This window comes from Winogradskyella pulchriflava, from assembly GCF_042434315.1.
Taxonomy (GTDB): Bacteria; Bacteroidota; Bacteroidia; order Flavobacteriales; family Flavobacteriaceae; genus Winogradskyella; species Winogradskyella pulchriflava.
Window position 1 is genome coordinate 230,686 of record NZ_JBHLTQ010000007.1, and the last position, 57,671, is coordinate 288,356.

At 32.6% G+C, this 57,671-nt stretch carries 49 protein-coding genes, 3 tRNA genes and 1 other RNA gene (1 of these 53 running past the window's edge); 28 read left to right on the forward strand and 25 right to left on the reverse strand.

Features of this window, described 5'->3' with window-relative positions:
• A protein-coding gene (locus tag ACFFGA_RS14550) for an acyl-CoA carboxylase subunit beta (protein ID WP_386065082.1) crosses the window boundary here: on the forward strand, positions 1-263 show its 3' end. It extends 1,366 nt beyond the left edge of the window; only the last 263 of its 1,629 coding nucleotides appear in the window; the start codon falls outside the window, past its left edge; the stop codon is at positions 261-263.
• On the forward strand, positions 263-1,537 hold the full coding sequence (locus ACFFGA_RS14555; RefSeq protein WP_386065084.1) for an MFS transporter: 1,275 nt from the start codon (positions 263-265) through the stop codon (positions 1,535-1,537). Before ACFFGA_RS14550 ends, ACFFGA_RS14555 begins: the two co-directional genes overlap by 1 nt.
• Positions 1,538-1,583: 46 nt before the next feature.
• Here the strand turns inward: ACFFGA_RS14555 and ACFFGA_RS14560 are convergent, their stop codons facing one another.
• The 5 genes from ACFFGA_RS14560 to ACFFGA_RS14580 all read right to left on the reverse strand — a co-directional run bounded on the left by ACFFGA_RS14560 (position 1,584) and on the right by ACFFGA_RS14580 (position 9,183).
• Positions 1,584-1,766, reverse strand: coding sequence for a hypothetical protein (locus ACFFGA_RS14560; protein WP_386065086.1), 183 nt, complete (start codon positions 1,764-1,766; stop codon positions 1,584-1,586).
• A gap of 113 nt (positions 1,767-1,879) precedes the next feature.
• Positions 1,880-2,749 (reverse strand): N-acetylglucosamine kinase, encoded by an 870-nt coding sequence (locus tag ACFFGA_RS14565; RefSeq protein WP_386065088.1) that lies wholly within the window; start codon positions 2,747-2,749, stop codon positions 1,880-1,882.
• 77 nt (positions 2,750-2,826) lie between these two features.
• Positions 2,827-3,828 carry a type I glyceraldehyde-3-phosphate dehydrogenase gene (gap, locus tag ACFFGA_RS14570; protein WP_386065090.1) on the reverse strand — a complete coding sequence of 334 codons (1,002 nt, stop codon included), beginning with the start codon at positions 3,826-3,828 and terminating at the stop codon, positions 2,827-2,829.
• 28 nt (positions 3,829-3,856) lie between these two features.
• The gene (pfkA, locus tag ACFFGA_RS14575) at positions 3,857-4,843 is read right to left on the reverse strand and encodes a 6-phosphofructokinase (protein ID WP_386065093.1); all 987 of its coding nucleotides are present in this window, start codon (positions 4,841-4,843) and stop codon (positions 3,857-3,859) included.
• Between the two features lie 137 nt (positions 4,844-4,980).
• Complete coding sequence (locus tag ACFFGA_RS14580) at positions 4,981-9,183, reverse strand: translocation/assembly module TamB domain-containing protein (protein ID WP_386065095.1); 4,203 nt, start codon at positions 9,181-9,183, stop codon at positions 4,981-4,983.
• 370 nt (positions 9,184-9,553) lie between these two features.
• Between ACFFGA_RS14580 and tsaD the strand changes: the two genes are divergently transcribed.
• The 7 genes from tsaD (at position 9,554) to ACFFGA_RS14615 (ending at position 16,028) form a co-directional block, all read left to right on the forward strand.
• The gene (gene tsaD, locus ACFFGA_RS14585; RefSeq protein WP_386065097.1) at positions 9,554-10,576 is read left to right on the forward strand and encodes a tRNA (adenosine(37)-N6)-threonylcarbamoyltransferase complex transferase subunit TsaD; all 1,023 of its coding nucleotides are present in this window, start codon (positions 9,554-9,556) and stop codon (positions 10,574-10,576) included.
• A 558-nt stretch (positions 10,577-11,134) separates the two neighbouring features.
• The gene (locus ACFFGA_RS14590) at positions 11,135-11,764 is read left to right on the forward strand and encodes a peptidylprolyl isomerase (RefSeq protein ID WP_386065099.1); all 630 of its coding nucleotides are present in this window, start codon (positions 11,135-11,137) and stop codon (positions 11,762-11,764) included.
• Positions 11,764-12,471 (forward strand): 16S rRNA (uracil(1498)-N(3))-methyltransferase, encoded by a 708-nt coding sequence (locus ACFFGA_RS14595; protein WP_386065101.1) that lies wholly within the window; start codon positions 11,764-11,766, stop codon positions 12,469-12,471. Before ACFFGA_RS14590 ends, ACFFGA_RS14595 begins: the two co-directional genes overlap by 1 nt.
• Positions 12,472-13,113, forward strand: coding sequence for a DUF4159 domain-containing protein (locus ACFFGA_RS14600; protein WP_386065103.1), 642 nt, complete (start codon positions 12,472-12,474; stop codon positions 13,111-13,113).
• 66 nt (positions 13,114-13,179) lie between these two features.
• Entirely contained in the window at positions 13,180-13,683 is a 504-nt protein-coding gene (locus ACFFGA_RS14605) for a TrmH family RNA methyltransferase (RefSeq protein WP_386065105.1), read from the forward strand.
• Between the two features lie 67 nt (positions 13,684-13,750).
• Positions 13,751-14,839, forward strand: a complete 1,089-nt coding sequence (locus ACFFGA_RS14610; RefSeq protein ID WP_386065107.1) for an AI-2E family transporter — start codon at positions 13,751-13,753, stop codon at positions 14,837-14,839.
• Positions 14,840-14,846: 7 nt separating this feature from the next.
• Entirely contained in the window at positions 14,847-16,028 is a 1,182-nt protein-coding gene (locus ACFFGA_RS14615) for a THUMP-like domain-containing protein (protein ID WP_386065109.1), read from the forward strand.
• A gap of 3 nt (positions 16,029-16,031) precedes the next feature.
• On the opposite strand, the gene ACFFGA_RS14620 is transcribed toward ACFFGA_RS14615, so the two are convergent.
• The 5 genes from ACFFGA_RS14620 to ACFFGA_RS14640 form a co-directional block, all read right to left on the reverse strand.
• On the reverse strand, positions 16,032-16,625 hold the full coding sequence (locus ACFFGA_RS14620) for a hypothetical protein (RefSeq protein ID WP_386065111.1): 594 nt from the start codon (positions 16,623-16,625) through the stop codon (positions 16,032-16,034).
• 71 nt (positions 16,626-16,696) lie between these two features.
• Positions 16,697-16,770, reverse strand: a tRNA-Arg gene (locus ACFFGA_RS14625).
• A gap of 34 nt (positions 16,771-16,804) precedes the next feature.
• Positions 16,805-16,879: transfer RNA gene (locus ACFFGA_RS14630), tRNA-Pro, on the reverse strand.
• Between the two features lie 23 nt (positions 16,880-16,902).
• A tRNA-Ser gene (locus ACFFGA_RS14635) sits at positions 16,903-16,986 on the reverse strand.
• A gap of 107 nt (positions 16,987-17,093) precedes the next feature.
• Positions 17,094-19,145, reverse strand: coding sequence for an HD family phosphohydrolase (locus ACFFGA_RS14640; protein WP_386065113.1), 2,052 nt, complete (start codon positions 19,143-19,145; stop codon positions 17,094-17,096).
• A gap of 113 nt (positions 19,146-19,258) precedes the next feature.
• On the opposite strand from ACFFGA_RS14640, the gene ACFFGA_RS14645 reads away from it, so the two are divergent.
• Together ACFFGA_RS14645 and ACFFGA_RS14650 are read left to right on the forward strand one after the other, a co-directional pair.
• The gene (locus ACFFGA_RS14645) at positions 19,259-20,437 is read left to right on the forward strand and encodes an acetyl-CoA C-acyltransferase (protein WP_386065190.1); all 1,179 of its coding nucleotides are present in this window, start codon (positions 19,259-19,261) and stop codon (positions 20,435-20,437) included.
• A gap of 9 nt (positions 20,438-20,446) precedes the next feature.
• A complete protein-coding gene (locus ACFFGA_RS14650) occupies positions 20,447-21,196 on the forward strand; it encodes a C40 family peptidase (RefSeq protein WP_386065115.1) in 750 nt (249 codons plus the stop codon).
• Positions 21,197-21,249: 53 nt separating this feature from the next.
• Here ACFFGA_RS14650 and ACFFGA_RS14655 read toward each other — a convergent pair whose 3' ends face one another.
• Together ACFFGA_RS14655 and gyrA are read right to left on the reverse strand one after the other, a co-directional pair.
• Positions 21,250-22,536: a tetratricopeptide repeat protein gene (locus ACFFGA_RS14655; protein WP_386065117.1), complete on the reverse strand. Its 1,287-nt coding sequence runs from the start codon at positions 22,534-22,536 to the stop codon at positions 21,250-21,252.
• Positions 22,537-22,569: 33 nt separating this feature from the next.
• Positions 22,570-25,107: a DNA gyrase subunit A gene (gyrA, locus tag ACFFGA_RS14660; protein WP_386065119.1), complete on the reverse strand. Its 2,538-nt coding sequence runs from the start codon at positions 25,105-25,107 to the stop codon at positions 22,570-22,572.
• A gap of 262 nt (positions 25,108-25,369) precedes the next feature.
• Here gyrA and ACFFGA_RS14665 point away from each other — a divergent pair, with 262 nt between their 5' ends.
• Positions 25,370-27,925: an ATP-dependent Clp protease ATP-binding subunit gene (locus tag ACFFGA_RS14665; protein ID WP_386065121.1), complete on the forward strand. Its 2,556-nt coding sequence runs from the start codon at positions 25,370-25,372 to the stop codon at positions 27,923-27,925.
• Between the two features lie 83 nt (positions 27,926-28,008).
• Positions 28,009-28,383 carry a hypothetical protein gene (locus ACFFGA_RS14670; RefSeq protein ID WP_386065123.1) on the forward strand — a complete coding sequence of 125 codons (375 nt, stop codon included), beginning with the start codon at positions 28,009-28,011 and terminating at the stop codon, positions 28,381-28,383.
• 11 nt (positions 28,384-28,394) lie between these two features.
• Here ACFFGA_RS14670 and hutH read toward each other — a convergent pair whose 3' ends face one another.
• Positions 28,395-29,933, reverse strand: a complete 1,539-nt coding sequence (gene hutH / locus ACFFGA_RS14675) for a histidine ammonia-lyase (protein WP_386065125.1) — start codon at positions 29,931-29,933, stop codon at positions 28,395-28,397.
• Positions 29,934-30,060: 127 nt separating this feature from the next.
• On the opposite strand from hutH, the gene ACFFGA_RS14680 reads away from it, so the two are divergent.
• Both ACFFGA_RS14680 and ACFFGA_RS14685 read left to right on the forward strand, forming a co-directional pair.
• Positions 30,061-31,413 carry a TlpA family protein disulfide reductase gene (locus tag ACFFGA_RS14680; protein WP_386065127.1) on the forward strand — a complete coding sequence of 451 codons (1,353 nt, stop codon included), beginning with the start codon at positions 30,061-30,063 and terminating at the stop codon, positions 31,411-31,413.
• Positions 31,414-31,509: 96 nt separating this feature from the next.
• Entirely contained in the window at positions 31,510-32,547 is a 1,038-nt protein-coding gene (locus ACFFGA_RS14685) for a TlpA family protein disulfide reductase (RefSeq protein ID WP_386065129.1), read from the forward strand.
• Between the two features lie 45 nt (positions 32,548-32,592).
• On the opposite strand, the gene ACFFGA_RS14690 is transcribed toward ACFFGA_RS14685, so the two are convergent.
• Positions 32,593-34,173 carry an NAD(P)H-hydrate dehydratase gene (locus ACFFGA_RS14690; protein ID WP_386065131.1) on the reverse strand — a complete coding sequence of 527 codons (1,581 nt, stop codon included), beginning with the start codon at positions 34,171-34,173 and terminating at the stop codon, positions 32,593-32,595.
• A gap of 304 nt (positions 34,174-34,477) precedes the next feature.
• On the opposite strand from ACFFGA_RS14690, the gene thrA reads away from it, so the two are divergent.
• The 6 genes from thrA to ACFFGA_RS14720 all read left to right on the forward strand — a co-directional run bounded on the left by thrA (position 34,478) and on the right by ACFFGA_RS14720 (position 41,587).
• Positions 34,478-36,952, forward strand: a complete 2,475-nt coding sequence (gene thrA / locus ACFFGA_RS14695; protein WP_386065133.1) for a bifunctional aspartate kinase/homoserine dehydrogenase I — start codon at positions 34,478-34,480, stop codon at positions 36,950-36,952.
• An 81-nt stretch (positions 36,953-37,033) separates the two neighbouring features.
• Complete coding sequence (locus ACFFGA_RS14700; protein ID WP_386065135.1) at positions 37,034-37,954, forward strand: homoserine kinase; 921 nt, start codon at positions 37,034-37,036, stop codon at positions 37,952-37,954.
• Between the two features lie 53 nt (positions 37,955-38,007).
• The gene (locus ACFFGA_RS14705; RefSeq protein ID WP_386065137.1) at positions 38,008-38,364 is read left to right on the forward strand and encodes a four helix bundle protein; all 357 of its coding nucleotides are present in this window, start codon (positions 38,008-38,010) and stop codon (positions 38,362-38,364) included.
• Between the two features lie 57 nt (positions 38,365-38,421).
• Positions 38,422-39,711: a threonine synthase gene (thrC, locus tag ACFFGA_RS14710; RefSeq protein WP_386065139.1), complete on the forward strand. Its 1,290-nt coding sequence runs from the start codon at positions 38,422-38,424 to the stop codon at positions 39,709-39,711.
• 118 nt (positions 39,712-39,829) lie between these two features.
• A complete protein-coding gene (locus ACFFGA_RS14715) occupies positions 39,830-40,927 on the forward strand; it encodes a heparan-alpha-glucosaminide N-acetyltransferase domain-containing protein (protein ID WP_386065141.1) in 1,098 nt (365 codons plus the stop codon).
• 183 nt (positions 40,928-41,110) lie between these two features.
• Positions 41,111-41,587, forward strand: coding sequence for a nuclear transport factor 2 family protein (locus ACFFGA_RS14720; protein ID WP_386065143.1), 477 nt, complete (start codon positions 41,111-41,113; stop codon positions 41,585-41,587).
• Positions 41,588-41,803: 216 nt separating this feature from the next.
• Here the strand turns inward: ACFFGA_RS14720 and ACFFGA_RS14725 are convergent, their stop codons facing one another.
• The 6 genes from ACFFGA_RS14725 to ACFFGA_RS14750 are packed head-to-tail and all read right to left on the reverse strand — an operon-like array spanning position 41,804 to position 46,996.
• The gene (locus ACFFGA_RS14725) at positions 41,804-42,352 is read right to left on the reverse strand and encodes a 1-acyl-sn-glycerol-3-phosphate acyltransferase (RefSeq protein ID WP_386065145.1); all 549 of its coding nucleotides are present in this window, start codon (positions 42,350-42,352) and stop codon (positions 41,804-41,806) included.
• Position 42,353: 1 nt separating this feature from the next.
• Positions 42,354-43,436 carry an iron-containing alcohol dehydrogenase family protein gene (locus ACFFGA_RS14730; protein ID WP_386065147.1) on the reverse strand — a complete coding sequence of 361 codons (1,083 nt, stop codon included), beginning with the start codon at positions 43,434-43,436 and terminating at the stop codon, positions 42,354-42,356.
• Positions 43,437-43,472: 36 nt separating this feature from the next.
• Entirely contained in the window at positions 43,473-44,186 is a 714-nt protein-coding gene (locus ACFFGA_RS14735) for an HAD family hydrolase (RefSeq protein ID WP_386065149.1), read from the reverse strand.
• Complete coding sequence (gene kdsB / locus ACFFGA_RS14740) at positions 44,177-44,905, reverse strand: 3-deoxy-manno-octulosonate cytidylyltransferase (protein WP_386065151.1); 729 nt, start codon at positions 44,903-44,905, stop codon at positions 44,177-44,179. Before kdsB ends, ACFFGA_RS14735 begins: the two co-directional genes overlap by 10 nt.
• 33 nt (positions 44,906-44,938) lie before the next feature.
• The gene (locus tag ACFFGA_RS14745; protein WP_386065192.1) at positions 44,939-45,514 is read right to left on the reverse strand and encodes a DUF4126 domain-containing protein; all 576 of its coding nucleotides are present in this window, start codon (positions 45,512-45,514) and stop codon (positions 44,939-44,941) included.
• A gap of 45 nt (positions 45,515-45,559) precedes the next feature.
• A complete protein-coding gene (locus ACFFGA_RS14750) occupies positions 45,560-46,996 on the reverse strand; it encodes an ATP-dependent DNA helicase (RefSeq protein WP_386065153.1) in 1,437 nt (478 codons plus the stop codon).
• Positions 46,997-47,148: 152 nt separating this feature from the next.
• Here ACFFGA_RS14750 and ACFFGA_RS14755 point away from each other — a divergent pair, with 152 nt between their 5' ends.
• The 4 genes from ACFFGA_RS14755 to ACFFGA_RS14770 all read left to right on the forward strand — a co-directional run bounded on the left by ACFFGA_RS14755 (position 47,149) and on the right by ACFFGA_RS14770 (position 49,886).
• On the forward strand, positions 47,149-47,874 hold the full coding sequence (locus ACFFGA_RS14755) for a hypothetical protein (protein WP_386065154.1): 726 nt from the start codon (positions 47,149-47,151) through the stop codon (positions 47,872-47,874).
• Positions 47,875-47,877: 3 nt separating this feature from the next.
• A complete protein-coding gene (locus ACFFGA_RS14760; RefSeq protein WP_386065156.1) occupies positions 47,878-48,684 on the forward strand; it encodes a DUF3822 family protein in 807 nt (268 codons plus the stop codon).
• Positions 48,684-49,223, forward strand: coding sequence for a 16S rRNA (guanine(966)-N(2))-methyltransferase RsmD (gene rsmD, locus ACFFGA_RS14765; RefSeq protein ID WP_386065158.1), 540 nt, complete (start codon positions 48,684-48,686; stop codon positions 49,221-49,223). The genes ACFFGA_RS14760 and rsmD overlap by 1 nt, the downstream gene beginning before the upstream one ends.
• A 138-nt stretch (positions 49,224-49,361) precedes the next feature.
• Complete coding sequence (locus tag ACFFGA_RS14770) at positions 49,362-49,886, forward strand: nuclear transport factor 2 family protein (RefSeq protein ID WP_386065160.1); 525 nt, start codon at positions 49,362-49,364, stop codon at positions 49,884-49,886.
• A 56-nt stretch (positions 49,887-49,942) separates the two neighbouring features.
• Here the strand turns inward: ACFFGA_RS14770 and rnpB are convergent.
• An RNA gene (gene rnpB, locus ACFFGA_RS14775) (RNase P RNA component class A) lies at positions 49,943-50,285 on the reverse strand.
• 102 nt (positions 50,286-50,387) lie between these two features.
• Between rnpB and dnaX the strand changes: the two genes are divergently transcribed.
• From dnaX to ACFFGA_RS14790, 3 genes are read left to right on the forward strand one after another with little or no spacing between them, the layout of a single operon-like run.
• On the forward strand, positions 50,388-52,112 hold the full coding sequence (gene dnaX / locus ACFFGA_RS14780) for a DNA polymerase III subunit gamma/tau (protein ID WP_386065162.1): 1,725 nt from the start codon (positions 50,388-50,390) through the stop codon (positions 52,110-52,112).
• Positions 52,113-52,116: 4 nt separating this feature from the next.
• Positions 52,117-52,695, forward strand: a complete 579-nt coding sequence (locus tag ACFFGA_RS14785) for a hypothetical protein (RefSeq protein WP_386065164.1) — start codon at positions 52,117-52,119, stop codon at positions 52,693-52,695.
• An 8-nt stretch (positions 52,696-52,703) separates the two neighbouring features.
• Positions 52,704-53,285, forward strand: a complete 582-nt coding sequence (locus ACFFGA_RS14790; protein WP_386065166.1) for a MiaE family protein — start codon at positions 52,704-52,706, stop codon at positions 53,283-53,285.
• A gap of 53 nt (positions 53,286-53,338) precedes the next feature.
• Here ACFFGA_RS14790 and ACFFGA_RS14795 read toward each other — a convergent pair whose 3' ends face one another.
• The 4 genes from ACFFGA_RS14795 to ACFFGA_RS14810 all read right to left on the reverse strand — a co-directional run bounded on the left by ACFFGA_RS14795 (position 53,339) and on the right by ACFFGA_RS14810 (position 57,413).
• Complete coding sequence (locus tag ACFFGA_RS14795; protein ID WP_386065168.1) at positions 53,339-53,869, reverse strand: porin family protein; 531 nt, start codon at positions 53,867-53,869, stop codon at positions 53,339-53,341.
• Between the two features lie 97 nt (positions 53,870-53,966).
• Positions 53,967-54,872 (reverse strand): Ppx/GppA phosphatase family protein, encoded by a 906-nt coding sequence (locus tag ACFFGA_RS14800; RefSeq protein WP_386065170.1) that lies wholly within the window; start codon positions 54,870-54,872, stop codon positions 53,967-53,969.
• 1 nt (position 54,873) lies between these two features.
• Positions 54,874-56,928: a polyphosphate kinase 1 gene (gene ppk1, locus ACFFGA_RS14805; RefSeq protein WP_386065172.1), complete on the reverse strand. Its 2,055-nt coding sequence runs from the start codon at positions 56,926-56,928 to the stop codon at positions 54,874-54,876.
• Positions 56,925-57,413: a SixA phosphatase family protein gene (locus ACFFGA_RS14810; RefSeq protein ID WP_386065174.1), complete on the reverse strand. Its 489-nt coding sequence runs from the start codon at positions 57,411-57,413 to the stop codon at positions 56,925-56,927. The genes ppk1 and ACFFGA_RS14810 overlap by 4 nt, the downstream gene beginning before the upstream one ends.
• Positions 57,414-57,671: the final 258 nt, after the last annotated feature.

Below are 57,671 nucleotides of genomic sequence, written 5' to 3' on the forward strand. Positions count from 1 at the left end.
CTGCCAAAGTATTGTTGCAGATTGAAACCGCTTCGCTTAAAAAGAAAGGTGAAACTATTACTAAAGAAAAAGAAGAAGAATTATTTAACAAAATAAAAGACAGATACGATAACCAAGTGTCTCCTTATTATGCGGCTTCACGTATTTGGACCGATGGTGTTATTGACCCGCTAGATACAAGAACTTGGATAAGTATGGGCATTGAAGCTGCTAATCATGCGCCAATTGAAAAGCCTTTTAATATGGGAGTTTTACAAGTTTGATGCACGTACCTGATCAAAAAAAACAGCCTTTATACGTTATAGTATTATTAATATTAGCGGCAGAGGCTGTATTTATTTTACCGTTTGTATTACAACGTATTTTTAGATCCACTTTTTTAGAATCCTTCTCTATTACTGACACTGAAATTGGAAGTTGTTTTGCAGCTTATGGTATTATTGCATTAGTTTCCTATTTTTTTGGTGGACCATTAGCTGATAAATTTAAACCCCATATTTTAATGTCAGTTGCACTTATTTTAACAGCTGTCGGCGGATTCTATTTAGCAACATATCCTAACCTATATTATCTACATATACTTTATGGCTTTTGGGGTTTTACCACTATTTTCCTTTTTTGGGCAGCTATGATAAAAGCCACCAGGATTTGGGGAGGAGTTCACAAACAAGGCATCGCATTTGGATTTCTAGATGGTGGTCGTGGTTTGGTGGCTGCACTTTTTGGTTCTGTTGGTGTCATAATATTTTCATTATTTATTACCAAAGAGGTTGAATTAACCTCAATAATAGAACGTCGTTTAGCATTTAAAGAAGTGATAACTTATACCTCAATTGCCGTAATGTGTATAGGCTTTATTGTCTTTTTCTTTTTAAAATTTACAGAAACAGAATCCATAGAATCTGATAAACCTTCTAAACTATTGACCATAGAGAATTTTAAAATAGTGATGAAATATAGAGCGGTTTGGTTACTTATGATTATTATTCTATGTGCATATTACGGCTATAAAATGACTGATCTTTTTAGTAAATATGCCGAACAAGTAATGGGCTATAACAAAATTGAAGCTGCCAAAGTTGGAACATCCCTATTGTATGTTCGGCCTATTATTGGTGTTGTTATTGGTTTGCTCGCTGATAGAACAAAAGCTTCATTATGGATTGTAATTGGATTTTTGCTAATGACAACAACCAGTCTCATATTCTATCTTGGAATTATTAACAACTCTACAACCCTTCTATTTGTCTTATCTATTGGAACCATGGCCTTAGGTGTCTACTCTGCTAGAGTTTTATATTTCGCGACGCTTGAAGAAGCTAAAATACCAATAACTGTCACAGGAACTGCAGTTGGTTTTATTTCAGTTGTGGGTTATACACCAGATATTTTTGCAGGACTTATAATGGGTTATTTTTTAGATGCTAATAAAGGTGCTGTTGGATTGCAACATGCTTTTGGTGTAATGAGTTTATTTACATTGGCTGGATTGGTTGCTTCTTTCATGCTTTATAAATATTCGAAAAAAAACGCATAAAAAAAGAGCGCCAATGCGCTCTTATCTTTATAATATAAAAATGCTATTAATGCGTCAAACCTTCACGCTTAGCTTTTTTTTCTTCTCTAATTTCTTTTAAACGCTCTATTGAAGACCCAAAAATCCAGTAAGGAATTACAAATGTTAAAAGGAATATCATTAACCAAAACCCTATAGTTAAAATGGTTAAAAATGCTAAAAATCCTAAATACTGATCAAATTCGAACATAATTGCGTTTCATTTTTTGTTGCTGGCACAAAGATATAACCAATTAATAAGTTTTACAATAGCCAAAACAACATTTATTAACACGAAATAAACATTATGCGTTTCGTGTTAGTTTATAATTGTAGGTTCTTTACGTGGTAATCCACTAAACCTTCTATTGGTCGTCTTACGAAATTTCCAACTTTAAAGCCAAACTCTTCTGCTACTTGCTTAATTTCTTCTTGACCAAAAAACGCAATAGAACCTGCAAAATGCACAGGAATTCCAGTTTTTAATTCCTCTTTAAATTGCATAATCATATTTTCAGCAAACAAACGAATACCTTTTGTAATAATATTACTAATATATTCTGAATCCTTATTTATAAACATAAATTCAGCATGGTCTGCTAAATATGCACTTGGATTAGTTTGTTTATATAGATTATACTTAATAAAGTCTGCTTCTAAATTATGTTTATGAGCAAATGCCACACTAATAGTATCTGGCATTTTTTTAAAATAATAATCTCTTATTAATTGTTTGCCAAAATAATTACCACTTGCATCATCCATTAATATAAATCCAAGACTATCTACACGTTGATGCAAATCTTTACCATCGTAGTAACTACAATTAGATCCTGTCCCTAAAATACATACCACAGCAGCTTCATCATTAGAATTAATACATGCTCTGACTGCTGCATAAGTATCTTCCCTTACTTCCACTACAGCACTTGTAAAAAAAGATTCAAGTATCATCTTTAATAATAGCCTAGGTTTTTCTGTACCACAACCTGCTCCGTAAAAGTAAACATGTGTAACCTCACTGGCTATAGCCATTAGTTCTTTACTTTTTCGAATCGTTTTGTTAAGTTTTTTTTCTGCAACAATAGCAGGGTTTAAACCTTTAGTTCTTATTTTATCAACAACTTGTTTGCCATTTTCATCTATTGCAATCCAATCGCATTTTGTTGAACCTCCATCTGTAATTAGAATCATGATGATGCTTTTATAAAAAAATTCCGTAGTCTATGAGAATACATAATCCTACGGAATTTTAAGAATTATACTATGTATTAAAGGTTATTTACCTTTTGAGCTAAATCTACAAGTTTGTTAGAATAGCCAAACTCATTATCGTACCAAGATACAAGTTTAAAGAATGTAGAATTCAATTCTATTGCAGAATCTGCATCAAATACACTTGTTCTTTCTTCACTAACAAAATCCTGAGATACTACAGCATCTTCTGTGTAACCCATTACACCATTCATAGAGCCTTCAGCTGCCTTTTTAACTGCTGCTTTAATTTCGGCTAATGATGTTTCTTTTTTAGTTTTCACTGTTAAATCCACTACAGATACATCAACAGTTGGCACTCTAAATGCCATACCTGTTAACTTACCATCTAATTCAGGAATTACTTTTCCTACTGCTTTTGCAGCACCTGTAGATGTTGGTATAATGTTGTTAATTGCAGAACGACCTAGTCTGTAATTTTTACGAGATGGTGCATCTACAGTAAACTGTGTAGAAGTTGCTGCGTGAATCGTTGTCATTAACGCTTCCTCAATACCAAAGTTATCTTCAATTACTTTAGCTAAAGGAGCTAAACAGTTTGTTGTACAAGATGCGTTTGATACAATAGTATTACTAGCTGTTAATTTATCATCATTAACACCCATTACAAACATTGGTGCATCCTTACTTGGTGCAGAAATTACTACTTTCTTTGCGCCACCATCGATATGATATTGTGCTGTTTCTAAAGTTGTAAAAATCCCTGTACATTCAGCAACGACATCTGCTCCTGCTTCATCCCACTTTAAATTCTTTGGATCTCTTTCTGCTGTAACTCTAATTGTTTTTCCGTCAACAACTAAGTTTCCGTCTTTAACTTCGATTGTACCATCAAATCTTCCGTGTACAGAATCGTATTTTAAAAGATAAGCCAAGTGCTCTACATCTAATAAATCGTTTATAGCTACTACGTCAACGTCATTACGTTTTACAGTTGCTCTAAACACTATTCTTCCTATTCTTCCAAATCCGTTGATTCCTAATTTTAAATCTGCCATATGTACTATTAATTAATTTCTTATTTTATTAAGTTGTCATTATATCTGAAACTCTTAGGAGTTCCATGTTAATTTTTGATTTTCCTTTTACTGCTTGGTCAAATGGTGTTAAATCCATAACATCATTCTTTAAACCAACCATATAATTGCTTTTTCCTTCTAATAAGCTTTCAACAGCTTTAACTCCCATTCTACTTGCCAAAACTCTATCAAAACATGAAGGTGAACCTCCACGTTGCATGTGACCTAATACAGATACACGTACTTCGTACTCAGACATGTTTTCTTCTACATAATCTTTAAGTTCAAAAACGCTTTTGCCTATTTTATCACCTTCTGCAACAACTACTATACTTGAAGATTTACCAGATTGCTTACTTCGTCTTAAAGAATCCAACAACCTGTCTAGACCTAAATCTTCTTCAGGAATAAGAATTTCTTCAGCACCTGCACCAACTCCAGCATTTAAGGCAATATGTCCAACATCACGACCCATAACTTCAATAAAGAACAGTCTATTATGAGAACTAGCGGTATCTCTAATTTTATCAATTACTTCTACTACGGTGTTTAATGCAGTATCGTAGCCTAAAGTGTGCGTTGTACCATAAATATCATTATCTATGGTTCCTGGGATTCCCATAACAGGAAAACCAAACTCTTGATTAAAAACCATTGCACCAGTAAAACTACCATCACCACCAATTACAACAAAAGCATCGATACCAGCTTTTTTAAGTTGATTATGTGCTTTTATTCTACCTTCTTTAGTTCTAAACTCTTGAGAACGTGCAGATTTTAAGATTGTACCTCCTTTATTTATAATGCCTTTTACACTACGTGCATCCATTGAGATAAAATCTCCATCAATCATCCCTTCATAACCTCTATAAATTCCAATACACTCTATGTTGTGAAAAGCACAAGCTCTAACTACAGATCTGATCGCTGCATTCATTCCTGGAGAGTCTCCTCCAGAAGTTAAAACAGCCATTTTTTTAATTGAATGAAGCATTCTTTGTAAATATTTATAGTAAAATTAATAAACAATGCTAACAATGAAGCGACTATTTCTATAAAAAAAATTAACGAAAACCAATTCAAACGTTTTCGTTAATAAGTATTTTAATAAATTGGAAAAATGTAGTGTTTTTAAGACTTAGTTTTTGTCTTTTCCTTCTTCATTGTCATATAATCTGGCATAAAATCATTATCCTCTTCTTCCTTTTTCTCAGCTTCTTTTTTTGCCTCTTTATCCTTTCTGTTTTTTCCAGAAAATATTATTTGAAGCAATTCCTTGAAGGTATCAAATTCTACATTGTAAGATAAACCTAAACCTTGGGTGTAACCTATTTCCTCTCCAAAGTTTCTAATGTTATTTTCTCTATTGAACACTTTTGCCCTAAATGTACCATCCTCGTTCAATAACCAATCTATCTGTACATCACCAGTAATAGTTGTTTGTTGTGCTGTGCCAAATGGTACACCAACTTTACCATTAACTAAAATCTTATCGGATATTTTGGTTTGTAACGTTAAGCCCACTCTACTGTTAGTTTGCAATTCTGGTGTATCCTGACCTAGTTCAAAATCTACACCAACTCTTAAATCATCATTATCACCTCCTAATAGATTATTGACTATTCCACTGAGACGTTCTGCAATAGTACCTGAGAAATTGACATCCGCTACTCCACTAGCAAAACCACCTGTTGCCAAAAATATTAAGGCTTGGTTATCGCGCTCATCCTTTGAAGATAGCCTATAATCTAACTCAGATTTTACAGTAGATGTTACCGTAGGGAAATTAAAATTAAACTCTGGCTCTGGCTGCTCTAATTGACCTGTAAGTTGTATCTCTACTTCTACAGGAATGGTTTGACTAATTGGATTATCTAATAGTACTGAAGGATTAGCAGATCCATGATAAACTGCTTTTATGTCTATTTGCGCTTTCATTGGATCTCCTTCCCAAACAATATTTCCTCCGCGCTCTACTTCAAATTTTTTCTCTACCAATCCACGATACTTAAAGTTATAGCTACCTTCAAACACCGCAAAATCTCCCCACATATTAAATGTACCGTTGGTATTTATTAAGAATACCAAATTTCCTTCGCCTCTACCTTTTATAGTGCTTCCTGAATCTTTATCTATTACAATTTCTATACTGGCGTTTTGGTTAACATTTAAATCAAAATTTAGCTCTAACCCTTTTACTTCAATCGTTTCTGTTATTTCACCATTAATTCTTGCTGCTTTTTCTTCAGGAGTTAGAAAATGAATGAATGAATTGTCTCCAAAACTCTCCGAATCATTGAGCGGAATATTAAATTCTGTTCCAGGTGCAGTACTCCCTTCAACATCAATAACCAACTGATTTGTCGGCCCTTTTATTTTAGCACTACCAGATATAAAACCAGTTCCGTAATACAATTCGTCTTCAGATTCTTTTGTGTTTAATACCAAAAGACGATTTGTTGTTAAGTCTAACCCAAGTTTCCAGTTAGAAAAATTATCGTGTTCAATATAGCCATTGAGGTTACCTTTTGAGAAGAATTTAGAATCAGTCATGGCTACATCATTGAATATAAATCTTTGATCCTTGAGCGTAACTTTGGAATCAAAATCAAAACCATAATCCACGTTGAGATATGGTATAGACATACCTGCTCTATCTAGCAACAGCTCTCCGTTAATACTTGGCTTTTTAAGACTACCTGTAACCCTTGCGTTTCCAGATACTAGACCTCTAATGTTACTTATAACACCTTCGCCTAATGGGTTGAGTGGATCTAATAAAAATTCTTCAAACGTTACGTCTAAATTTATTCTAGGATTTTTCTCAGCAACATCAATAGAGCCTTTTGCCAGCAATGAGGTTAAATTATCATTTACAAGCGATACATCTACATTGTAATTTGTAATTGAGTTGTTACCTTCAACTTTTGCTGAAAGATTTCCTAAATCATAATCATTTACAAAAAGTGAGCTAATTTCTACATCGGATTTTGGAAGATATACACCATTGTTCTGCAAAATATCCAACTTACCGTTAACAATTCCTCTTAACGAAAGGCTATCAATCCTCGGAGTAATCTTCACCAATTGAACATCTTTAAAATCTACTCTTAAGTTTTTATTGACACTATCACTTATAATACCTGAAAGTTCAATCTCTTCATTACCTTGATTTATGGTAATTGGAAAAATATCAAAGGTTTTAAACTTTCTGTCAAAACGTATTTTGTTGAATGCATTTTTTTCTGAATTAACAAACCACTCATAACCTTTAAATATAACGTCGGATTTTCTAAAACCAATAATGGACTTATTAGCTTCGTCTATGGTATAAAACAGATTAAGATTAAAACTATCTTGATTGTTCTTACCTCCTTTAAATTCAGATTTAATAAGAAGCGTATCTCTTTTGGTAACATTAATTAGGCTAAAATCTGAAGCATTGTATACACCTGCGCTAAGGCTATCGATTTCTATAAAAGTGTTATAAATTGGGTTGCTGTTATCTACACTGATATTAATATTATTAGCAAAATACTCTTGAAACTTAATTTCAGGAGAATTAAATGTTAAATCAAATCCCTTTTCATCGGTTTCTATTCGTCCTTCTATAAACGTATTTTTTCCCAAGGTTAAATCCTTGAAAAATACCGCAGCAATTTTTGAGTAAATATTGAATCTAAAATCTATATATTGATTTTCTTCAACTTCATTAGGCACATAATTGGTATAAATGCTACCAACAGAATTTTCAACTAAATTTAAAATATCTTTAGTTTTAAACTGGCCAGATATTTTTCCATTAATAATATCTGGGGAGTTAATAGAGATTGAACGTACCGCACCATTAAAAGAGGATACAATATCAAAATCTTCAAACCTATATCTATTATCCTGGTTTTTATATGTTGTGTTTTTAATGTTAATGGTTCCGCTTGCATTATCTATGTCAGTACCTGTTGCAGTCATACTAACCAAACCTCTAAACTCGGATATACTGTCTCTTGTAACAAAATTTAAAACTTTTAGGTTGGCATAACCAACATTGGCTTTAAAATCGAACTTCTTCTGTTCTTGAGCAAAATCAACCAATCCATTAAAGTCTAGTTGCAAATTAGGGTCTTCTGCCTTTAATACTCCGTTAAAAATTTTGTTTCCTAAATCTCCAGACACGTTTATATCTCTATAAGTATAATCATTATACTCAAGACTGTAAACATCACCTGTTACGTCTGTCATTAGATTATCTAGCGTAAAGCCTTTTCCATCCACATCTACATTTGCCGAAACTCTTTTTACTTTAGGATCATTAATGAGTTTGCCAATGTCAAACTCATCAAAAACGATATTACCAATATAATTGGCATTATCAATATCATCAATATTTGTGAGTTTTAAATCGGACTTTACATAGCCTAAATCCGTATCTATATTTATATTGGCATCAATGCGCTTGGAAGTTATGTGAGAAGTTCCATTGATTTTAAAATTCCCAACTTTAGATAAAACCGTTGGTATAGCATTACCAAGAATTCGAGGTAATAGAGCCGTTAAATCATTATAGTTTGATGCTAGGTTTTGAAATTTACCATCCAAAGCAAAACTATCATCTTCTCTGTTAAATAAATTTTTGAACGTAATATCACCAATAATTCTCGTATTTCTTGTTGTGCTTACATTGAGGTTTTTAGTAACCAAATTATTTAGCGTACCAGACAAATCTGCATTTAAGCTAGCACGTTGATTAACTCCAAACTCATCAAAAAACACATTGAGTTCTGTAAGTGAAACTTCAGAATCCTTAAAGCTTGCTGTTACATTTACCTTGTCAGTGAAATCTTTTAAGTCTTCGCGTTTATAGTCAAATCTTAAATCTCCTTTTAATTCTGAGCCTTTGGTTTTGATGTTTAAGTCACCAAAATTCATATGGTCTAAGGTGTACTCAAAATTCGCCATAAGATTATCTACAGCAATTCCTCTACTATCATTAAAACTAAATTTATTGATACGAGCACTTACATCTGGTCCATTAATTAGGAAATTGGTTGTATTGGCATTTAATGCTGTAAACTCAAATACTTTTGGAGTTTCAAGGTTTTCATCAATCAACCTAAAAATACCATCTTCAATTGACACATCACTTGATGAAAACAGAAATTCACTCGGTCCAACCCTTGGATTATCATCATCAAACTTAGCCACAAAAACATCTAGGTTGGTATCCTCTGATCCTTTGTACGTTTTTAAGTTAAATACTAAATTTTGGATGTCAATGTCACCAAAATTCAGTTTACTATAATAGAGATTTTTAAAACTAACGATAGAACTATTCAACTCACCAATACTAATTAGTGTGTCCTTTTTGTAATCTCTTATTAAAATATCTTTTAATTCGATGTCGCCATTGAGTTGAAGACCAACTCTTCCGATGTTGATATCGGTTTTAAAATCATCATTTAATCGTTTTGTTGCGTACTTACCAAGTTTGGTTTGTACAGCAGGAATTCCCAGAATTAAAAAAACAATAAGAAACAGGAGTAAAAATATTCCTATTATTTTGCCTATTATTTTGAGTATCTTTTTGATAAGAATTACACTTAAGAATTGATGAAATCTTCACTACATTTGCCTATACAATACGTTGTTAAATACTGTCTTAGACTATATCCCGTAAAATTAACAATAATTGTGCCCAATAACGATTATGAAAAAAGAAAATATTTATATCCTTGGTATTGAATCTTCTTGCGATGATACTTCTGCCGCTATACTATGTAACGATAAAATTCTCAGCAATGTTGTTGCAGACCAAAAAATACATGCAGAATATGGTGGTGTTGTACCAGAATTAGCCTCGAGAGCGCACCAGCAAAATATTGTTCCTGTGGTGCATCAGGCACTTAAAAAAGCTGGAATTTCCAAAGACCAACTGAGCGCTATAGCTTTTACACGTGGACCAGGATTAATGGGTTCATTGTTGGTTGGTGCTTCGTTTGCAAAATCTTTGGCTTATGGTTTGGATATTCCTTTGATTGATGTTAACCACATGCAAGCTCATATTTTGGCACATTTTATTGAAGAAGACCACCACAAAAAACCACCATTTCCTTTTTTGGCAATGACTATTTCTGGAGGTCATACACAAATTGTAAAAGTGACCAATTATTTTGAAATGGAAGTTCTTGGCGAAACTATTGATGATGCGGTTGGTGAAGCTTATGACAAAAGCGGAAAAGTATTAGGACTTGGCTATCCTGCAGGACCAGAAATAGACCAAAGAGCACAACTGGGAAATCCGAAGGCTTATAAATTTACAAAGCCAAAGGTTGATGGACTTAACTTTAGCTTTTCTGGGTTAAAAACCGCAATACTTTATTTTGTACAACGTGAGGTAAAAGCCAATCCAAATTTTGTTGAAGAAAACTTAAATGATATCTGTGCTTCCATTCAATATACCATTATTGGGATTTTAATGGACAAATTGAAACTTGCCGTAAAACAAACAGGCATAAAACATATTGCTATTGGTGGTGGTGTTTCGGCAAACTCTGGCATTAGAAAAGCCTTGAAAGATGCCGAAAAGAAACATGGCTGGACAAGTTATATCCCAAAATTTGAATACACTACAGACAATGCTGCTATGATTGCTATTGTTGGGTATTTAAAGTATTTAGAACAAGATTTTGCAGATTTTGATGTGATGGCTACGGCTCGGTTGAAGATATGATAATAAAGCAAAAAACATATAAATATTACTTCTATCTATTTATCCTTTTGGCGATTGTATGGGTAATCTTCAAAGTTAAAAAGTTCACTTTTGTTTTCAACATATTAGGTGAATATTATGTTACTTTTTATGCTGATATAATAGTTGGAATAATTTTACCTGTTATAGTAATTGGTTTTATTTATTGGTTGATTTCAAAAAGTCCAATAAATTTAATTAAAAGTCTATCTAAAATACATACTACAATAACTATAGCTGGCATTATTTTATTTACAATATTTCTAAGTTTTTATGATTTTATAAGTCCTGCTGGCACAAACTCTCGATTTCCTCTTTTTGATAATCCAATGAATAACACCTATATACTAATGACTATCATTGTTGTTGTTTCTATATCACAACTATTATTGATTATTAATGTATTAATTGGTCTTATAAAGCGCTTTTTTAAAAGACAAGAGTAGAATTGTTAAAACATCTGTTGATAAGCTAAATTGCTTTTGTTCTATTTCACTTTAAAATTTAGTTGTTTTGTAGTGCAATCAATCTCAAAATAATATGAAACCGCTTTTAGCACTATTACTTTTCATTCCTTTTTTATGCTTTTCTCAAGAATCATTAGAACAAGAACTAGATTCCATATCCACAACAGAAGAAGCTAAAACCTTTGCAAAAACTCACAAAAGAGCCAACAAGAGTAAACTCTTTACTTTCAACAAAGAGAAACACAAAACAAGATTGGCAGAATCTCTTTTTAAACTTTCTAAAGGCGGAAAAGAAGTTATAAAAACCGACTACAACAAAACCTATTACAAGATTATTGACAAAAACGACGTATTACATTACAGAGCTAGTTGTATTTATTTTGATGGTAGCAAACTGACCTTAGATGAAATTAACGCCAAACGAGAAAAAATTCTTAAGCAATACAAAGAGGGCTATAAATTTGAAGCCTTAGCAAAACTACATTCTATGGATTTAAGTGCTAAACGTGGTGGAGATTTAGGCTGGTTTCCTGAGGGACAGATGCATCCAGAATTTGAAGAGGCTATAAAAAACCACGAAACCAATGCTATTTTTACACTAGACATAACCGACAAAAAATGGCATTATATTGTATTAAAAACCTTCGATCCAAAACCAATTGAAGAGATTACAGTATTAAAATATACCGAAGCTATTGATTAATGCAATTATTCTACAACCCAAACATATCTAGCAACGATAGTGTATTTAGCTTTGATAAGGACGAAAGCAGACATATCGTAAAAGTGCTTCGAAAAAAAACAGAAGACCAATTACATATTACCAACGGAAAAGGTTGGCTATTTGAAGCTGAATTGACTGTAGCTAATATGAAACAGTGTACAGTGAATGTAACTTCGCAAAGCTTACAGCCCAAACGAAATTACAACCTACATTTGGCAGTTGCACCTACAAAAATGAACGATCGTTATGAGTGGTTTCTAGAAAAAGCCACAGAAATTGGTATTGAAGAAATAACACCAATTATTTGCGACAATAGTGAACGTAAGGTTGTGAAATTAGAGCGTTTTGAAAAAATCATTCAATCTGCTATGAAACAATCTTTACAATGTTATTTACCAAAACTAAACACTCCTGTTGCATTTAAAGATTTTGTAAGTCAAAATTTCACAAATCAAACCTTTATAGCGCATTGTGAAGAGAGTGATAAAAAATCATTAAAATCGCAACTTAAAGTAAATGAAGACGCTATAATTTTAATCGGTCCTGAAGGAGATTTTAGCGTTAAAGAAATTGAAATTGCTTTGCATCACAATTTTATTCCTGTAACTTTGGGTGACACACGTTTACGCACGGAAACAGCTGCAGTAGTAGCTTGTCATTCTATCGCGTTAATCAATGATAAATAAATGAGATTCTTAATAACTATATTCTTTTCGCTTTTCGCTACCACACTACTCGCGCAAGATGTCGCAGTATTAAAATACAAAGGTGGTGGCGATTGGTACAGTAACCCAACTGCATTACCAAACTTAGTTAAGTATTGTAACGATAATATTGATACTAATATCAATGAAAATATTCAAACTGTAGAAGTTGGCAGCACAGATATTTTTCAATTTCCGTTGTTACACATGACAGGTCATGGCAACGTATTCTTTGATGATGATGATGCCGAAAACCTAAGAAAATACTTAATTTCTGGTGGTTTTCTACATATAGACGACAACTATGGTATGGAGCCTTACATTACAAAAGAGCTAAAAAAGGTATTCCCTAATAATGAACTGAAAGAAATTCCAAAAGATCACGAAATATTTAATACAGCATTTAAATTTGCCAATGGCTTACCAAAAATCCATGAGCACGATGGTAAAGTACCACAAGCTTTTGGTATTTTTTATGAAGGCAGATTAGTATTGTTATTTACATTTGAAAGTGATTTAGGCGATGGTTGGGAAGATCAAGAAGTACACAATGACCCAGAAGAAGTAAGAGAAAAAGCACTAAAAATGGGAGCTAATATTGTTAAGTATGCTTTTACTAATTGACGATTGCAGATATACGATTTTAGAATTAAGAAATCGTAAATCGAAATTTAAAAATCTAAAATTAATTTGCAACTCACCCACTACACATCAAACTTTAAAAAGAAAAAGCATCCCATCACTTTAGTATGTGATAATATTACCAATGCCCCAAATATTGGTAGTTTGTTTAGAATTGCTGATGCTTTTAATATTGAAGAATTAATTTTCTGTGGAGATACTATTCCTTTAGGGAAACGCATGACTAAAACTTCAAGATCTACAGAAAAATACGTCAAACACAAAATTGAAGCGGATATCAACACGGTTATAAAAGAGCTCAAAGCCAATAAAACATATATAATCGCTTTAGAAATCACAAATAACAGTATAGAACTCAAAGACTTTAAGTTAAATACCAATCTACCAATTGCACTAATTTTGGGTGATGAGAATTTTGGAATATCTGATGCTATTTTAAAGCAATGCGATGCCATTGTGCATATTAACATGTACGGTAATAATAGCAGTATGAATGTGGTACAGGCTACAAGCATCACACTCTATGAAATCACTAAACAACTTAGTTCATAAATTTGCCGTATTGAATTCCTGCTTATAGACAGACAAGAATTTCATTGGCATTGGTTATATTTACAAAATGAATTCTAAACTCATCGCAAACGGTATTTTAAGAGCAATAGGTATATTATCTGCTATTGTATTGGTACTGTTTTTTTTATATAAAATTCAATCAGTCATTGTTTATATAGCAATAGCTGCTGTAATTTCTTTAATTGGAAGACCAATAGTCATTTTTTTAAGACGCAAACTTAAGTTTAACAACACTATTGCAGTTGTGGTCACTATGGTTTTACTTATTGGTTTATTTATTGGTTTGGTTGGTCTTTTTATTCCTTTGATAGCAGACCAAGGTCAAAAATTATCATTATTAAACATTCAACAACTTGAAAACAATATCGAAAACCTATACGACCAAATTGTTACTTATTTTGAATTTAACAACATCGATGTAGAGCAATCTATAAAAGACTCTAACCTACTATCTAAACTGGATTTTGCGGTTATTCCAAATTTTTTGAACAGCTTTATTAGCGGTTTAGGCAGCTTTAGCATTGGTTTGTTTTCAGTACTGTTTATTTCATTTTTCTTTCTAAAAGACAGTAAACTATTTGAAGATGGTATTATGACTTTTATACCTAAGGGAAACGAAACACGATCTAAACGTTCTTTCACAAAAATAAAAGATTTACTATCGCGCTATTTTGTTGGTCTTATTTTTCAAATATTAATTCTATTTATCGTTTACACTGCTGTGCTATTAATCTTTGGAATAGACAATGCCGTGGTTATTGCATTCTTATGCGCATTACTCAACTTAGTACCTTATGTTGGACCTTTAGTTAGTGGTTTTTTAATGTTGTTATTAAGTATGTCTAGTAATTTAGGCGAAAGTTTTAGCGAAGTCATTTTACCAAAAACCACTTATGTAATGATAGGTTTTGTTATAGCTCAATTGGTGGACAATTTCTTTAGCCAACCGTTTATTTTTTCTAAAAGTGTAAAATCGCATCCTTTAGAAATTTTCTTAGTTATTATTATCGCTGGTATTTTATTTGGTATTGTAGGAATGATTGTTGCAGTGCCAGCATACACAGCAATAAAAGTAATTTTGAAAGAGTTTTTATCAGAATACAAGGTCGTTAGCAAACTCACAAAAGACCTTTAGTTTTAGTTTGGATAAGTCAATTTTAAATATTGAAAATCAAGAATTTATAAACTCAAATATAAATGCTGATATTTCCAGTTTATTATTAAAAGGTATTCCTCTTAAAGCTGTTGACCCTAAGCTAATCATAGAGCAAATTGAAGCTAAAAAGCGCTGTAAAAAGAAGCTACCTACCTGGTTTAATTCTAAAGATATTATATATCCCAACAAACTAAATATAGAGCAAACCTCCTCTGAAGCAACTGCAGAATACAAAGCTGGATTAGTATCAGGAAATTCATTAATTGACCTTACTGGTGGTTTTGGTGTTGATGCTTATTATTTCTCAAAACAAATTAAAGATGTTACGCATTGCGAAATAAACCCAAAACTTTCTGAAATTGTAAAGCATAATTACTCAAAGCTTAAAGCTCACAACATAAATTGCACAAACGAGAATGGCATTGAAGCTTTAAAGCAAGCCAATCAGTCGTTTGATTGGATTTACATAGACCCTTCACGCAGAGATGACTCTAAAAACAAGGTGTTTCTGCTATCAGATTGTGCTCCAGATATAAAATTATTTCAAAATTTATTTTTGAAATATGCTAAAAATGTGATGATTAAAACCTCTCCATTATTAGACATAAAAGCAACACTAGCAGATTTGGAGTTTGTAAAAGAAATCCATGTCGTAGCTGTAAATAATGAAGTAAAAGAACTATTATGGTTGTTAGAAAGGGGCTATGAAAAAGATATTGTGGTAAAAACGGTAAATCTTAGAACAAAAGAAAATCAAATATTCGATTTTAAATTAGATGATGAACATAACATAAGCCCAAATTATAGTAAACCACTTACATATATCTACGAGCCAAATGTAGCCATCTTAAAATCGGGTGCGTTTAACTCAATAGCCCATCAATTAGATGTTTCAAAACTGCACAAGCATTCACATTTATACACCTCAGAAACACTTATAGATTTTCCTGGAAGATGTTTTAAAATTGAAAAAAAACTACCATTCAACAAAAAAGCATTAGCTAAACAAGGTGTAAAAAAAGCTAATATAACTACACGAAATTTTCCTTTATCTGTAGTAGAAATTCGAAAAAAGCTAAAAATAAAAGATGGAGGAAACATCTATTTGTTCTTTACAACCAATCTTGACGACGAGAAAATAATATTAGTTTGCTCAAAGGTTAATTGACCACTATAAAAACCCCTTTTGAGCTATAAGCATCTCGTCTCCCCAAAGTTGCACTAAAAAAGAAATATCTATTGGGAAAAATGATGACGAGCCGTCAGAATTATATTTTACAGGACATTGAATCCTATTACCATCAACTATTTCGCAGGTATTCTTATTGTTATCTGAGATAAAAATTAGTTTAGAGTCTAATTTTTCATAGACTTTCTTTAAATCTATTATGGCATATTTCAAAAAACTGGATGATGCATTTACATCTGCTTTAGAGTTATCAATAATGCCATAAGTAAAGTAATGTGCTTCCATTTTATAATATTCAGATTCCTTTCTATCATCAAACTTGTTTTCATCTCTACGATATCTAATCGTAAAATCGGAATACTCTTTATATTTAGACTCTCTAAAACGCTCTTGAACGGTCATTACAGCATCATCTTTCAAAAAGACATAGTCTATTCCTTTGACCATATCAATATATTCAGCGTAGCTGTCCTTGAGTTTAACTTCTTGCCAGTTTAAAGGTTTGTATATCTGTGGTGATGCTATATGCTTATGCACATAATCGGTAAAGGCTCTATCATTTTTATATTTAGACATAATATAAATCTAAAAATAAACAATAATGAAGATAAAAAAAAGCCTCACTATTAGACTAGTAAGGCTTGTTGTGATGGCACTAGGATTCGAACCTAGGACCGCCTGCTTAGAAGGCAGGTGCTCTATCCAGCTGAGCTATGCCACCATTCGAGAGTAAAAACTCCGAAAAATTATAAAAGTCGGGGTGGCAGGATTCGAACCTGCGACCTCCGCGTCCCAAACGCGGCGCGATAACCGGGCTACGCTACACCCCGAAAATTCGGTTATCAAATTTTTGCGGAGAGACCGGGATTCGAACCCGGGCAACACTTACGCGTTGACAGATTAGCAATCTGCTCCATTACCACTCTGGCACCTCTCCTAAACAATATTTACAGAACGTTCCTTAAAATTGCGGATGCAAATGTAACTTTTCATATTAAAGAACGCAACAATTTTTTTTAGTTTTTTGGAATTATATTAATTCACCTATTCAGGATACTCAATTCTAAGATGATAGATGTTTGCCAACTTAAGTTTTAACACCTTTTTAATAGATTGAATTTCTTTAAAAGTAATATCAGCGTTCAAAAATTGACCATTTTCCATTTGTTTATTGATAATATTTTCTACAAACTCATTTATTTTAGTGCTTGTAGGCTCTTTTAAACTTTTTGATGCAGCTTCTACACTATCGCACATCATTAAAATTGCGGTCTCTTTACTAAATGGTTGTGGTCCAGGATACGTATAATCCTCAATTTTTACATCTTCGTTTTTAGCTTTTTCTTTCATGTAGAAGTAATACACTAGGCTAGTACCATGATGTGTTCTTATAAAATCAATTACGCGATCTGGAAGGTTATGTCGTTTCGCAATTTCAATACCATTAAGTACATGATCTATTATTATTCTCGCACTTTCTCTATTAGACAATTCATCATGCGGATTTAAGCCAGTACTTTGATTTTCGGTGAAATACGTTGGATTCTTCATTTTACCAACATCGTGATACAATGCTCCTACCCTTACCAACATGGCATTAGCACCTATTTCATTTGCAGATGCTTCAGCTAAGTTTGCAACATTTAACGAGTGATGAAATGTACCAGGAGCTTTATTCGATAATTCCTTAAGAAGTTTTGTATTGGTGTCGGATAACTCTAAAAGCGATACATCAGATACCAATCCAAAAATCTTTTCATACATATATATTAAAGGTTGCACAAATAATGTTGCTAATCCACATAGAATAAATAAACCAAAGGTTTCCCACTTTAAACTTGTAATCTGACCTTCGTGTATAACAAAAAACGCAAAGTATGCTATAATATAAATTAATGTGATTTGACCCACTGATATAAATAAGTTTGCGCGCTTATATAATTCTGAAACTGTTAATATGGTAACAATACCAGCTATAATCTGGAGAAACATATACTCATAACTGTTTGGTACAATAAAACCTAACAGCAACACCGTAAGCACATGAGCAAACAAACCCAACCTTGCGTCAAAAAAGGCTTTAAGAACTAAGGGCAAAATACATAATGGCACCACATATATATATTGAGAATTATAGTTAATGACTAATGTGGTTAGCAAAATCATTAGCACAATATTGAAAAATATAAAAGTGACTTTAGTGTTGTTAAGAAACACTTCCATTCTATATTTTCTTAGAAATAACAACAACATTAAAAGGGCTAATGCCACTAGCAGTGTATAAGCTACAAGCACCCAATTATAATTTGCCGTGTTCCAAACTTGGGACTCGTATTCGGATTTTAAAGAATTTAAAATAGTGTATTCCTCGTCTTCTACGACTTGCCCTTTTGATATAATGAGTTGATCTTTATCTATACTACCACGAGTTTCTGAAATTTGAGATAGTTCTTCTTCTAATGTGCTTTGAGTTAAACTTTCATTCAGCGTAATGTTTGGTTTAATAACATCAAAAAATAGAGATATCATTTTATTTCTGTTGCTGGTAGATATTGAGGAAGAAAAATAATCGTCCAAACGCTGTTTTAAATTACTGATTTCAACTAAATCACCATATTCTAAATGTTTTATAATTGTGTTTGAAGACATCAAAACAACTGGCTTGTCATCAGGATAATTATAATCTATATCCAAAACACCATTTGAATACAGTTTGTCTATCAAGGTTTTACCACTTTTATATAGCGCTAAATTTTCGCTATTCAGGTTAAGTGTATCTTTAAAAGTTTCGTTGAATTTTGTAATGTAGTCTGAAAGTATTTGGTCACCAATTTCAACATTGATATCAAAATAAACTGAAGCGCGGTTTTCAATATCAAGCCTTTCTTTTTCAATTTCTTCTGAAGCCTTTTTTATGGCAAAGTTGAAAGGAGCATACAAGTTTTCAGATTGCCATGGTTTGCCTTTTTCAAACGAGTATCTAAACTTTCCGGTTTTAGGAAATAAATAGACAATAAAAAGTGTTGTAACCAAGAACAATAATATCTTATATACTAAGGCATGATTTTTATACCATTTGTTAAGAAGTTCTTTCATATGTAATCAAATGTAACAAATATTAGAATTTTACACAGCTATATTCAGTTATTCATTCCGAAATATCTTAAAAAATGATTAATTTCGCAGCAACTAATATAAACACAAACATAATGAATAAGGACGTTGTAATCGTATCTGCAGTTAGAACACCAATAGGAAGTTTTTTAGGAAGTTTATCTAGCGTACCAGCACCAAGACTGGGAGCAGTTGCTATTAAAGGTGCATTGGATAAAATTAACTTGAAGCCTGAGTTGGTTGATGAAGTTTTAATGGGTAACGTTGTGCAAGCTGGCACTGGACAAGCTCCTGCCAGACAAGCAGCTATCTATGCTGGTATTCCGGACACGGTTCCTTGTACTACTGTAAATAAGGTTTGCTCTTCTGGGATGAAAGCCATAATGCAAGCTGCACAAGCTATACAACTTGGTGATGCAGAAATTGTTGTAGCAGGAGGCATGGAAAACATGAGTGCTATACCACATTATTACCACGCACGAAGTGCTACAAAATTTGGTCCAGCTACACTTGAAGATGGCATGCAAAAAGATGGTTTAGTAGATGCTTACAATAAAAATGCCATGGGAGTTTGTGCTGATGCTTGTGCTATGGAGTATAAATTTTCTAGAGAAGATCAAGATGCATTTGCAGTTCAGTCTTACGAACGTTCAAAAGCTGCTTGGGATGCAGGTAAATTTAATAATGAAGTAGTTCCTGTTGAAGTTCCTCAACGTCGCGGAGAACCTATAGTTATTGATAGAGATGAAGAATATACTAATGTAAAAATGGATAAAATTCCTGCATTACGTCCTGCATTTACTAAAGATGGTACAGTAACTGCTGCTAACGCTTCTACAATAAATGATGGTGCTGCTGCAATGGTATTAATGAGTAGAGAAAAAGCAAATGAACTAGGTTTGAAACCTATTGCTGTGGTAAAAAGTTATGCTGATGCTGCACAAGAACCAGAATGGTTTACTACAGCTCCCGCAAAAGCTTTACCGAAAGCTATAGCTAAAGCTGGTATAGAATTAAGTGATGTTGATTATTTTGAATTCAACGAAGCTTTTTCTGTGGTAGGTTTGGCAAACATGAAAATATTAGGATTAAACGACAGCAATGTAAATGTTAATGGTGGAGCTGTATCTTTGGGTCACCCACTTGGTTGCTCTGGCGCAAGAATTTTAGTGACATTAATTAATGTACTACATCAAAACAATGCTAAAATTGGTGCTGCAGCCATTTGTAATGGTGGTGGTGGTGCTTCAGCTATGGTATTAGAGCGCGCTTAAAACTTTTATATGCAATACGGCATTTGCAATCTTGGAATTGTACCTATACGATTAGAACCTAGCGATACTAGTGAAATGGTAACGCAAGCATTGTATGGAGATCTGTTTAAAGTTTTAGAACAACGAAAAAAATGGAGTCGCATACGTTTTGCTTATGACAAGTATGAAGGTTGGATAGATAATAAGCAATATCTAGAAATTGAGGAAGACAGCTATAAAAATTTATCTAAGTCTGAAATCAATCTATCAAGAAATTTAATAGAATATGTTTCGGATGCTTCAAATAACTTATATCCAATTCCTGTTGGGTCTGATTTAAATGGTTTAAAACTTCTTAACCATGATTTTGAAGGTAAAGCAATTACGTCTAAACGCCCTAAATCAGAAATTGTAGCTACTTCATTTCTATATTTGAATTCACCCTATCTTTGGGGAGGAAAATCACCATTTGGTATAGATTGTTCGGGTTTTACACAAATGGTTTATAAGCTTAATGGTTATAAGCTTATGAGGGATGCATCGCAACAAGCAACACAGGGTAGCGCTCTAAGTTTTATTGAGGAAAGTGAGCCTGGTGATTTAGCGTTTTTTGATAATGCTGAAGGTAATATCATCCATGTTGGTATTATAATGGAAAACAATTACATTATCCATGCACATGGTAAAGTACGTATAGATCGCTTAGATCATAGTGGTATTTATAATGTTGATAAAAATATGCACACTCATAAGCTAAGGGTTATAAAAAAGATTGTATAAAAAAAGCGACTTTTTTCAAAGTCGCTTTTAATAATCATATTTAATGATTTATATTAATTACCGTTTGCAGCTGATTGAATTTGTTCAATCTTAGCTTTCATTGCTTTCATCTTATCCATTTCACCTAAAACGCTATAAATATTCATTAACGTTTTGGCAGTATCAATATTTGAGCTCTTTAATTCTAATACTTTTTCCAAATAAGGAATTGCATCTCTATATAATTGTGCTTTTTCTTCTTTAAGCTCGTCGTATTTTCTATTATCTGCAGCACTTGTACCTAGAGCATTCATCTGCTCCACTATTGTTGCTTCCTCACTCAATATTGCAACAGCTAAGTTATTATAGGCGTCCACATAATTCGGGTCTATTGATATTGCTTTTTCATAGTACTTTTTTGATGCTTCTACATTTCCTCCTTCTGCAGCTAAAACGCCTAAATTATATTGCAATTCAGCATTGTTAGGATCTTTAGTCGTAGCTTCTTCCATCAACACCTTAAACTTATCTCTATTACCCATTTTTAAATGTACATTGGCTTCAGACAATAATAATCCTAGGTCATCTGGGTTTTCCTTTCTTGCATCAGTCATAGCTGCAAGAGCTTTTTCATCTTCTCCTTGAGACACATATATTAATGCAATATTTTTTACTATTTCTGCAGTTTTTGGTTCACTCTTTTCATCTCTAGGGTCCATATGCAATTTTGCCTTTACAGAAAAATCTCTAGATGCTTTATCCGAAAAAGATTCTTCAACTCCAGTTTCCTTATTGGTAGCGTAATAATTCATTTGCTCACCTCTAAAGCCCATGTTCTTCAATTGAAGGTAATAATCTAATGCAGCATCATAATCTTGGTCTGTTACTGCAGATGAAGCTGCATAATAAAGGTATATTGTATCCTTTGGAGACATTTTGTAAGCTTTCTCAAACCCTTTAGCCGCAATTTTATAATTCTTGTTACTAAACGCATTATTCGCTTTAGTTAAAAAAGAATTTAACATACTAGATGTCATTTCATTGGCTTGCTGCGTATATTTTAACTTCCCCATTTTAGATTCTAAATCTTTAAGCGATTCTAAACTAGAGATAGCCTCATCTATATTAGCATCTGTACCTGCACCATTGGCATATAATGCTTGTGCCTTTAAGAAATAAAACTTGGCTTTGGTTTTATCGTCCATATTTCCGATTAATGCTTCCGCTGCCGAAGCTGCTGATTTAGCGTCAGAAAAATTCGAATTTTTCAGTGCTTTCTCTATAGCTTTAATTTCATTCTTTTGTGCAAAAGACATTGAAGTAAAAGCTACAAATAACACTAATGCTATAACTTTTTTCATCTTGTAATAAATAATTTTGTTTTTTGTTAATTTTTAGTTTTCAGTTTCATTAGTATCAAGAGCCGTGCCATCTTCATTATTTTCTTGATTATCAATGTTTTCTACATCAATATCACTACCCTCTTCCTCATCATCTTTCATTACTTTGGCAACAGCTGCAATAGAATCATTACCCTTAAGGTTTATTAATTTTACACCTTGTGTAGCCCTTCCCATCACTCTTAAATCAGCCACTTCCATACGGATAGCTATACCAGATTTGTTAATAATCATTAAGTCATCATCATCTGTTACATTCTTAATAGATACTAAGTTACCTGTTTTTTTCGTAATAGAAATGGTTTTTACACCTTTTCCTCCTCTATTGGTTATTCTGTAATCTTCTAAGCTTGAACGTTTTCCGTAACCATTTTCAGACACTACAAGTATATTACTGTCCATATCATCTACAGCAACCATACCGATTACCTCATCTGTTTTTTCATCTTGTAATCTAATACCACGAACACCAGAAGCATTTCTCCCCATTGGTCGTGTTTTAGCTTCTTCAAAACGGATGGCTTTACCAGATTTAAGCGCTAACATAACTTGACTTTCGCCAGTAGTTAGCTTTGCTTCTAATAACGTATCGTCTTCTCTAATAGTAATTGCATTAATACCATTTGTTCTAGGTCTAGAATACTGTTCTAGAGATGTTTTCTTAACCTGACCCTTTTTAGTAGCCATAATAACGTAATGGCTATTGATGTAATCTTCGTCCTTAAGATCCTGAGTACATATAAAAGCCATTACTTTATCGTCTTGCTCTATATTAATAAGGTTTTGAATTGCTCTACCTTTTGAAGTTTTTGCTCCTTCAGGGATTTCATAAACACGCATCCAGAAACATTTTCCTTTTTGAGTAAAGAACAGCATATATTGGTGATTAGTACCAACAAATAAATGTTCTAAGAAATCTTCATTTCGTGTTGTTGATGCTTTTTGACCAACTCCTCCTCTATTCTGAGTCTTGTATTCGTTTAACGAAGTACGTTTTATATAACCTGCATGAGAAATGGTGATAACCACCTTCTCATCTGGAATCATATCCTCAATACTTAAATCACCACCTGCATACTCAATAACAGAACGACGCTCATCACCATATTTATCTCTTACAACTTCTAATTCTTCCTTAATGATATCCATTCGACGCTCTTTCTTGTCTAAGATATCTTTAAGATCGATTATGGTTTTCATTATTTCTTCATACTCAGAACGTAACTTATCTTGTTCCAGACCTGTTAACTGACGCAAACGCATCTCAACAATAGCCTTAGCTTGAATTTCAGAAAGCTTAAAGCGTTCAATTAAATTGTTACGAGCTTCATCGGCATTAGACGATGCACGAATAATCTTAATTACCTCATCAATATTGTCCGATGCAATAATTAAACCTTCTAAAATATGTGCACGTTCTTCTGCCTTACGCAATTCGTATGTAGTACGTCTTACAACAACATCATGTCTATGCTCAACGAAATAGTGAATTAATTCTTTTAAGTTTAATAACTGTGGACGACCATTTACAAGCGCAATGTTATTAACACTAAAAGACGATTGTAAAGCTGTGTACTTATATAATTTATTAAGAACGATATTAGGAATTGCATCACGCTTTAAAACGTAAACAATACGCATACCGTTTCTGTCAGATTCATCTCTAATTGTAGAGATGCCATCTAACTTTTTGTCATTTACCAAGTCTGCAGTCTTTTTAATCATGTCTGCTTTATTAACCTGGTAAGGAATCTCATTTACAATGATACACTCACGTCCGTTTACTTCTTCAATATTAGCCTTACCACGCATAACTATACGTCCACGACCTGTATGAAAAGCTTCTTTAACTCCATCGTAACCATAGATAATTCCTCCTGTAGGAAAATCTGGTGCTTTAATGTGCTGCATTAACTCATCAATCTCAATATCATTATTATCAATATATGCTATTGTACCATTAACAACTTCGGTAAGATTATGTGGTGGCATATTTGTTGCCATACCAACCGCAATACCAGATGCTCCATTAACTAAAAGGCCAGGGATACGCGTAGGTAAAACCGTTGGCTCTTCTAAGGTGTCATCAAAATTTAGCTTATGATCTACAGTTTCTTTGTCAATATCCGCTAACATATCCTCAGATATTTTACGCATACGTGCTTCCGTATAACGCATTGCTGCAGGACTATCACCATCTACAGAACCAAAGTTACCTTGACCATCTATTAACATATATCGTAAACTCCATTCTTGAGCCATACGAACCATAGTATCATAAACCGATGTATCTCCATGTGGGTGATATTTACCCAAAACTTCACCAACAATTCTTGCTGACTTTTTATGTGCCGTATTTGCTCTAACACCTAGTTCATGCATACCATAAAGTACACGTCTATGAACTGGCTTTAAACCATCTCTTACATCTGGTAAAGCACGTGACACAATGACTGACATTGAATAATCAATGTAAGCCGATTTCATTTCATCTTCAATGTTAATTGGAATGAGTTTTTCTCCTTCTGCCATATATAAAATTAATTAGTTTTTTTGTAGGTTTTCAAAACGTGCTAATATAAGTAATTTAGCAGTGTTTAATAAGAATTTCCGGTGTGATTTTAGGAGTTTTTATTAACAATTTTTGATATCTTTTTCGTTAATAAGTATCCTGAATTTTACTTTGATTTAAAAAGCTTTTTTACTCTATTCGTTTATACATTTTATTTAAGGTATGATTTTTGTCCTATAGATAATATGTTTTTACTATTTTTAATGCAGAAAGGAATATAATATGGATGATAATTTTTCCCCAAGAGTTAAAGATGTTATAGCTTATAGCAAAGAAGAAGCCTTGCGCTTAGGCCACGATTTTATTGGTACTGAGCATTTAATGTTAGGTTTACTTCGCGATGGCAATGGAAAAGCAATTGATATATTGAGTTCATTGGATGTAGACCTCAATCACCTAAGAAGAAAGGTTGAGATATTGAGTCCTGCAAACCCAAATATAACTACAACATCTAACGAAAAGAAGAACTTGCACCTAACAAGGCAAGCAGAACGTGCTTTAAAAACAACATTTTTAGAAGCCAAATTGTTTCAAAGTACCTCAATAAATACTGCACATTTATTATTGTGTATTTTAAGAAACGAAAATGACCCTACAACAAAGCTCTTAAATAAGCTAAAAGTTGATTATGATAACGTAAAAGAAGAATTCAAATCTATGATTACTAGCGAAGATGATTACCTAGACACTCCAAAATCAGAATCGTTCTCCGATGATGATATCAATGAAGAGGATGAGGATGCTAAGCAAAACCCATTTGGAGGAAGTCAGTCTAGCAAAACAAATAAAAAATCTAAAACACCTGTTTTAGATAACTTCGGAAGAGACTTAACCGTACTCGCCGAAGAAGGAAAACTAGACCCTGTAGTAGGGCGAGAAAAAGAAATACAACGTGTTTCCCAAATATTGAGTAGAAGAAAGAAAAACAATCCTCTACTCATAGGAGAACCTGGTGTTGGTAAATCTGCTATTGCAGAAGGATTAGCACTACGTATTATAAAGCGAAAAGTATCTCGTACACTTTTTAACAAGCGTGTTGTTACTTTAGACCTAGCAAGTTTAGTTGCTGGCACAAAATATAGAGGACAGTTTGAAGAGCGTATGAAAGCTGTAATGAATGAACTTGAAAAGAATGATGATATTATTCTATTCATAGATGAAATCCATACCATTGTTGGTGCAGGTGGAGCAACAGGAAGTTTAGATGCTTCTAATATGTTTAAACCAGCCTTAGCAAGAGGCGAAATACAATGTATCGGTGCCACTACGCTTGATGAATACAGACAGTATATTGAAAAAGATGGTGCTTTAGAACGTCGTTTCCAAAAAGTGATTGTTGAACCTACTTCTGTTGAAGAAACTATTGAGATCCTTAACAATATTAAAGGTAAATATGAAGAACACCACAATGTTGATTATACAGACGAAGCTATTGAGGCTTGCGTAAAATTGACCAATCGCTATATGACAGAACGATTCCTGCCAGACAAAGCTATTGATGCTTTAGATGAAGCTGGATCTCGTGTACACATCACAAATATTGATGTACCAAAACAAATACTGGAATTAGAACAGAAACTTGAAGAGGTTAAGGAAACTAAAAACACTGTTGTTAAAAAACAGAAGTACGAGGAAGCTGCAAAGTTAAGAGATGACGAAAAACGTCTTGAAAAAGAATTAAATGCAGCTCAGGAAAAGTGGGAAGAAGAAACCAAGCAACATAGAGAGATTGTTACAGAAGATAATGTTGCAGATGTCATTTCTATGATGACAGGTATTCCTGTGAATAAAATTGCCCAAACAGAGATTAATAAACTATCTCAGTTACCAGAGCTTATTAAAGGAAAGGTTATTGGTCAAGATAATGCTGTTGCAAAAGTGGTTAAAGCCATCCAGAGAAACAGAGCCGGACTAAAAGATCCAAATAAGCCAATTGGTTCGTTTATCTTTTTAGGACAAACAGGTGTTGGAAAAACACAACTAGCTAAGGTATTGGCACGTGAGCTGTTTGATAGTGATGATGCACTTGTGCGCATCGATATGAGTGAATACATGGAAAAATTCGCTATATCTCGACTAATTGGAGCACCTCCAGGATACGTTGGTTATGAAGAAGGAGGTCAATTAACCGAAAAGATTAGACGTAAGCCTTATGCTGTTGTGCTTTTAGATGAAATTGAAAAAGCACACCCAGATGTATTCAACATGCTTTTACAAGTTTTGGATGATGGTTATTTAACTGATAGTTTAGGTAGAAAAATTGATTTTAGAAATACCATAATAATCATGACTTCCAACATCGGAGCCAGAAAACTTAAAGACTTTGGTACAGGTGTTGGTTTTGGTACAGCTGCAGCATTAGCTCAGGAATCTGACCATGCAAAAGCTGTCATTGAAAATGCACTTAAAAAAGCCTTTGCTCCAGAATTTTTAAACAGAATTGATGACGTGATTGTGTTTAATGCTTTAGAGAAAGAAGACATCAATAAGATTATTGATATTGAATTGGTAAAACTAATTTCTAGAATTAAGGATTTAGGCTACACGCTTAAACTTACTGATAAAGCTAAGGACTACATTGCTGAAAAAGGTTTTGATAAGCAATATGGTGCTAGACCGCTTAACAGAGCTATTCAAAAATATGTTGAAGATGCCCTTGCTGAAGAGATTATCAATTCAAAAATTCATGAAGGTGATACCATTACAATGGACTTTGATTCAAAGACTGATGAATTAAAAATAAAGATTAAGAGCTCGGGAAAAACAACTGAATCTTAATATTTAAATTTTATAAATAACTAAGCTCCTTCCATTGTGAAGGAGTTTTTTTTGTACCTTATCTTCTCTAAGAGCTAATAGTCATGAAAGAAACCCTAACTTTCGACTTTTGTGATATAACGATTTATGATAATTATCTCGTTACGGTCATAAAAGAAGGTGAAAATATCTTACCGGAATACAATACTATTTTGGTTGAGGTAACAGATACTTATTTTTCAAACAAACCATTTGTATATATCTCTCATAGAATCAACTCCTATTCCATAGATCCAAAAATTTATTTTGAAGCAGCTAAAATAAATAGCTTGAAAGGGTTTGCTGTAGTAACCAACAATTACCAAGCAAAAATAAATGCACAAATAGAGCAAATGTTTTTTGCTAAACCTTTTGAAATCTTTACAGATTTAGATAGTGCCATTGAATGGGCAAATGAGGTAGTGAAAAAAAGCAAATAGACTTTTTTACATTAATGTTTTTCTACACCATAATTGTTAAGGAATAGTTCCTCTACTTCAATGTCAACATCTTTCAAAAATTGGATAGAAGCTTCAATGTCATCGTGCAGTACTTCATCCTCTTTTATAAACGGAACTGCTTTTCTATAGTGTTCTAAAAACGACTCGAGCAAAGGAGAGGTTTTTAGTGGTCTTCTAAACTCTAATGCCTGAGAAGCATTCATAAGTTCTATAGCAATGACACGTTCCACATTTCTAATTAAGTTATAAGCTTGCGTCGCTGCATTTGCTCCCATACTTACATGATCTTCTTGTCCATTACTGGAAACAATACTGTCTATACTTGCAGGAGTGGCTAACTGTTTATTAGCACTAACAATACTTGCTGCAGTGTACTGCGGTATCATAAACCCTGAATTTAATCCTGGGTTATCTACCAAAAACGCAGGCAAGCCTCGTAATCCAGATACTAACTGAAATATCCTTCTTTCTGAAATATTACCAATTTCTGCCATGGCAATTTTTAAATAGTCCAGTGCTAACGCCAATGGCTGTCCATGAAAGTTACCACCTGAAATAATCAAATCTTCTTCATGAAAAATATTAGGATTATCTGTAACCGAATTTATCTCAGTTAGCATCACTTTTTCAACAAAATCTAAAGTATCTTTTGTAGCTCCATGCACTTGAGGAATACAACGAAACGAATATGGATCTTGCACATGCTCCTTCTCTCTTTCAATAAGTTCACTACCCTTTAATAGTTCATTAAAACGTTTCGCAACTTTTCTTTGCCCTGGATGTGGTCTTACATCGTGTACCAAATCATGGAATGGGTCTATTCTTCCATCAAAAGCATCTAGTGAGATTGATGCAATAATATCTGCTAAATAAGATGTTTTATGAGACATCAACAACAAATAAACACCATAGGCACTCATAAACTGTGTACCGTTTAATAATGCCAATCCTTCTTTTGCTTCCAATTTTATAGGTTGCCAGCCAAACTTTTCTAAAAGCTCAGATGCTTCATAATCTCTACCTTCGTGAACTACTTTGCCCTTTCCCAATAAGGGTAAAGCTAAATGCGCTAATGGTGCTAAATCACCAGAAGCTCCCAGCGATCCTTGCGTAAAAACATAAGGAAAAATATCGTTGTTAAAAAAGTCTATTAACCTGTTTACAGTATCTAATTGCACTCCACTATGACCATAACTCAATGACTGAATTTTTAACAACAGCATTACTTTTACAATAGACTCTGGCACACGATCTCCTGTTCCACAAGCGTGAGACATGACTAAATTTTCCTGAAGTTTAGTTAAATCCTTATCTGATATTTTTACGTTGTAAAGCGAGCCAAAACCTGTATTTATGCCATACATTGGATTTTTGTTGTTGGCTAACTTTTCATCTAAATAAGTCTTACAGGCTTTTATCCTTTCAATAGAAGCATCTGAAAGTTTTAATTTTTTATCTTCTTTAAAAATATTATATATCGTAACAATGTCTAAAGCGTCCGAAGAAATGATATGATAATTGTTGTCCATAAATTAGAAATATAGTGCCTCAAAATTGGGAATATTTTTTCACTTTACAAGGTTTTGTTAATAATTACTTCTTACTTGAATTTCATCTTACTAATGTCTATTTTTGATTTCGAACAAAACATTAGTTATGAAAAAATTATTTATCCTTTGCATAGCAGCAACCATGTTTGCGTGTAAACAAGATCCTAAGATAGATTATGCTTTATTTTCTGGTAAAATTGAAAACCCAACAGATAAAACTGTTATTGTATTTGATGGAAGAGAAAAAGTAAAAGAGATGGTTTTAAGTGAAAATGGCACTTTTGCTGATACGCTTAAAATTGAATCTGGCTACTACACATTAAGACATGGGAAAGAAAGTTCAACGATATATCTTGATCCAGAGAATGATATTGATATGACATTGAATACCAAATCGTTTGATGAAACCTTAAAATATTCAGGAAAAGGATCTGAAAACAATAATTACTTAGCTGCCAAATTCTTAGCAGATGAAAAATCTAACATCGATTACGCCAAAACTTTTGCTTTGGATGAAGCGGATTTTTTAAAAGCTGTTAATGATATAAAAAACTCAAAGCAAGAGTTACTTAATAACGCTAAAAATATAAGTGACCAATTTAGAGCTTTAGAGCAAAAAAATACAGAATACGAATACTTAGCAAATCTTCAAAATTATAAGTCTTATCACCATTATTATGCTAAAAAGGCTATGTACAAACCTTCTGAAGATTTTAATAAAATTATTAATAATGTAGATTATAACAATGCAGAAGACTATGCAATTCTTGGTAGTTATAAAAGATTAGCACTTAGTCATTATTCAAATAAAATTGGTGATAGTGATAATCCTAAAGAAGTTTTTGAGGATATTAACCAAAACACTTTTCCTGCTCTAAAAGACGATCTTGCTAAAAAAATGATATATGAAATATCACCAAACAATGAACATAACGAAGCTTATTATAATGGTTTAATGGCATTGTCTTCAGACGAGGATTTTAAAAATCAATTGACTACAAAATTTAATACCGTAAACAAATTGTCTAAAGGAAAGCCATCTCCAAAATTTACAGACTACGAAAACCATAAAGGTGGTACAACATCATTAGATGATTTAATGGGCAAATATGTGTACATAGATGTTTGGGCAACTTGGTGTGGTCCATGTATAAGAGAAATACCTTCATTAAAAGAAGTTGAAAAACAATTTCACAATAAAAACATAGAGTTTGTAAGTGTTTCTATTGATAATGATGCTGCACATGATAAATGGGTAACTATGGTAAAAGAAAAAGAATTAGGTGGCATACAGCTTATTGCGGATAATGATTGGAACTCAAAATTTGTTAAGGATTACGCTATACAAGGAATCCCAAGGTTTATCCTTATTGATCCGGAAGGCAAAATTGTTAATGCAGATGCACCGAGACCATCTGACCCAAAATTGGTCGAACTTTTTATTGAACTAAAGATTTAATTTCTACAATTCTATTTAAAGCCTTCTTTTTTGAAGGCTTTTTTTATTTTAGCTTAAATTAAGATTGTTTACTTTTGAACCCTAAAAAATTTACTTATGAAAAGATTATTAGCCCTTTCCATTACATTTTTAATTGTTGCATGTAAAGGAGAACCTAAAGATTATGCTACGCTTTCAGGAAAAATTGAAAATGCAGCCGACAATAAAACCTTCAAGATTTTTAAAGGTAAAGCGTATGAAAAAATAATTGAACTCAATGAAGATGGCTCTTTTAAAGACACCTTAAAGGTTGAAGAAGGCGATTATACATTTCAGATTGGTCAACAATATGGCCAGATTTATTTAAAAAATGATAATGAAATGTCTCTAAATGCCAATTTCGATTCTTTAGCAAAAACTATAGTTTTTAAAGGTGATGGTGCAGATATCAACAATTTTTCTGTTCAATCTTTCTTAATTGCAAATGAGCATTTTACGCGAAATCTGGTTGCAAGTGGTGATCAAGAAGATTTTGATAATGCCATAAATAATTACAAAGAAGCTTACCAAGACCTAAAGAAAAAATATAAAGACGTAGATTCTACACACTTGGCTATAATAGACAAGAATGTGGAAAACACAGAAAAGCAGATAAAAGCATTTATGGCTAAAAAACTTGGTGCACAATCCCTAAACCCAAAAGGTTCAGTATCTCCTAAATTTGTAGATTATGAAAATTTTGCTGGTGGAAACACATCACTTGATGATTTAAAAGGTAAATATACTTACATAGATGTTTGGGCAACATGGTGCGGTCCATGCATTAGAGAAATTCCATCTTTAAAAAAGATTGAAAAGCAATTTGAAGGTAAAAACATTCAGTTTGTTAGTATATCTGTAGATGAAGGTAGAGGTTATAAAGGTGATGCTGCTGCAGCTTATGAAGGCTGGAAAAAAATGATAAAAGAAAAAGATTTAGGTGGAATTCAGTTATTAGCAGATAACGGGTTTAGATCTGATTTTATTCAAAAGTATGGAATTAACAGTATTCCTAGGTTTATATTAATAGATCCAGATGGAAATGTTGTTAATGCAAATGCACCTAGACCTTCAAATCCTGAATTGGAAAAATTATTGATTAGTTTAGGTATTTAGTACATTATTAAAATAAAAAAAAGCCTTCATTTCTGAAGGCTTTTTTTATTTCTCATTTTGTCGTTCTTGCTCTTGTTCTTGTTCTTGTTCTTGAGCGTTAGGCTGTTCTGGTTGCTTAAACAAATCTATGTAAGCTTCACCTATAGTTGCAATGATATGACTTGCTATTAGACTTTGATAACCATAATCTTCAAGTGAGATGTCAGCTGATTTACCGTGCAAATACACAGCAAAAATTGTAGCTGCTAAAGGTTCATAACCTTGGGCAATTAAACCAGAAATCATTCCTGTTAACACATCTCCACTACCAGCAGTTGCCATGCCTGGATTTCCTGTGGTATTAATATACATTTTGTCCTTATAAACAGTAATGGAATGTGCTCCTTTAATAAGTACGATAACATTATATTTTGTAGAGAATGCTTTTACTTTATTGAGTTTTTCAAAATCGTCAGACCATTTTCCTACTAGCCGCTCAAGTTCTTTTGGGTGCGGTGTTAATATGGTTAGTTCTGGCAATAGCTTTAATAAGGCTTTCTTTTTTGAAAGTAGATTTAATCCATCTGCATCTATAACTAATGGTGTTTTGTTTTGCTTTAAAAACTCTTCAAATGTTTTAGCTGTTTCATCATCAGTTCCCAATCCTACTCCAACACCTATTACTGTAGGCGATATATCAAAATTAATTTTTGATATATGTGTTTCATTTTCATCAGAAATTATCATCACTTCTGGTAATGCTGCTTGCATACTATGGTATCCGCATTTTGGTATATATGCAGTAACCAATCCTGCACCAGAACTCAATGCTGCGCTACTAGCCAGGTTTACTGATCCTATTTTTCCGTAGCTACCTCCTAAAATCAACACATGACCAAAATCACCTTTATGAGCAAATTTGTGTCTTGGTTTATATAATGGTAAAACTTCGAATTTTGAAATTAACTCTACTTCTGTCTCTGTCTGCATTAAATAATCTCTATCAATGCCAATATCCAACACTTCCCACTGTACAGAATACTTAGCTGTTTCTGGCAAAAAGAACACTAGTTTTGGTGATTGAAAACTCAGCGTATAACCTGCATGAACCACAGCATTCTCATCCTCAACGGCTTTATCTGTGTACAATCCAGAAGGTATATCAATAGAAAGTGTAAAAGCCTTTGATGCTCTCCATCGTTGAAATAACTCTTGCACCCAAGCATTTGGCGGACGATTTAAACCTATTCCAAAAACAGCATCTACAATAATATCCTTTTCATCTATAACCACATCAGAAAAATCACCACTACAACTTAGCATTATTGGCCATTCCTTTGTGACACTTTTAATCCGGTCATAGTTGATTAAGAAGTCTTTTGTACGCTTATCGCTGCAGTTAACAATATAGGTAATTACATTATAGCCATGCGTTATTAAATGCCTAGCCAATACCAAACCATCTCCTCCATTGTTACCAATGCCACAAAACACATGAATAGGCACTTGAGCACCTTGCATACGCATGTGTATCCAATTAAAAATTTGGGTTCCTGCACGCTCCATTAAATCTGTTGAGGATATATTCTGACGTTCTGTAGTTAATTTATCGCCTTCGTAAATCTGTTCTTTTGAAAATAGCTTCATGTGAATAATTTAAAACCTGATGTAAATCAATGGTTAAGTTTCATTTTTATTAAAAAGATTGACCGCTTTTTTACCAATTCCCTAAAAAGGAGAGATTAGTTTTTTTATTGTTGTAAAAATAATACATTTGACATGTAATGAAGAAAAAAATAAACATATCAGCAAATACATTTACACATACAATGCGTATGTCTATGTCTATGTTTATCATTGCAACTATTATTACCCTTTGGGGTAATTTCTAATATGCACTCCGTCCCTTTTTGTCTATACAGACATTTTTTTACCCATAAAAATATACAATATGAAAGTTCTCAAGTTTGGTGGAACATCAGTAGGTTCAGCCGAAAATATAAATAAAGTTATTTCAATTTTAGAACAGCAATCTAAAAATTCCAACATTGCTGTTGTCGTTTCTGCAGTTGGTGGTATTACAGACAAATTATTAGAAGCCGCTAATTTAGCTTGCGATAAAAACAAAGATTACATTGATAAATACAATGCTATTTGGTCTAAACACAATTCGGTTATTGAAGGTTTATTTTTAAACCCGAATAAAGACAAAACCATTCAAAAATCTCAAGATGAATTACAAGATTTAATTTCAATAAAATTAAACGAACTAAGAAATCTTTTAGACGGCATTTACCTTATTAATGAGTTATCACCAAAAACCAAGGACAAACTTTTGAGCTTCGGTGAAGGATTATCATCAACCATTATTTACCATACGCTTAAATCTAGAAACTTAGATGCAACTTTAAAAAACTCACAAGAGCTTATTATTACGGACTTAAACTTTAATAATGCCGCTGTGAATTTTGACATTACCGACTCAAATATTCAATCTTTTTTTAAATCAAATTCTAACTCCATAGTCTTACTACCTGGTTTTGTTTCAAAATCTGTAAGTGGTGAAATAACGACTTTAGGTCGTGGAGGCTCAGATTATACTGCTGCTATAATTGCAGCTGCATTGGATGCTAGCGAATTACAAATTTGGACAGACGTTAGTGGCATGTTTACTACAAATCCAAAATTAGTAAAACAAGCGGCTCCTATTATAGAACTATCATATCAAGAAGCTGTAGAATTATCGCACTTTGGAGCAAAAGTTTTGTATCCTCCAACGGTTATGCCTGTACTTAAAAAACGAATTCCAATCGTTATAAAAAACACTATGGATCCAGAGGCAGTGGGTACAACAATTACTGAAGACATAAAACCTAACGGAAGTTCACCAGTTAAAGGTATTAGCAACATAGATAATATTGCATTACTAACGTTACAAGGTAATGGCATGGTTGGTGTGCCTGGTTTCAGTAAGCGATTATTTGAAACGCTTGCGCAAGAAAAAATAAATATCATATTAATTACTCAATCTTCTTCAGAACATTCTATTTGTTTTGGAATTTCAGATAGTGATGCACAACGTGCTAAAGAGGTTATTGATATTGTTTTTGAATATGAGATTGCACTTCAAAAAATAGATCCTATCGTTGTAGAAACTGATTTATCAATCATTGCTGTAATTGGTGATAAAATGAAAAGTCATCAAGGTATAAGCGGTAAAATGTTTAGTACACTTGGTAGAAACAATGTAAATATCAGAGCTATTGCACAAGGAGCATCTGAGCGAAATATTTCTGCAGTAATCCATAAGAACGATGTAAAAAAAGCTTTAAACAGCTTGCACGAGCAGTTTTTTGAAATAAAAACCAAACAAATCAACCTATTTATTACTGGAGTTGGTAATGTAGGTGAACGTCTTATAGAACAAATAAAACAACAGAAAGCCTACGTAAAGGAAAACTTTAAAATCAATTTAAGAATTGCCGGATTATCTAACTCTCGACACATGATTGTAAATGACGAAGGCATCAACTTAAAAGATTGGAAAGAACAACTTGAAAATGGTGAAAAAGCAAGTTTAGAGGGCTTCTTTGAACATGCAAAAAATTTGAACTTAAGAAATTCAGTCTTTGTAGATATTACCGCAAATGAGGCCGTATCAAAAATCTATGGAGAATATCTTAAACAGAGTATTTCGGTTGTTGCTTGTAATAAAATTGCATGTTCTGGTAATATTGAATATTATAATGAATTAAAGTCGCTCTCAAGAAAATATAATGCTTCATTCTTATTTGAAACCAATGTTGGCGCAGGTTTACCAGTTATTGACACTTTAAGTCATTTAATAACTTCAGGTGATAAAGTAAACACAATACAAGCTGTATTATCTGGAAGTCTTAATTTTATATTCAATAATTTTAATTCTGAAACCACCTTCTATGATGTGGTAAAACAAGCACAAGAAGAAGGTTATACAGAACCAGACCCTAGAATAGATTTAAGTGGAATCGATGTCGCTAGAAAAGTTTTAATTTTAGCTAGAGAAAGTGGTCATTCTATTGAATTGTCTGATCTAGAAAGTGATAATTTCTTAACAGACGATGCTATGAATGCAGAGACTGTTGATGATTTCTTCAACACTTTAAAAACTGATGAAGCCTATTATCAAGGTTTGTACAAATCGGCACAAGAAAAGAATTGTCAGTTAAAGTTTGTTGCTGAGTTTAACAATGGTGAGGCTAAAGTTGGATTGAAAGAAATCCCAGAAGGGCACCCGTTTTACAATCTCAAAGGAAAAGATAATATTGTAATGTTTTATACACAGCGCTACCCTGAGCAACCAATGATTATTAAAGGTGCTGGAGCTGGTGCAGATGTTACTGCTTCTGGTTTGTTTGCAGATATTATTAGAATTGCTAATAACTAGATTAAAAAGTTATTGAGTAATTGAGTTATCGAGGGTTTGCTCCAAAATAACTCAATAACCTAATAACTTAACAATACAAATATGAAAGAAATTAAAATATTCTCTCCAGCAACAGTTGCCAACGTCGCTTGTGGGTTCGATGTACTCGGCTTCTGTTTAGATACTATTGGAGATGAAATGGTAATTAGAAAAACCGAGAAAAAAGGTATTACAATCACTAAAATAGAGGGTTACGATTTACCGTTTGAAGCCGAAAATAATGTGGCTGGTGTTTCTGCTTTAGCAATGTATAACGATTTGCAACCAGATTGCGGTTTTGAAATTGAAATTTACAAACACATAAAACCAGGAAGCGGTATTGGCAGTAGTTCTGCAAGTGCAGTAGGAAGTGTATTTGGAATAAATGAGTTACTCGGAAAACCATTAGATAAAACCAAATTAACATTTTACGCCATGAAAGGTGAAGCTTTGGCTAGTAAATGTGAACATGCCGATAATTTGGCACCTGCTATATTTGGTGGGTTTACTTTGGTGAAGTCTGTTAACCCATTATTGGTATTGGAATTACCTACTCCACTCGATTTATATGCAACGTTAATTCATCCACAAATTGAAGTTAAAACATCAGAAGCAAGAGCTATTTTACCAAAAGAAATTCCTTTATCAAACGCAATTACACAATGGGCAAATGTTGGAAGCCTTGTACATGCTTTACATACTTCCGATTACGATTTAATTAAGGAATCACTACACGATGTGGTTATAGAACCCTACCGCAAACAACTTATTCCACATTTTGATGAAGTTAAAAATTCGGTACTAGAAGTGGGCGCTTTAGGCTGTGCTATTTCTGGTTCTGGACCTTCTATTTTTGCCTTGAGTAAAGGTGAGACAACGGCAAAAGCAGTTCAATCAGCTATGCAAAATGTTTATTCAAAAACTGATATAAAGTTTGAAACTTATGTTTCGAAGATTAATGTACAAGGAATTAGAGTAATCTAAATTTTGACGGAAGTCAGAAATGACAGAAGACGGAAGACTTAAACTAACAAAGAATGAATAAATTTAAATTTGAAAAACTGGTTATTTGGCAAGATGCAATGGATTATGGTGAAATCATAAATAACGTTTCTATGTTATTTCCAGATAATGAAAAATTTAATTTAACCTCACAAATAATGAGAGCCGTAGATTCTATTGCCCTCAATATTTCTGAAGGATCTATTGGTCAATCTAACCCTGAACAAAGGAAATTTGTTGGTTATTCTATGCGTTCTTTAGCTGAAGTTGTAACTTGTTTATTTAAAGCTAATAGACGAAATTATATATCCGAAGAAACATTTAAAGAATTATACGATACTGCTTTTCATTTGATGAATAAAATGGCGGCATTCAAAAGAAATATTAAATAAAATTAACTTAAGGTTTCGGCTAACTGTCATCAGTTATCCGTCATCGGTCAAAAGATTATGAAATACTACTCTCTCAACAAAAAAGCTCCAAACACAACCTTCGAAGACGCAGTTGTAAGAGGTCTTGCACCAGATAAAGGCTTATACTTTCCTGAATCAATTACACCTTTAGATGCTTCTTTCTTTGAAACAATTGAAGATAAATCTAACACGGAAATTGCATATGAAGCCATTAAGCAATTCATCGTTCCAGAAATTCCTGAAGATGTTTTAAAAACCATCATTGAAGAAACTTTAAATTTCGATTTTCCAGTTGTTGACATCAATGAAAATATTTCAACTTTAGAGTTGTTTCACGGTCCTACAATGGCATTTAAAGATGTTGGAGCACGGTTTATGGCACGTTGTTTAGGTTATTTTAACAAAACGAACACTAATAATGTTACCGTTTTAGTAGCAACATCTGGTGATACAGGAGGTGCAGTTGCTAATGGATTTCTAGGTGTAAAGGGAGTAAACGTCGTTATTCTTTATCCTAGCGGAAAAGTAAGTGATATTCAAGAAAAACAATTGACAACTTTAGGCAAAAATATTACGGCTTTAGAGGTCGACGGTGTATTTGATGATTGTCAAGATATGGTAAAACGCGCCTTTATGGATGAAGCGTTGACTAGCAAAATGCAATTAACTTCAGCAAATTCTATAAACATTGCACGTTGGCTACCACAACTTTTCTACTATATGTTTGCCTACAAGCAATTAAAGTCTAAGCATAAAGACATTGCTTTTTCAGTGCCTAGTGGTAATTTTGGTAATATATGTGCTGGTATGGTAGCACAAAAATTAGGTCTACCTATAAAACATTTTATTGCAGCAAATAATGCTAATGATACGGTTGTCAATTATATGGCAACACAATCTTATAATCCTAAACCTTCCGTACAAACCATTAGTAATGCTATGGATGTTGGTAATCCTAGTAATTTTATACGCATACTAGAATTACACGATAATAACTTTGAAGCTTTACAAGCAAATTTATCATCCTATAGTTATACTGATGATGAAACTAAAGCAGCACTTTTAGAACTTTACAATGACTTCACCTATGTTGCAGATCCACATGGAGCGGTTGGATATTTGGGTGCTAAAGCTTATTTAGAAAACAATGATGCACATGTTGTCTTTTTAGAAACCGCTCATCCAACAAAATTTTTAGATATTGTTGAAGATGTTATAAGAGAAAATGTGGATTTACCACCACAAATTGAAGCGGTTATGGACAAAGAAAAAGTAGCTGTTGCCATTAGTTCATACGAAGAACTAAAAGACTTTTTGTTGAAGTAATTCTTCCTGATATTAATTTAAAATTAGCTTATTTACTTTTTAAAATTTCCCAATCTGTATGCTTAAGATATTATATTAACGCTCTAAATCTTATCTTTGTTTACCAACCAATTATCATTTGAGTACAAATCGTCTTTATTTTATTGATGTCGTAAGAGCATTTGCTATACTAATGATGCTTCAAGGGCATTTTATAGACACACTACTTGATGTGTCTTATAGAGACGAAAGCAACGTTTTTTTTAAGTGCTGGAAATATTTTAGAGGCATCACTGCACCTACCTTTTTCACCATTTCTGGTTTAATTTTTTCTTATTTATTAATTAAAGCAAAGCACTCTGGTAACACTCAACAACGTATTAAAAAAGGATTGTCGCGAGGCTTTATGCTTATTGGTATTGGTTATTTACTACGTGTACCATTATTTGAGTGGCTTTTTGGAAAGTTCAACACTTATTTTTTAGTCATTGATGTATTGCAATGTATTGGTTTATCCTTAATACTTATTGTAGTTATCTACAGGTTAACTTTAAAAAAGACCTTGATTTTTTCAATAGTAATGCTGCTACTAGGATTAATTATTTTTTTAACCGAACCCTTATATAGATATCTAGAATTAAAAAACGTGCCAACGGTATTTTCAAATTATTTAACCAAAGAAAACGGTTCAATATTTACCATAATACCTTGGTTTGGCTATGCCGCTTTTGGAGCTTTTATAGCCACGTTATTCTATCGTTATTTAGAACGTCCTAAATTTAAAACAGCAATAGTTTCTGGGCTCTTTATTACAGGTTTAGCCTTAATCTACAAGTCGTCCTGGGCTTTAATGAAATTGTATTACTTAACAGATTTTGAACTTTTAAAGGATGTAGCATTCTACAATTATCTATTTACACGACTTGGCAACGTCTTAATTATGTTCTCTTTATTTTACTTGTTAGAAAATTATATAAAGCAACCTTTAATCTTACGAATAGGACAAAAAACATTATCTATCTACATTATTCATTTTATCATTATTTGGGGAAGTTTTACAGGTATTGGCTTACACCAGCTTATAGGCAAAACACTTTTACCATGGCAAGCCGTAATTGGTGCTATGCTCTTTTTAACATTGGTATGTTTTATTGCCTTTTACTATGCTAAAACTAATGCCTTTGTATATTCTGGTATTACAAAAATAATAGACAAGATTAAAACATATACGCGCTAAGGTTTGCTACCATTATAATACTACAATAAAAAGGCTTCCTAAAATTTAGGAAGCCCTTTCTCTTTCATAGCAATTAAACAATTTTAACTTTAAAGATTTAATTACCTTTATAGCAAGACTAGCTTACTATACCATATCTACGAATTTTTTAAATAGTCGGTTTTATAAACATAAAAATTAATCATGGAAGAAGTTATCGCTAAATTTTATAATGCTTTTAATAATCTCGATGCAGAGACAATGGTATCCTGTTATCATGATGCTATTATTTTTGAAGATTCTGCGTTTGGTGTTTTAAGAGGCAACAGAGCTAAAGCAATGTGGATGATGCTATGTGAATCTCAAAAAGGAAAAGATTTTAAGGTTAGTCATAGTAATATTAAAGTTAATGATAAAGAGGGCTCAGTACATTGGGAAGCTTACTACACTTTTAGCAAAACGGGTCGTAAAGTGCATAATAAGATAGATGCTGAATTTAAGTTTAAAGATGGCTTGATAATCAACCATAAAGACAAATTCAATTTGCACGGTTGGGCTAAACAAGCTATGGGTTTAAAAGGTTTATTGTTTGGTGGTATGGGTTTTTTCCGTTCAAAATTAAATAGCCAAACCAATTACTTGCTAGATAAGTATATGAAAGAAAAAAAGCTATCTAGTTAGGACTAAGACAGCTTTTTTTAATATAGCAATGTTTCTTTTTAGGGACTTAATAGTTTACTTTATGTTTCATTGCATTATATAATAATCAAATCGTATGCCAAAAATTTGTGTTTTTATTACTTATTAAAGTTAGTAAACAACTTTCGTAAAAAGCAAGTCTGGTATGGCATTGGTAAAAAATCACGATGAAATGAAAAGGAAACAAAATATTATCGATTAACTGTAAGCTTTTACCTTACCTTCTACTCCCTTGTAGAAAGATTTCATAAACTCAAAATCTGATTCAATATCATCCGTTGGGTAAAATGGTTCTGATACGTTGTTCTGTTTATTCTTAAAGTCTAGAGTAAACATAATTATTGGCACATTGGCTTGTTTTGCAATAAAATAAAATCCTGTTTTCCATTGTTCTACTTTTTTTCGGGTGCCTTCTGGTGCAATTGCCAATCTAAACTCGTCTTCTTGTTCAAATAGTTTAGCTATATTTTCTACTTTATTTTGTCCAGAAGTTCTATCCAAAGCTCTTCCGCCAACAGCTCTAAAGTAATATCCAAAAGGCCAAGTGAACAGTTCCTTCTTTCCTACAAAACTGGTTTTAAGATTGACAACTTTTTTGAGTAAAATGGCAATATAGAAATCGTGCCAACTGGTATGAGGAACAGCTATGATTACAGCTTTCTTAATGGTATCTTTTGAAAAATTGGTGTTACCTACAACTTTCCAACCCAATAATTTAAAATAAATGAATTTTGATAGCCAACGCATCTTACATTTTTTTGTAAAGCGTCATCAATTTTTCTCTGGTTATTTTAGACTTCCAATTTTTTCCAATAGCATTTTCCCAAAGTGGTTCTAAACTCAAAGCAACATCTATCATTGTATTAAATTGATCTTCATCCAAATCTGCGCAAATGCCTTGAGGTAATTCTATATTATGCTTAGCCTTCATTTTCTTAAACATTGTCACACCTTCTGGATAATACTCCTCAAGATGATCGAACACAATACAATTACCAATGCCATGCTTAACACCAAGTAAATAACCTAAGCCATAACTCATAGCATGTGCTACACCAACTTGAGAATATGCAATACTCATACCTCCATGCCAAGAAGCCATCATAAGTTTATCTTGTGCTTCTTCTTTACTTAAATTGTCTGTTAGAAAGATTTCCTGACAGAGTTCAAAAGCTTTTTCACCATAACTTTGGCTAAAAGCGTTTAAGTAAGTTCCATTTAAAGATTCCACACAATGTACAAAACAATCCATACCCGTATAAAACCATTGATCATTTGGAACATCCTTTGTTAACTCTGGATCTAATATAACTTGATCAAAAGGAGTATAATCACTATTAATGCCCAGTTTACGTTCTGGACCAGTTAAAATAGTTGTACGCGAAACCTCCGCACCTGTGCCGGAAATTGTAGGAATGCCTACGTGATATATGGCAGGATACTTTATTAAATCCCAACCTTGATAATCTTTTGATTCACCTTTATTGGTTAGCATTAATGAAACTGCTTTTGCTATATCCATTACAATACCACCACCAATTCCAATTATACCAGACGGAAGCTCACTGTACTCTAGAATAATATCTTCAACAAGTTGATCTATTTGTGATGTTTTAGGCTCTTCAAGTGTTGGAACATAAATGATTTTATCTTTATAAGACAGCGTTATTCTTGAAGTTAACCAATGATTACCTTTAAAGACATCATCAACATAAAATATAAATGGTGCATTGCGTCCTTTGCGCTTTTGAGCAAGAATTTCATCTAACTGATTGAAACTTCCCCTCCCAAATACAACTCTGGACACCATTGGATAATTTTTATATATCATTTACTCTATAATCTTTAACAAAAATATAAACTTAGTTTATTTATTAAGGTCGAAAAAATTTAAAATTTCATTCAAACTTTCAACGGTTATATATTCTGCGCCATTTATCTCTTTATTATTTACAACTTCGTGTTGCCAAGTTGTATGAAATGGTACATGTATGGCTTTAGCTCCAATATTTACCAATGGCAATATATCAGATTTCAACGAATTACCTATCATCAAAAACTCAGAAGGTTTAATATCTAAATGTTTTAAAAGCTTCTGATAATTAGCTTCTTGCTTTTCACTTAGGACTTCAATATGATGAAAATACTGCAATAAACCCGATTTTTCCAATTTTCTTTCTTGGTCTAGCAAATCGCCTTTAGTTGCAACAATTAATCTATAATCTTTAGACAAGGCTTTTAGTACTTGTTCAACACCATCTAATAATTCAATGGGTTTATTTATCATGTCTTTGCCAATGTCTAGCATTTTAGCAATAATTTTATTAGATACTGTTCCGTTAGATAGTTCTATTGCCATTTCTATCATAGACAGTATAAAGCCTTTTACACCGTAACCATAAGTTGGAAGGTTTTTTATTTCCATCATAAATAGTTCCTGGTCAATTTTGTTAGGAGTTTCATAATGCGATAATAACCTACCTACTTCTTCTTCAGCTTCGCGAAAATAAGTTTCGTTTACCCAAAGTGTGTCATCAGCATCGAAGCCTATTATTTTTATGTCTTTATAATTTACTTCCACAAACGCTTAGCTCTTTCTAAATCTTCAGGTGTATCAATCTCTACACCTTGTACCTCTGTTTCAACCATTTTTATGCGCTTGCCATATTCCAAATAGCGAATACACTCAATTTTTTCGGTTGCTTCAATAAATTGCATTGGTAAAATCGTAAAATCTAATAATGCTTGTTTTCTAAAAGCGTAAATGCCCTTATGCTTAAAATATCTGGCACCAGCTTCTTTATCTCTTGGATATGGAATTGGGCTTCTAGAAAAATACAATGCAAAATTATTTTGGTCTACGATAACCTTAACCGTATTAGGGTTATGGATTTCGTCCCAATCTTTTATTTCAACCATTAAAGAGGCCAAATCTATTTCTTTGTCTTTATCATCCTTAAAAACCTCAAGAACTTTGCGTAAACTCTCTCGCTCAGTAAAAGGTTCATCTCCTTGCACATTAACCACAATATCGCAATCAACATTAGCTACAGCTTCAGCAATCCTGTCACTTCCAGATTCGTGCTCAGTTTTACTCATTATGGCTTTGCCTCCATTGTTCACTATTTCATCATAGATAATAGCACTATCGGTAACAACATAAACTTCACTAAAAAGTTGAGTAGCTACAGTTGCTTCGTAAGTTCTTAGAATTACAGATTTACCAGCTAAATTTTGCATTAATTTACCTGGAAAACGTGATGCACTATAACGTGCAGGTATCATGGATATAATCTTCATATATCTATTTTAGACAATCTCAAAAATACGGTTTTAAGATGATTTAGGGGTTTTAGGCTTCAACTTTTTATAAAGCCTAAATACAATATAAAAAATGAATATAACTAAAATTATTGCCAATATGGGCAGAAATATAGAAACTATAGACATTACTATAGATGTAACGGTTTCTACTGTTGATACAACCGGATTGGCAATACCTGCGGTCGAAACCGTAGAACCCAAACGCGTTGCACCAACAGAACCTTTTATTGCTGCGGCTGTACCTCCTCCAGCTATAATAGCTAATGACCAAGTAATAACAGGACTTAAATCTGCCACAGTTGATACCATTACTGCTGTACCAGCAACTGTTGCAAGTGGAATAGCAATAGTATCCAAAGCATTATCAATAAATGGAATGTAGTAGGCAATAATTTCTACTAAAGTTGCAATACCTAAAGTTATCAAAGCTGCTGTGCTACCTATCCAAGACCACGATTCATTAAGTTCCCAAAAATTGAAATAAGCTGCTAAACTTAAAGCGAATAACGGTAAAAAGACTCTAAAACCAACAGAAGCTGCAAGTCCAATGCCTAGACAAATACTTAAGATAGTTTCTACTGTCATTCCCATCTGTCATTTTTTGACATCTTCCCAATGGGAAGAATTATATTAATTATTTTCGGTAAACATTTCATCTTTAAAACCTATAAGATATAATTTTTCTTTAGCTCTGGTAACAGCTGTGTAAAGCCAACGTATATAATCCTTATCCATACCATTAGGTAAATAAGGTTGCTCAACAAAAATGGTATTCCATTGACCACCTTGAGATTTATGGCAAGTAATAGCGTAAGAGAACTTTACTTGTAAAGCATTAAAAAATGGATTGTTCTTTACTCCCAGAAATTTTTTGTAGTTAGAAGTTTCATCTTCATAATCTTTAGAAACCTCCTCATACAAACGGTTAGATTCCTCGTAGCTAAGTGAAGCACTTTCAACATCAATAGTATCTAATAACAATACTGTTTCAAAAGGTCTCATACGAGGATAATCGACCATTTTCACCTTAACTTCAGCAAATTTAAAACCATACAACTCCTTAATACTAAATATCTCCAATACCTCAATAATGTCTCCATTTGCTATAAAACCAGCTTCTGTAGTTGGTTTTATCCAAAAATAGTTGTTCTTAACTACCATTAAAAAATCACCAGTAGATAACTCACTTTCATTAAACAGAATGCGTTGGCGAATTTGCTGGTTATACATGTTTGCTCGTTTGTTACTACGAACAATTATAGCCGTTTCCTCATAACCATCTTTACTATAAGCATCATTAATAGCATCCATAATTTCATAACCATCAACAAGTCTAACAATGTCTTTATAGGCTTGAACATTAAATTTAAAGCTTTCGTAAAAACTAGTTTCTAACACAGCCCTTAACTCTGTTGCATTATCTAAAATGCCAGAATTTTGTTCTTGTCTAACCACTTCATCGAGTTCCATACCAAAAACGTTCTTATTATAATTTAAGCTGAGTTTGTCTTCATCTAAGGCTGGACTTAAATCCGATTTTATAGGTGGCAGTTGAGCCTTATCACCTATTAGTAAAAGTTTGCAATTATGTCCGGAATAGACATACTGCATTAAATCATCTAATAAAGAACCATTTTCAAAAAGTTTAGAATCTGAAGGCAAATCCGGAATCATAGATGCCTCATCTACAATAAAAATAGTATTTCTGTGTTTGTTAGGCTGCATTACAAATTTAACGCCTCCGCCTTTATTTTTCTTCGGAAAGTAAATCTTTTTATGAATGGTAAACGCTTCTTTCTTTGCATAATTAGAAATTACTTTGGCAGCTCTACCAGTTGGAGCTAAAAGCACAGCACTTTTTTTTGCCTGCCATAAATTATTGACTATTGTACCTGTAATACTTGTTTTTCCAGTTCCTGCATAACCTTTGAGTAGATAAATTGAATTATTGGAATTTTCAAAAATAAACTGAGACAACTGCATCAGTACCATATCTTGCTTAGAAGTTGGCTGAAATGGAAACTTTGATTTTATTAAAGAATAGAATGCAGAAGCATTGGTAATCATAAAAAATAAATATTTAAGCAATATAACATTATTCTATATTTTAAGGGTGTTTATACCTTTTGTGTTTTATTTTGAATGATTTTTAATTAGATAATTTTTGCGAACAAAAAAAAATTGTAGATTTGTGATAGACCTAATTAATAAACTAAAATATGAAAGTAATTATAGCGATTGTAGTTATTATTTTATTAACCATTGCCATTGTATGGTTAATAGACAAATTTGTTCCTAAAAAATTAAAACCAATTATTCACTTGGTCCTTTGGGCACTGATTATTTACTTAGGTTATATTACATTTATGTCGGTTTATAAAGAAATTCAATTTAACCAACTGAAAGAAAAACGTTTTGCAGTAGTTATTGACCGCTTAATTGACATTAGAGATTCTCAATTGGCATACAAAGAAGTTAACGGAGAATATGCTGGTAGTTTTGACAAACTTATCAACTTTGTAGAAAACGGTAAAGTACCAATTACACAAAGACGTGATACATTAGTTTTAGATAAAGAAAGAACAAGAGCTTTTGGTGGTGTTGAAACCATGAAAACTATTACACTTATAGATACTTTGAGTTACTACACAGTAAAAGATTCTATCTTTAAAGGAAGTGATCGTTATAAAACTATGGACGATGTTGGTATTGGTGAAAAAGGAGCTAAATTTACTTTAAAGGCTGATAAATTAGACGACATTGCTGTTTTTGAAGTTAAAGTTGATAAAGCTGTAATATTGCACGATCAAGACAAATATTTAATAGAGAAAGAGAAACAAGTAGTTTCAGTAGATGGCGTAAACGGACCAACACTAAAAGTAGGTTCTCTTGAAGAGGTTAACACTACAGGAAACTGGCCTAAAAACTATTCAAAAAAAGAGTAAGTTTTGACAAAAAATAATATTAAAGAATTGTCCATTCAAGTAAATTTGAATGGGCTTTCTTTTTGTATTCTAAATAGAACTTCAAATACTATTGAATTTCTTAACCATTTGCCTTTTGAGCATAAGCTTACTCCTTTTGATGTGCTCAATAGGCTAAAAACTGAGTTGAGTAGTAATACTGTTTTTTCTGATGAATTTAATTCGGTGATTGTGATTCATCAAAACGAATTAGCATCCTTAGTACCAAAAACGCTATACGATGAAAACCATAAGGTGGACTATTTAAAGTTTAATGCCAAAATTTTAAAAACAGATTTTATAACACAAGATGAAATTGCAATCAACGATAGCATCAACGTGTATATCCCTTATGTAAATATTAATAACTATATTTTTGAAACCTTTGGTGCCTTTGTCTATAAACATTCTTCAACCGTTTTAGTAGATACCATATTACAAAAGTATTCGGTAAAAGAAACACCAGAAGTTTATATAAATATCAATAGTTCTACCATAGAAGTGTGTGTCGTTGACAACAAACAACTACAACTGTTTAATGTCTTTGAATATCACAGCAAAGAAGATTTTATATACTATATTTTATTCGTTTTTGAACAGTTAAAACTAGATGCTGAAGTCACCCAAATTAAGCTAAGTGGTAGTATTAAAAAAGATGATGAATTGTTTAATATTCTTTATACCTACATAAGACACGTAGATATTATTAAGCCAGAATTTAGCTTTAACTTTTCAGTAGGTATTGATAAACAAAACCTTCACAATCATTATTTAATTCTCAGCTCCTTGTAATGCGTATTATTTCTGGGATATTTAAAGGTAGAAAAATACAGGCTCCAAAAAAATTACCTGTAAGGCCAACTACTGACATGGCAAAAGAAGCCTTATTTAACATCTTAAATAATCAGTATTATTTTGATGATATTTCGGTATTGGATTTATTCTCAGGAACAGGAAACATCAGTTACGAATTTGCTTCCAGAGGTACAGAACAAATCACAGCTGTGGATGCCAATTACGGCTGCATTAAGTTTATAAATGAAACTGCCGAAGCCTTTGATATGACTATACAAACCATTAAAAGCGACGTATTTAAGTTTCTCGAAAATTCAAAACTAAAATACACCATCATTTTTGCAGACCCACCATATAATTTTGATGTTGAAGCCTTTTCAAAAATACCAGAATTGGTATTTGAAAATCAGCTTTTAGAAGATGAAGGTGTACTTATCGTAGAACATTCTAAACATACAGATTTAAGTGATTTAGAACATTACGCTTATTCAAAGAGTTATGGAGGTAATATGTTTAGTTTTTTTGAAATTAATTGATTTTCAGTATTGTAGGGCGTTTCCCAATTAAATATTTTCACTACATTTAACAGCCTTTGCAAATTTCTTTGCAGTATTTCTACATGTTTTATATATCAATTGTTGTGGTATAAGCTATTAATTAAAACCAAAACAATTATGAAAATTTCAAAAAAAATTATTGTATTAGCGTTGCTAATGCTAGGAATTAGCTTTAATGCTAATGCACAAGAACCAGAAGTAACGCTCGATTTTGACAATTCTAAAGTTGCAGAAAAACTTTTGAGATCGTACACACAAGCATTACAAAAAGGAGATGTAAGTGGTATGAATGCCCAACTCCATGAAAAAGCCATGATTTATGGTTTAGGAGGAGGATTGGATTCTTTAAACGTTAAACAGCACAAGGACTATTTTACCAATAGCACCAATCAATATACCCATAAGATTATAAATGATCTCTATTTACCTGTTAAAGTGGAAAACAATTGGAACGAAGGAGAATGGTTATTGTCTTGGGGAACAAACACGCTTACCAACAAGAAATCTGGTAAGAAAATTGTAGTTCCATACCATTCGGTTTCTAGAATAGAAAATGGTAAAATTGTCTATATGCGCTATTTCTATGATATACTTAACATTGCAGAAAGTCAAGGATATACGCTCACACCACCTAAAGAATAATACAACTAAAACAAAAAAATAAACCCTTTGTAGAAAATCTACAAAGGGCTTTTTTATACTTAAGCAAATCTATAAGCCGAATTCTGTTCATTCTGAACTCGTTTCAGAATCACTTCTTTACAAGAACAAAACTACCTTATCATTTATCTACATTTACTGTTACCAGTAAACTTTAGCTGCCTACCCTCCAACAATCGAGCGTGCAGCCCTCAAGCGTTGGTATACATGACATTGCACCTCATAGAGTTTACCTGATTTCACTACAGCATTACCTGTACATACTTTCTGTTGCACTTTTCCTCACCTTTCGATGGATGGCTGTTAGCCACTATGATTGCACTATGGTGTTCGGACTTTCCTACCCTAAATAAATTTAGGATCGATAAGGCGATCTACTCGAGCGCAAAAGTACACAAATTGTTAATAACTCATATTAAATTTAAGTCCTTATAAATGGCTATTTATAGGTTATTCTTAAATTTGTATTTCAGTTATTTTTCAATGGAACATTTCGTAGTATCAGCTCGTAAATATAGACCGCAAACCTTTAAGGATGTTGTGGGTCAACAGGCTATTACCAATACACTACTTAATGCTATAGAAAACAATCATTTAGCACAAGCCTTGTTATTTACAGGTCCTCGTGGTGTTGGTAAAACAACATGTGCTCGTATTTTGGCTAAAATGATAAATAGTGATGGTAACACTAGTGAAGACGAAGATTTTGCTTTCAATATTTTTGAACTCGATGCAGCCTCTAACAATTCTGTTGATGACATTAGAAACTTAACAGACCAAGTTAGGATTCCTCCACAAGTTGGTAAATACAAAGTGTATATTATTGATGAGGTACATATGTTATCTGCAGCGGCATTTAATGCGTTTTTAAAAACTTTAGAAGAGCCACCAAAGCACTGCATTTTTATACTTGCAACTACGGAAAAGCACAAAATAATACCTACTATTTTATCACGTTGCCAGATATTCGATTTTAAACGAATTTCAGTAACTGATGCTAAGGAGTATTTAAAGTTTGTTGCTAACGAGCAAGGGATTGCTGCAGAAGACGACGCACTTCATATTATTGCTCAAAAAGCAGATGGAGCTATGCGAGATGCCTTATCTATTTTTGACCGTGTGGTTAGTTTTTCTGGTAAAAACCTAACAAGACAAGCCGTTACAGAAAATCTTAACGTACTTGATTACGAAACGTATTTTGAAAGCACAGATTTAATTTTACAAAATAAAATTCCGGAATTACTCATTCAATTCAACACTATACTATCCAAAGGTTTTGATGGTCACCATTACATCGCTGGCTTAGCATCTCATTTTAGGGATTTAATGGTCTGTAAAAATCAAGCAACCATTAATTTACTAGAAGTAGGCGAAGAAACCAAAACCAAGTATGTTGAGCAGTGTCTAAAAACTTCCAACGAGTTTTTAATGAAAGGTATTCATCTTGCTAATGATTGCGATTTAAAATATAAGACCAGTAAAAATCAGCGCCTATTAGTAGAATTAACACTTATGCAATTAGCCTCTATCACTTTTGATGGAGAAAAAAAAAATAGCAAGAACTACATAATTCCACCATCTTACTTTAAGGCAAAAGGTATTACTCCGATTCCTGTAAAAAGACCTCAAGAGGACGTTAAAACCACAGAAAAGCAACCAGAACACAAGGAAAAACCAATCCAAAAAGCACCTAGCACAGCAGTTGCTGAACCTGTTGCTATTTCTAAAATTTCAATAGATAAAGCCAAGAAAAACACATCTGGTTTATCACTAAAAAGCATTAGAGAAAAGAAAGAGCATCAAATCCGTCAACTAGATGTTGTTATTGATGAAGAAGATTTACCAAAGGAGCCTGTAACACAAGAAGCCTTGACTGAAGCTTGGAATGCTTATGCCACTTCTATGGATAAAAAGGGTGAAAAAATTATGGCATCCATTCTACAAATGGATTCACCGAAGTTAAAAGGTACTGCAATACAATTGACCTACTCTAACAATACCAACAAAATCGAATTAGAACGTGCCCAATTTCCATTATTAGCATATTTGCGCAAAACTTTAATGAATTTTGATTTACATCTAGAAATTACCGTAAACGAAGAAGTAGCAAAAAAATACGCATTTACCGCAAAAGAGAAATATGATAAACTTAAAGAGAAAAACCCTAATATTGAACTGCTTAGAAAAACATTTGGATTAGACATTTAATACTATGAGATATTTTATTGGACTTTTATTACTCTTATTTATTGCTTCGGTAAGCTGTGAAGGCAGAAAATCATCAAGCCAAGCATTGGCAGAAGATGTTGAAGAGTTTATAAAAAACGTTACTACTGAAGTAGATATATATGTTCCAAAGGATTATACGGAACGTGAGGTTGACACCTTAATGAACAACGGCTATAGCATTAAAATAAAAACGTATTCTGATATGGAAAACAGTGTGCTTTTTACTAAAATAAAAGACACTGTAAACTATCAAACCTACTATAGAAATTTCAAATTTGATATTCTTGTTAAGATAGACAATAAAGTCATCTACGACGAAACTTTTGACAAAAAAAGGGTGAACAAGGCTTTAAACTTGAAGCCAAATTACACTTCAGGTTCAAGCCTTTACAATTTTGACAAATTAGCTGTTCTAAAATCTATTGAGCTAAATAACGACCCAACACTCAACAACCAGGTGGTAATAGACGTATTGTATGAAATACCAAATTCTAATAAACAAGCACTGCATCAATTAATTATTGATGATAGAGGAAAAGCAAATTTTGTATATATCAAATAAAAAAGGTCATGCTAGGACTTAAATTACCAACAGACCCAAGATGGGTAAACATTGTTGAAAAAAATATCGAAGAAATTTTAACAGATCATGCCTACTGTGAGCAAAAGGCAGCAAGTACTGCTATTTCTCTTATTGTAAGTTTTCCTGAATATACTGAATTGGTAAATGAGATGATTGATTTGGTCGAGGAAGAAATGAGTCATTTTAAGATGGTGCACGACTTAATTTTAGAACGTGGTTGGATATTAGGACGCGACCGAAAAGATGATTACGTTATTGCATTATTAAAGTTTTTCCCAAAAGGTGGTAGCAGAACAACGCAATTGGTACATCGCTTATTATATGCTGCATTAATAGAAGCCAGAAGTTGCGAGCGCTTTAGATTACTTTCCGAAGAATTAGAAGATAAAAAATTAGCAACGTTTTATAGAAAATTAATGATTAGCGAAGCTAACCATTATACCATGTTTTTAAACTTTGCCAGACAATATGGAGAACGAAAAGATGTTGATAAAAAATGGCAGCAACTCCTTGATTACGAAGCTGAAATAATGAAGGACTTAGGGAATAAAGAAACTATTCATGGTTAAAAAAAGCCTCAACTAATGTTGAAGCTTTTCATTTTATTCAATAAAATATTTTTTTAAATTTTTATACCAAAACCAAATTGCATAACATGGTTTTTGGCTTCTAAATCGGTTAAATCTTTATCTAAAATATTAGATAAACCATACGAGAATCTCGCATCTACAAACAATTCGCTAGTAATCATATATTGTCCACCGATGACTCCAGAAAACGCAAATGTTGAAAATCCATCATCATTTTTCCAAGTCTTTAATGCTATTTGTGGACCAGCCATAAAAGACAAACGATCTGATGTAGAGAGCTGCAACAAAATAGGCATCTGAATATAATCTGCTCTAATGTCTTCATGCTTTCCACCTTCGGCAGACCATTGCAATTCTGTATGCAAAGCTAGCTCTTCAGAAAAACCATACTCAACAAAGCCTGCAAAGGCAAAACCATTACGGTGTTTGTTTTCAAAAGTTGCATCTGGTTCAAAATCAAGATTAGATACATTTAGTGCTCCTCTTACACCATATCTTATTTCTTGAGACATACATATAGTAGTAAAACACACTAATACTGAGGCAAGTAAAAATTTCTTCATAATAATCAATTTGAGACAACGAATATATATTTTAATTCTAAACTTTATATAATTTTTAAAAAAAAAGTGATTAATATTATTTTTTATTGTCTATAAATCAAATAGTTACACTTGAGACTGTTTCGTGATAGATACTCTTTATAATACCATCTGACAGTCCAATTTTAGGAACATAAATATCTTTTGCTCCACTCCATTTCATTGCAGACAGATAAATACGTGTTGCTGGAATAATAACATCTGCCCTATCCTGATTAAGATTTAGTTTGGTAATACGCTCTTCATAAGAATAGTTTTGTAACATTTTATAATAATTGGTGAGGTAAAAATATGTAAGCGGTTTGCCAATGCTTTTACCAGATATTTTGAAAATCTTGTTAATGTTACCACCAGAACCTATTAGCTCAATTTTATAATACTGCGCTGTATTTTCCTTAATCCATTTTTCTAACTCAATCCAGGTTTCGCTTTTTACAATATCGTTGAGCAATCTTACTGTTCCTATTTTAAAAGACTTAGATTTTATTTTTTTACCATTATGAATAATAGAAAACTCTGTACTACCTCCACCAACATCTACATATAAATACGTTCTATTAGGATCTATAAATGTATGTAAATCTGTTTCTGCAATAATTGCCGCTTCTTCTTCACCATCAATGATATCTATATTAATACCGCAGGTTTCAGCTATTTTTTTTGAAAGTGGTTCACTATTGTTAGCTTCTCGCATTGCAGAAGTTGCACATGCCTTATAACGCACAACACCATGCGACTTCATTAATAAACTAAATGCTTTCATTGTGTCAACCATACGTTCTTGGTTGTATTCTGATATTTCTCCTTTTAAAAACACATCTGCACCCAACCTAATAGGAACTCTGACTAAAGAATTCTTCTTAAAAACCACAGGTTCATCATTAAGTTCAATTATATTGGATATTAGAAGCCTAACTGCATTTGAACCAATATCTATCGCTGCATATTTCTGTATTTTTAGCATTTTATACTCCTAATTTGTTTGTGTAATATTTATAAGTGTCGAATTGTGCTCTAACTTTTGGCTTATCATTTCTACGATAAGTATTGTCTTGAGTTTCGTTAATTATACGTGCTTTTACGTTATCATTCCAACATATTTCGTACAACTCCTGCAATTCTTGTTTAATGTCTTTATCATAAATAGGACAACTTACTTCTACTCTATTGTCAATGTTCCTTGTCATCCAATCAGCTGAAGAAATATAAACCTTTGGGTTATCATTGTTACAGAAAATATACAATCGTGTATGTTCTAGAAATTTATCTATTATACTTATAATTTCTATATTTTCGCTCATTCCTTTTACACCTGGCACTAAACAGCACAATCCTCTAACAATCATCTGTACTTTTACACCAGCTCTACTTGCATCATACAGTTTATCAACCATTTTGTAGCTGCTTATACTATTCAACTTTAGTTTAATATAAGCTGGTTTTCCATTTTTTGCATTTTCAATTTCTTTATCGATTAATGCAAATATTTTTGATTTTGTATAATGTGGTGACGTAATAATATGTTTGTATCTATTGACTTTATAGTTAACTTCAAAAAAGTTAAACACCTTATTTATATCTTTTAAAATCTTTGGGTTTGCAGTTAATAATGTGAAATCTGTGTACACTTTTGCAGTGGATTCATTAAAGTTTCCTGTACTCACAAAACCATACCTAACTAATGTATCATTTTCTTCTCGCTCAATAACACACATTTTACAATGTACTTTTAATCCAGGTACTCCAAATAACATAATGACACCAGCATTTTGCATTTGTTCAGCATAATTAATATTAGCTTCTTCATCAAAACGTGCACGTAACTCAATAGATACAGTAACCTTTTTACCGTTTTTAGCAGCATTGATTAAAGAACTGGCAACATGAGAAATTTGAGCCAATCTATAGATTGTGATTTTAATAGTTTTTACCTTAGGATCCAATGCTGCTTCTCGCAAAAACTTAACAATATATGAGAATGTATGATAGGGAGTATAAACTAAGTAATCCTTTTTTTCGATGGTTTTGAAAATGCTTTCCTCAAAACTTAATCCCTTTACAGGTAGCTGCTTAATTTTCTTATATAATAAATCTGTTCTTCCTAAACTTGGAAAATCCATGTAATCTCTTCTATTATGATAACGTCCACCAGGTATTATACTATCTTTAGAGTCAATTTCCATTCGTTTTAAAAGAAAGTTTAAAGTATCTTCATCAATATTTTTATCGTACACAAATCTAACGGGTTCTCCACTTTGTCTATCCTTTACACTATCAGACAGCTTATCTATAAAACTTTTACTTAAATCACTATCAAAATCGAGCTCTCCATCACGTGTTATTTTAATCATGTGTGCGGTAATACTCTCATAATTAAAAATATTGAAAATATCATCTAAACAATAACGTAATAAGTCATCTATCATGATGATAGAATTGGAATTACCTTTCTTTGGCAATACAATAAAACGGTTTAATGCTTTTGAAATTTCAATCAGAGCAAACTGATCTTGATTATTGGAATTAGACATTTTTACCACTAAGTATCCTGAACTATCCTTTAATTCTGGAAGATCAAAATCTTCACTTAAAACTATAACAACAAGTGCCGAACTAACCTCTTGATAAAAATAATCTTTAATAAAATGATGTTGTTCTTCATCAATTTCTGTTTCATCAATAATGTGAATATTTTCTCTCTCTAGTTCTTTGTATATAGAATCTAAAATTTCTAAACTTTCACTTTGTTGATTAATTACTATTTGGGTAATTTCTTCTAATAGATCACTTGCCTTAATACCACCTAACTCTGTTTTAGCACCTTTACCTGCTTCATCTATTCGCTTTACAGTAGCATATCTAACTTTAAAAAATTCATCTAGGTTATTGGAAAAAATACCAAGAAAACGTAATCGCTCAATTAATGGAACATTTTCATCTGCAGCTTCTTGTAGTACGCGAGCATTAAATTGCAACCAACTTAATTCTCTGTTTATATAAATATTCTTGTCTTTAGTCATTCTTTTAATTGCTTAGGGGTAATGATAAGTTCTGTTTTTCCTTTTTTAAGATCTTTCCAATCATTAATTTCAAAGTTCATTTTTACCAGCCCGCTGGTTGGCAAATTAGCTATAAATTTATCTCCAAATATATTTGCAATAGACGTGTATGCATGATTATGTCCAAAAATCATTGCATAATTAATGTCATTTGGTAAGCTTTTAACAAAATTGACAACACTTTCGCCACCAAAATCATATAAACTATTATCAATTTTAATAGAATTTTCTGACAAATCAAATGAATTGACAAAGATTTTGCATGTATCTAAAGCTCTTTTAGCTGGACTAGAGAAAAAATATTTTGGTATAAGATTTTCTTTAGCAAAATGCTTAGCAACCAATTTAGCGTCCTTGACACCTCTTGACTTTAACGGCCTTTCTGCGTCAGAAACATCATATTCCCAAGAGGATTTACCGTGCCTAACAAGTACAATTGTTTTCATATAGTATCGATTAAATGCATTTTTTACCGACAAAATGTTGCATAATTCCGTTTTAACGATTAATTTGCCGCTTTAACTCTAATGTTTGTTTATGATTTTAGTTATAAGTTCTTTTGTTTGTGTAAAATTAATGTAAATGACCCCAAATCAAAAATATATTAATCCATTCATTATTACATTTACGTTAATAATACTTCCCTCTATTTTTAGTATAAAACAATATGATTTTGTTGTCTCATAGATAATAAACTTTTTTAG

Excerpts from the sequence above, each read along its gene's own strand:
- thrC (WP_386065139.1), top strand. The coding sequence starts at position 38,422 with ATGAAATACTACTCTCTCAACAAAAAAGCTCCAAACACAACCTTCGAA.
- ppk1 (WP_386065172.1), bottom strand. The coding sequence starts at position 56,928 with ATGACTAAAGACAAGAATATTTATATAAACAGAGAATTAAGTTGGTTG.
- ACFFGA_RS14810 (WP_386065174.1), bottom strand. The coding sequence starts at position 57,413 with ATGAAAACAATTGTACTTGTTAGGCACGGTAAATCCTCTTGGGAATAT.
- ACFFGA_RS14795 (WP_386065168.1), bottom strand. The coding sequence starts at position 53,869 with ATGAAGAAATTTTTACTTGCCTCAGTATTAGTGTGTTTTACTACTATA.
- ACFFGA_RS14590 (WP_386065099.1), top strand. The coding sequence starts at position 11,135 with ATGAAACCGCTTTTAGCACTATTACTTTTCATTCCTTTTTTATGCTTT.
- pfkA (WP_386065093.1), bottom strand. The coding sequence starts at position 4,843 with ATGCTTCATTCAATTAAAAAAATGGCTGTTTTAACTTCTGGAGGAGAC.
- ACFFGA_RS14690 (WP_386065131.1), bottom strand. The coding sequence starts at position 34,173 with ATGAAGCTATTTTCAAAAGAACAGATTTACGAAGGCGATAAATTAACT.
- ACFFGA_RS14555 (WP_386065084.1), top strand. The coding sequence starts at position 263 with ATGCACGTACCTGATCAAAAAAAACAGCCTTTATACGTTATAGTATTA.
- dnaX (WP_386065162.1), top strand. The coding sequence starts at position 50,388 with ATGGAACATTTCGTAGTATCAGCTCGTAAATATAGACCGCAAACCTTT.
- ACFFGA_RS14665 (WP_386065121.1), top strand. The coding sequence starts at position 25,370 with ATGGATGATAATTTTTCCCCAAGAGTTAAAGATGTTATAGCTTATAGC.
- ACFFGA_RS14800 (WP_386065170.1), bottom strand. The coding sequence starts at position 54,872 with ATGCTAAAAATACAGAAATATGCAGCGATAGATATTGGTTCAAATGCA.
- thrA (WP_386065133.1), top strand. The coding sequence starts at position 34,478 with ATGAAAGTTCTCAAGTTTGGTGGAACATCAGTAGGTTCAGCCGAAAAT.
- ACFFGA_RS14600 (WP_386065103.1), top strand. The coding sequence starts at position 12,472 with ATGAGATTCTTAATAACTATATTCTTTTCGCTTTTCGCTACCACACTA.
- ACFFGA_RS14560 (WP_386065086.1), bottom strand. The coding sequence starts at position 1,766 with ATGTTCGAATTTGATCAGTATTTAGGATTTTTAGCATTTTTAACCATT.
- ACFFGA_RS14750 (WP_386065153.1), bottom strand. The coding sequence starts at position 46,996 with ATGATTACCAATGCTTCTGCATTCTATTCTTTAATAAAATCAAAGTTT.
- ACFFGA_RS14640 (WP_386065113.1), bottom strand. The coding sequence starts at position 19,145 with ATGAAAGAACTTCTTAACAAATGGTATAAAAATCATGCCTTAGTATAT.
- ACFFGA_RS14645 (WP_386065190.1), top strand. The coding sequence starts at position 19,259 with ATGAATAAGGACGTTGTAATCGTATCTGCAGTTAGAACACCAATAGGA.
- ACFFGA_RS14745 (WP_386065192.1), bottom strand. The coding sequence starts at position 45,514 with ATGACAGTAGAAACTATCTTAAGTATTTGTCTAGGCATTGGACTTGCA.
- kdsB (WP_386065151.1), bottom strand. The coding sequence starts at position 44,905 with ATGAAGATTATATCCATGATACCTGCACGTTATAGTGCATCACGTTTT.
- ACFFGA_RS14730 (WP_386065147.1), bottom strand. The coding sequence starts at position 43,436 with ATGATATATAAAAATTATCCAATGGTGTCCAGAGTTGTATTTGGGAGG.
- ACFFGA_RS14565 (WP_386065088.1), bottom strand. The coding sequence starts at position 2,749 with ATGATTCTAATTACAGATGGAGGTTCAACAAAATGCGATTGGATTGCA.
- ACFFGA_RS14595 (WP_386065101.1), top strand. The coding sequence starts at position 11,764 with ATGCAATTATTCTACAACCCAAACATATCTAGCAACGATAGTGTATTT.
- ACFFGA_RS14770 (WP_386065160.1), top strand. The coding sequence starts at position 49,362 with ATGAAAATTTCAAAAAAAATTATTGTATTAGCGTTGCTAATGCTAGGA.
- ACFFGA_RS14680 (WP_386065127.1), top strand. The coding sequence starts at position 30,061 with ATGAAAAAATTATTTATCCTTTGCATAGCAGCAACCATGTTTGCGTGT.
- ACFFGA_RS14705 (WP_386065137.1), top strand. The coding sequence starts at position 38,008 with ATGAATAAATTTAAATTTGAAAAACTGGTTATTTGGCAAGATGCAATG.
- hutH (WP_386065125.1), bottom strand. The coding sequence starts at position 29,933 with ATGGACAACAATTATCATATCATTTCTTCGGACGCTTTAGACATTGTT.
- ACFFGA_RS14620 (WP_386065111.1), bottom strand. The coding sequence starts at position 16,625 with ATGTCTAAATATAAAAATGATAGAGCCTTTACCGATTATGTGCATAAG.
- ACFFGA_RS14700 (WP_386065135.1), top strand. The coding sequence starts at position 37,034 with ATGAAAGAAATTAAAATATTCTCTCCAGCAACAGTTGCCAACGTCGCT.
- ACFFGA_RS14670 (WP_386065123.1), top strand. The coding sequence starts at position 28,009 with ATGAAAGAAACCCTAACTTTCGACTTTTGTGATATAACGATTTATGAT.
- ACFFGA_RS14650 (WP_386065115.1), top strand. The coding sequence starts at position 20,447 with ATGCAATACGGCATTTGCAATCTTGGAATTGTACCTATACGATTAGAA.
- ACFFGA_RS14725 (WP_386065145.1), bottom strand. The coding sequence starts at position 42,352 with ATGCGTTGGCTATCAAAATTCATTTATTTTAAATTATTGGGTTGGAAA.
- ACFFGA_RS14655 (WP_386065117.1), bottom strand. The coding sequence starts at position 22,536 with ATGAAAAAAGTTATAGCATTAGTGTTATTTGTAGCTTTTACTTCAATG.
- ACFFGA_RS14720 (WP_386065143.1), top strand. The coding sequence starts at position 41,111 with ATGGAAGAAGTTATCGCTAAATTTTATAATGCTTTTAATAATCTCGAT.
- ACFFGA_RS14610 (WP_386065107.1), top strand. The coding sequence starts at position 13,751 with ATGAATTCTAAACTCATCGCAAACGGTATTTTAAGAGCAATAGGTATA.
- gap (WP_386065090.1), bottom strand. The coding sequence starts at position 3,828 with ATGGCAGATTTAAAATTAGGAATCAACGGATTTGGAAGAATAGGAAGA.
- tsaD (WP_386065097.1), top strand. The coding sequence starts at position 9,554 with ATGAAAAAAGAAAATATTTATATCCTTGGTATTGAATCTTCTTGCGAT.
- ACFFGA_RS14785 (WP_386065164.1), top strand. The coding sequence starts at position 52,117 with ATGAGATATTTTATTGGACTTTTATTACTCTTATTTATTGCTTCGGTA.
- ACFFGA_RS14790 (WP_386065166.1), top strand. The coding sequence starts at position 52,704 with ATGCTAGGACTTAAATTACCAACAGACCCAAGATGGGTAAACATTGTT.
- rsmD (WP_386065158.1), top strand. The coding sequence starts at position 48,684 with ATGCGTATTATTTCTGGGATATTTAAAGGTAGAAAAATACAGGCTCCA.
- ACFFGA_RS14755 (WP_386065154.1), top strand. The coding sequence starts at position 47,149 with ATGAAAGTAATTATAGCGATTGTAGTTATTATTTTATTAACCATTGCC.
- gyrA (WP_386065119.1), bottom strand. The coding sequence starts at position 25,107 with ATGGCAGAAGGAGAAAAACTCATTCCAATTAACATTGAAGATGAAATG.
- ACFFGA_RS14685 (WP_386065129.1), top strand. The coding sequence starts at position 31,510 with ATGAAAAGATTATTAGCCCTTTCCATTACATTTTTAATTGTTGCATGT.